This window comes from Amycolatopsis sp. NPDC004079 (genome assembly GCF_040610415.1).
In the GTDB taxonomy this organism is placed as follows: Bacteria; Actinomycetota; Actinomycetes; order Mycobacteriales; family Pseudonocardiaceae; genus Amycolatopsis; species Amycolatopsis halotolerans.
This window is the reverse complement of sequence record NZ_JBEXMH010000062.1, coordinates 1-52,815: the sequence shown is the minus strand read 5'-3', so window position 1 is coordinate 52,815 and position 52,815 is coordinate 1. Positions and strand designations below refer to the sequence as shown.

Below are 52,815 nucleotides of genomic sequence, written 5' to 3'. Positions count from 1 at the left end.
ATTGTGATGACGGGCGGCGGGTGCTTGTCAAGGCGGGAAAGATGCCTTGACAAGCACCCGCCGCCCGCATTTTTGGCTTCGTATCGGGGTGCGGGGGTGGTGTGGGTGCTTGGTTGGGTGGGTGCGTCTGCGGCGGTTTGGGGGTTGGTGCGGGGCTTGGCGGGTGGCCGTGGAGGGCTCCTTGGCTTTCGCGAGGTTCCCCTCTCGGGCCGCGCTGTCCGTGAAGGGCCCCTTGAGAGAATCAGATTCCCTCAAGGGGCCCTTCACGGACTTTCAGGCAGGGCCACATGGCGGCAAATCGGGCATTCCGGTGGCCTTTGCGTCCTCTGTGGACGGTCAGTGGGCCGAGGTCGCGCGGTTTAAGTTCCTGGCATGGGCAATCAGAGTCCCTCAGGGGTCCCCTCACGACTCCGCTGGCTGGCTGGTGGGGGAAGCCGCCCGCCGGTTTCGCCGGGGAAAGCGCGGGTGAGCAGGGGGCGGGCAAATCAATCCCCTCCCACGCACCGTGAAGCCCCCGCACGGTGCGCTGCCGAGTCCCCAACAGGTCTTCACCAAGTTGGCCTCGCGAGCGGGCACCAGTGCGCGGCACCAACCCAAGAACCCTCATCCGCACTAGCAAGCAATGAAGGGACCCCTCATCCCTAACCATCCGTAGTCATGAAGGGTCCCTTCACTCCACTCTTCGGCGACCGACGGCCACCGCCACCACTCGAATGGCGCAAGATCCTCACGCTCACCGGGAGTGACGGTAGGGTTTGGCCACTCTCGGCGTCGCTACTGGACAGAAAGTGGGAAGCAGACCTTGCACCCGGTCGGTCGAGCGCAGAGCATGGACGTCGTGTCCGACTTCCCCTATGCGCTGGTCGTCCCGTGGGTCCTGGTCTGCATCCTGGCGATCCTGGTGCTGGTCCTCGCCTTCCGGGCGCGCCGGCCCAAGGGCGTCATCCAGGACGCCGTTTTGCAGGCCGTCCACCGGATGTCCAAGGCCACGCCCAACCTCCGGGCGGGGCTCGACGAGGAGGCCGCCAACCGGATGACGGCGGAGCTCCTCGAGGTGCTCGACTGTCTCGCCGTCGGTATCACGGACAGTGAAGGCACCCTGCTGTCCTGGGCGGGCGAGGCCACCGACCACTATCTGGACGTCGTCGAGGACATTGGCACCGCGTTGCGCAAGCATCGTCGCGCCGTCGCTGATCACAACAAGATGCCCTGCAATCACCGGGGCACTTGCAAGATGAAGACCGCCGCCATCGTTCCCATTCTCGTTGAGGGCGAGGCCGAGGCGACGCTGATCGTGGTCGGGCGTACGCGCGGCAAGCTGGTGCAGATGGCTGAAGCCGTGGGGCAATTCGTCTGCACGCAGTTCGAGCTCGCGCGGCTGGAAGAGTCGCGCAATCAGTTGCAGCAGGCGGAAATCAAAGCCCTGCGCGCGCAAATCTCGCCGCACTTCGTGTACAACGCGCTCAACACGATCTCCGCGCTCATCCGCACCGATCCGGAGGAAGCGCGCGAACTGCTTCAGGACTTCGCGGACTTCACTCGCTATTCGTTCCGCACGTCCGGCATGTACACCACGCTCGCCGAGGAACTGCGCAACATCGACCGGTACCTGACTATCGAAAACGCTCGTTTCGGCGGCAGGCTCGAGGTGCGGATGAAGATCGCGCCCGAGGTGCTGAGCGTCGTGGTGCCGTTCCTGATCATCCAGCCGCTGGTGGAAAACGCCGTCAAGCACGGCCTGGCCAGCAAGCCGAGCGGCGGCTGCGTCACGGTGATCGCGCGGGACGACGGGCACGAAGCGCTGATCACGGTCGAGGACGACGGCATCGGCATGGATCCGCGGCAGCTCACCGATCTGCGGAACGCGCACCGCACTGGCGCGCACGTCGGGCTCGGCAACATCAACCAGCGGATGCGACAAGTGTTCGGCGAGGATTACGCGCTCACCGTCGAAACCGCGCCGGGTGCGGGGATGAAGGTCGCGTTGCGGGTGCCGAAGTTCAAGCTCGGCGTGCGGCCGAACATGCCGGACTACTCCGCCGACGTCCCGCAGCAGCCGCCCGCACCGGTCGAGCCCGAACCGGAACCCGACGGAGTGCACGGCTCGCGTTCGGGAATGCTGCCCGCGCACTGAACTGGTTAGCCTGGGCAGATGAGCGTGACCGACAAGCTGACTTCCCGCCTTTCCGTGCTCGGCGACCGGGGGGACCGCAAGGACGTGGTCGCCGTCGTGAAGCTGCACGGCGTGATCACGCCGACGCCGTCGCCGCTGGCCCGCGGCGCGATCAACCTCGGCGCCGTCGAATCCGCGCTCACCAGGGCGTTCGCGCACGACCGGCTCAAGGCCGTCGCGCTGCAGATCAACTCGCCCGGCGGCGCGCCGACGCAGTCCGGCCTCGTCGCGGAGCGGATCCGGCAGCTGGCCGACGAGAAGGGCGTGCCTGTCCTGGCGTTCGCCGAGGACGTCGCCGCGTCCGGTGGCTACTGGCTCGCCTGCGCGGCCGACGAGATCTACGCGCACCGGACGTCCATGGTCGGTTCGATCGGCGTCATCAGCGGCGGGTTCGGGTTTACCGGGCTGCTCGAACGCTTCGGCATCGAGCGCAGGCTGCACACCGCGGGAGCGAACAAATCGCGGCTCGACCCGTTCAGCCCGGAGAAGCCCGAGGACGTCGAGTGGCTGAAGAACATGCACAGCCAGCTGCACGAACTGTTCGTGGAATGGGTCAAGGAACGCCGCGGCGACCGGCTGACCGATTCCGCCGATCTGTTCACCGGGGACGTCTGGCTCGGGCAGAAAGCCGTCGATCTCGGCCTGGTGGACGGAGTCGGTTCGCTGCGCGAGATCGTCAACAAGCGGTACCCCGGCGCGGAGATTTCCGTGGCCGAGCCCAAGAAACCGCTGCTCGCGCGGCTCGGGATCGGGGCTCCGGCGGCGGCGAGCGCGCTGCTGGACGCGGTCACCACGAAGGCGGCCTGGTCGCGTTTCGGGCTGTGACAGCTGGTGAGCGGCGACTCCGGTACGCCACTCACAAGCGGCTCTCTCGGCTGGGGTCTGGACAATGCACCTCGCAATCGGCAGGATGCGTCTCACTGTGAGTGCTCACGACGACACCCGGAAACTCATCGTCCTTGCCGTGGACGACGAGCTGGCCGGGCTGGACGAACTCAGCCACGGACTCCAGAACAACCCGCACATCCACCGCGTTTTCCAGGCCTCGGACGCCTCCGACGCGCTGCGGCTGTTCTCGCACGACGACCCGGAACTGGCTGCCCGGCGGGCAACCGGCCTGCCGACGGTCGACGCCGTGTTCGCCGACATCGACATGCCCGGCCTGTCCGGGATGGAGATGTCGCGCGTGATCGCGGCGATGAACCCGTCGCCGGTTCTGGTGTTCGTCACCGGGCACGCCGAGGAAGCGGTGAACGCGTTCGACCTCGGCGCGGTCGACTACGTCCTGAAGCCGTTCCAGCAGGACCGGCTCGACCGGTCGGTCGCGCGCGTGCGCGAGAAGCTGGCCACGGTCGCGGGCCCGCCCGCGGGCCAGGGCGGCGCCGAGCCGGTGAAGAACGACGACGAGGTCATCCCGGTCGAACTCGCCGGCACCACGAAGCTGATCCCGCGTTCGTCGGTCCGCTGGGTCGAGGCCCAGGGCGACTACGCGCGGCTGTTCACCACCGAGGGCAGCCACCTGGTCCGGATCCCGCTCGCCCAGCTGGAGGAACGCTGGGAGAAGGCCGGATTCGTGCGGATCCACCGGTCGTTCCTGGTCGCGCTGCCGCTGATCACCGAAATGCGGATGGGCCAGGGCGGCTACCAGGTCGTGATCGGCAACGAGGAGAAAGTCCTGCCGGTCAGCAGGCGGCACACCCGGGCGCTGAAGGACCGCATCGTCGGTTCCGGCCGGGGCGGCTAGCCGTCGATGTCCTCGCCTGAAGACCCTTACCACCGGCTCGAGAACGGAGTCCGCAAACCGGACCCGACGCTGGGCGTGCGGCCGGAGGACCGCGCGGTGGTCGAACCGGTGCCGCCTGCTCCCGAACCGGCTCCGCGCACCAGCGAACCCGCGCACGTACGGCCGAAACGGGAGCGCGTGGTGCTCGCCGATTCTCGGCAGTCGTCCGGGCGGATGCGCGGGCGGATCGAGCTGGAGGAACAGACCAGCTGGGGAAAACTGCTGGTCCGCGACCTGGTGAAGGTGCAGCTGCGGACGTCGGTGTGGCTGGCCGTGCTCGTCCTGGTCGTGCTCGGGATGCTGCCCGCGTTGTTCTATTTCCTCCCGGCGGTCGCACGGTTCACCGTGATCGGCATCCCGATCCCGTGGCTCGTGCTCGGCCTGCTTCCGTTCCCGTTCCTCTTCGCCGTCGGCCTCTGGTACAACCGGCTCGCCGAGCGGCATGAACGCGACTTCGTCGACATGATCGAGAACTGACCCGCGCGGGGGATGCGCGCCCTGGTGGCGGCGCGTCGTTAAACCGTGTGGTCGTGCGAGGATTCACGCCGTGCAGCTGACCCCGTGGACGTTGACCGGCTTGGCGCTGGTCGCCTTCGCGACGTTCTACCTTGGCTACCGTTCGTCGCGCGGTGCCACCAGCACGCACGATTTCCTCGTCGCCCGACGCACGGTGCGGTCCAGCCGCAACGCCGCGGCGATCTCCGGCGAATACCTGTCGGCGGCGTCGTTCCTCGGCGTCGCGGGCATGGTGCTCAAACAGGGCGCCGACGCGACCTGGTATCCGATCGGCTTCACCGCCGGGTATCTCGCGCTGATGCTGTTCGTCGCCGCGCCGCTGCGCCGGTCCGGCGCGTACACGCTGCCGGACTTCGTGGAGGCCCGGCTCGGTTCGATCGGCCTGCGCCGGTTCGCGACCGCGGGCGCGGTGTTCATCGGGATCCTCTACATGGTCCCGCAGTTGCAGGCCGCCGGTTTGACACTGGCGCAGATCGTTCCGGTACCGGCATGGGTCGGTGCGCTCGTGGTCATCGTCCTGGTCGCGGTCAACGTGATGGCCGGCGGAATGCGCGCGATCACCGTGGTGCAGGCGTTCCAGTACTGGCTCAAGCTGTTCGCGATCGCCGTGCCGACTTTCGTGCTGTGCATGGTTTTCTTCTCCGGCGGCGGCCCGGGCGGCTTTCGTGCGCTCGGTGCGCCCGCGCCTCCGGTGTTCCCGTCGGAAACCACGGTGACGGTGCAAACCGACGTGACCGTGAGGGTCACCACCGAGACGTACTTCTACGCACACGGCCACATCGACGGCGGTCCCGCGGCCGGGATGGCGCGCTGGTCGCCGCTCGTGTCGCACAAGGTGTCCTCGGGGACGAAGCTGGAATTCGCCGCGGGCACGCCGGTGCCGATCGTGAGCGACGCGCCCACGACGAACGACGCGTGGCTGCATCCGGCGTCGAGTGGTATCAGCGACCTGCTGCAGACGTACTCGCTGATTTTCGCGCTGTTCCTCGGCACCATGGGCCTGCCGCACGTGCTGGTCCGCTTCTACACCAACCCCGACGGCAAGGCCGCGCGCCGCACGACCGTGCACGTGTTGCTGCTGCTCGGGCTGTTCTATCTGTTCCCGACGATGCTGGGCGTGCTCTCGCGGATGTACGTGCCACAGTTGCTGCTCACCGGCAACACCGACGCCGCCGTGCTGCTGTTGCCAACTGCGGTGTTGCCAGGCTGGCCAGGACAGATCCTCGCCGCAGTGACGGCTGCAGGCGCGTTCGCGGCGTTCCTGTCGAGTTGCTCGGGGCTGCTGGTCAGCGTGGCCGGGGTGGTGTCGACAGACCTGCTGCCGGGCCGGGTCAAGGACTTCCGGGTCGCGACTCTGCTGGTCGCGGTGTGCCCGATGGCGCTCACGCTGATCTTCCGCACCGAGGACGTCTCGCTGTCGATCGGGATGACGTTCGCGCTCGCCGCGTCCACGTTCAGCCCGCTGCTGCTGCTCGGCATCTGGTGGCGCAAGCTCAGCTGGCCGGGCGCGCTGGCCGGGATGGTCGTCGGCGGCGGGCTGGTGCTCGGCGCGCTGGCGTACAACATCGTGTGCGAGTACACCGGAGACAAGATGCCGTGGTACACCGTGCAGCCCGCGCTGATCTCGGTGCCCGCGGCGTTCCTGGCGACCTACGTGGTGAGCAGGCTGACCCGGTCCGGCCGCCCGGAACTGGCGAACGACATCATGCTGCGCCTGCACGCCCCCGACCCGCTCGGCCTGATGCGCGACCGCGCGGTCGCCCGCTTCGGCCAGGCCGACGAGAAGCTGCGCGCCAGCCGGGGACGACACCGCAAGGGATAGCGGTTAGCGTTCCTCACACGCGTACAACGTCATGACATGGGAGCATGGAACCTGTGGTGAGCCCTGCTGAAATTCCGACCGCTGAAGTCCGCGACCTTCCCGCGGACGTCGCACTGCTCGACGTCCGCGAGGACGACGAGTGGGCCGCCGGGCACGCCCCCGCCGCGGTGCACATCCCGCTCGGCGAACTGCCCGCGCGGGTCAACGAACTCTCCGAATTCCCCGAGGACAACCCGGTCTACGTCATCTGCCGCTCCGGCGGCCGCTCGGCGCGCGCCGCGGCCTGGCTGAACGCCAGCGGCTGGGACGCGGTCAACGTCGCGGGCGGAATGGGAGCCTGGGCTCGTGAAGGCCGCCGCATGGTGAGCGAAAACCCTGACTCTGAACCCGAGGTTCTCTGACGGATGCCTGCCCAGTCTGTTCCCGAGCCGCCGGAATCCTCGGATCCGGCGTCGTTCGTTCCTGGCTTCGGCCGAGACGAGGGGGACGCTGGGGACGGTTTCCGGCCGGGTTCCGGTTCGCCGGTTGACGCTGGCGGCTCTCCGGGGGCGGTTTACGGGCAGCCTGGTTCTGGCGTGGGTCATGCCGGACCGCCGCGGGGGAATGGGCCTGGTTCCGGGTCGGCTGGCTCGGCTTCGCAGCCTCAGCCTGGCCAGACCGGCGGCGTGGACGCGGGGCCGAGTGGGCGCGAGCAGTTCGCCGCGCAGTCGTATCCGGCTCAGCCTGGTGGCGTGAATGCTGGCCCCGCGGTGTCGTATCCCGCTCAGCCCGGCGGCGTGAGTGCCGGGCCGACTGGCTCCGCGCAGTCGTATCCCGCTCAGCCCGGCAGTGCGAATGCGCAGCCCGCTGGCTTTGCCCAGCCGGGCCCGCCGCCGCAATCCGGCGCGCAGCCGTATCCCGGCGGCGCCGCGCAGCCGGGAATGCCTCCGCACCCCGGCCACTGGGCGCAGCCGCCAGCCGGGCCCGCGCATCCCGGCCAGCAGTTCGCCAATCCGTACCAGCCGCAGTACCCCGCGCATCCGCAGTACCCGGCGCAGGCGTATCAGCAGCATCCGGCGTACGCGCGCCCGTTCACCGCCGCCCCGCAAGGCGCGGTGCACCGACCGGCTCAGCAACAGTCGCAGCCGATCCCGCCGAAGCGAGCGGCCAAACTGCGCTGGGTCGCCTCCCCGCCGCCGAGTGCCGTCCGCCGCCGCCGCGCCGTGCCCGCGACGCCCTACTCCGGGCCGCCGTCCTATCCGGTGCCGCCGCGATGGGGGTTCCCGAATCTCACCTGGCGCCGTCCGACGAACGTGCCTGGCACCGCGTCCGGCGAGGTCCGCTCGATCGACCGGATTCCGGTGCTCGCGCGGAGCCTCACGACGATCCTCTGGACGTTCGCGGTTCTCGCGGTGATCGCGGCGGTGGCGGAGATCTGGCGATACGCGCTCCTGGTCGAAAGCCGCGATTCCGCGCTGAACACCAGCGTCGTCGGGTTCTCCGACGCTTTCGTGATGCTCGCCGGGCTGCTCACCACGATCTTTTCGCTGCTGCCAGCGGGACTCTCGGTCTGGTGGCTGCTGGTCGCCCGGCAAGCCGCCGCTGACGAAGCCGGCGAAGCGCCGCCGCGGCCGGTCTGGCAGGTGCTCGTGAGCGTGTTGGTGCCGATCGTGAACCTGCCGCTCGCGTTGTCCGTGGTCAGCGAACTGGAGCACGCCGTGCTCCGCCGTCCCCGCGACGCGCGGCCGAAGCCGTCGCGGCTCGTGCTCGGCTGGTGGGGCACGTGGCTGGCGAACTGGGTGCTGCTGGTCGTCACGATCATCTGGCGCATCCGGCCGGGCGTGCAGGCGATGGCGGACAGCGTTCTGCTGGTCGCGCTCACCGACCTCGCCGCGGCCGCGCTCGCGATCGTCACCGCGCTGGTGATCCGGCGGTTCTCGCATCTGCTGATGCCGATCGCCCCGGAACGGCTGCGCGACCTTCGCGTGCTCAAGATCGAGGGCGCGCCGGAGCCGGAGCTGCGGACCGCGCGGCCGGTCGGCGCCGCGCGTTAAAGGTCGCCGAGCGCCGGTTCCAGCTGGCCGAACGCGACCGCCGCCGAGTTCCGGATCTGCTCCGCCAGGTCGTCCAGCTTGACGTCCTGCCAGGTCAGCTGCCAGACGTCGTCGAGAAGAAGGCGCAGCACTGACGTGAGGTGCGCCCCGGCCGTCCGCGACAGCATTTCGCGGTCCGGATGCCGGTCGAGCAGCGCGGCGACGAGCTGGGTTTCCCGGTCGGCGTGCATGTCCCGGAGCGCGGACGTGAGGCGTTCGCTTTGCCGCACCATCCGCACGAAGGACACGTCCGCGAACCCGAGCAGCGCGCTCGTCTTGTCCAGCTCCGCGAAGAACCCGTCCCGCACGGCGTCCAGCGCCGGCGTCCCCGGATCGGCCCGGACCAGGTCCGCGGGCCAGTCCACGAAATCCGTCCGGATGTCGAAGACCAGGTCTTCCTTCCGGCTGAAGTGATTCGTCACGGTCATCTTGGCGACGCGTGCCGCCTCCGCGACCTCGGCGATCGTCACCTGGTCGAACCCGCGCCGGATGAACAGCCGCGTCGCCACCGCCGAGATCGTCTGCCGGGTCTCCAGCTTCTTCTGCTCCCTGAGGCTCACCCCGGCCACTGTACTAGGTCCGACCTAAAATTGTGCTTGACCCATTCGCTAGGTTCGACCTAATCTCAGGTCCGACCTAATGAAGGAGGTGACCTGACTCGATGACCACGCGGCTTCCGGTCTCCGATTCCGGTCTTCGCAGGCTCGGCGGGGTGCTGATCCTGGGCGCCGTGCTGTCGATCCTCGACGCGACGATCGTGTCGGTCGGGATCGGCGTGATGGCGCGTGACCTGGACAGTTCGCTGCCGACCGTGCAGTGGGTGGCGAGCGCGTACCTGCTGGCCGCCTCGCTCACCATCCCGCTGTCCGGCTGGCTCGCCGACCGATTCGGCGGCCGCCCGGTGTGGATCGTGGCCGTCGGGCTGTTCACGGTGGGCACGGTGCTGTGCGGTTTCGCCTGGTCCGCGCCGGCGCTGATCGCGTTCCGCGTGCTGCACGGCCTCGGCGGCGGTCTCATGCAACCGGTCGGCCAGGCGATTTTCGCGCAGGCAGCCGGCCCTCGGCTGGGCCGGATGATCGGCGTCGTCACGCTGCCCGCCACCGTCGCGCCCGTGCTGGGCCCGATGCTCGGCGGCGCGCTCGTCCAGGATCTTGGCTGGCGCTGGCTGTTCTTCGGGATCGTCCCGTTCGGCGTCGCCACCTTGCTGCTCGCCGTCCGAGTGCTGCCGCGCGAGAAACCGACCGGCACGCGCGACCCACTGGACGTCCGCGGCCTGCTGTTGCTCCCGCCAGGACTCGGCGCACTCGGCTACGGCCTAGGCGAAGGCTCCACCACCTTCGCCATCGCCGGTGCCGTGCTGCTCATCGCCTACGCCTGGCACGCCCGTCGTGTTCCAGCGCCGCTGCTGGATCTGAAGTTGTTCGCGCACAAGGCTTTCACTGTCGCGAGCGCGAGCACCTTCTTGCTGGGCGCGTCGCTGTACAGCTCGATGTTGCTGCTTCCGCTTTACTACCAACAAATCCAGCACACGTCCGCCCTCGCCGCCGGACTCCTGCTAGCGCCCCAGGCCCTAGGCTCCGCCGTCGTCCTCATCGCGGGCGGAAAGCTTTTGGACCGCTTCGGCTCCCGAACGGTAATGCTCACCGGCATCGCACTGTCTCTGTTAGGCACCATCGCCTTCACCCAACTCGGCGATTCCCCAAGCCCGACCCTGTTGACAGTTTCGCTGCTGATCCGCGGATTCGGCCTAGGCGCGACGACCACCCCCGGCATGACAATGTTGTACACCTCGCTGGAACGCAGCCAAATCCCCCGAGCGGCGAGCGCGATCAACGTCGTCAACCGCATCGGCGGCTCGCTGGGCACGGCGCTTTTGGTAGCCGTCCTGCATGCGCAACCACCAGGTCCCGCCGCCTTCGGTACCACTTTCACCTGGGCACTAGGCCTCTCCCTGCTGAGCTTTATCCCCGCTCTCTTCTTCCCGAAAGGAACCCGCGCATGACGCTGCGACTCCTGGCCGTGCACGCCCACCCCGATGACGAATCAAGCAAAGGCGCCGCGACCCTAGCCCGCTATGCACGCGAAGGCGTAGACGTCCTAGTAGCCACCTGCACCGGCGGCGAACGCGGCGATGTACTCAACCCAACCTTGAACCGAGAAGACGTCCGACGGGACTTACCCGCCATCCGCCGCCGAGAAATGGCTGATGCGGCAAGGGTTCTCGGCATCCGCCAAACGTTCCTGGGGCACGAGGACTCAGGCCTGACGGAACCTTCTCCCGCCGGAAGCTTCGCCGAGATCCCCTTGGCTGAAGCGACAAAACCGCTGCTGGACGTGATGCGGGAATTCCGTCCACAGGTAGTGGTCACCTACGACGAAACCGGCGGTTATCCACACCCCGACCACATCCGCACGCACGAGGTCACGACCGCCGCGTTCGACGAGTCCGACGACGGTGCCCCGCGCAAGCTCTACTATCTGGCCACCCTCAGCCGATCCTGGTTCGAAGCCATGCACGAGGCGACCCTCGCCGCTGGCCAAGAGTCGATGATGGGCCCGGTCCTGGAAGAGCTCCCGCCGACCGACGTGCTCACCGTGACCACCCGAATCCGCTGCGAAGAACACTTCGCGACCCGGGATGCCGCGTTGCGCGCGCACGCCACGCAGATGGATCCGGCGCACCCGTTTTTCGCGCACTCGCGCGAGATCGAACGAAAGGCCTGGCCCTGGGAGGACTACCACCTGGCCCGCACGAACGGCCCCGTCGAGATCGGCACCGGACTGGAGGACGACCTGTTCGCGGGTTTGCGGTGACTGCGTTGGCAGGGAATTCGGCGGCCGGTGCCTGTTCGAGGAAAGAGGTGGCGGTGGGTGGCGCGTTGGGTTGGTGTGCCGGGCCGTTTGCGGCTCGCGTGGGTGCGCTGGTGGGGAACTTGGCGGCCGGTGCCAGCCCGACGAAACAGGTGGCGGGTGGCGTTGGGTTGGTGTGCTGGTCCGTTCGCAGCTCGCGTGGCTGCGCTGGCGGGGAACTCGGCGGCCGGTGCCAGCCCGACGAAAGAGGTGGCGCGTTGAGTTGGTGTGCCGGGCCGTTCGCGTGCCTGCGCTGCTGGGAAGCGGGTCTCGGCTGGCCGGTGCGACCTGAAGGTGTCTTCGGTGGGCGCACCGCGTTGTGGCGGCAGGCGTGCTGGTCGGGTTTGTGGTGAGCGGCGCTGCTCGGGAAGCGGATTCCGGCCCGCGGCCATCCGATTATCCAGCACTCACCACCCGAACCCGGAGCAGTTCAGGCAGTCACCGGCAAACTCCGCAGCCCCCGGATCACGAACTCCGGTCGCCGTTCCGGCACCGCTGCCAGCCGCAACTCCGGAAGTCGCTTGGTCAGTGCCGTCAACGCCGCCGCGATTTCTACCCGGGCCAGCGGTGCCCCGACGCAATAGTGGATCCCCATCCCGAACCCGAGGTGGGCGTTCGGCGATCGGCCCACATCGAGGGTGTCCGGGGCATCGAACACCTTCGGATCGCGCGCCGCGGCACCCAGCAACGCCCCGACCTTCGAGCCCTTCTCCACCCGGTGACCAGCGATTTCCACCTCCTCAGTCGCCGTGCGCTCGAACAGCTGCAACGGCGAGTCGAAGCGGATCAGTTCTTCCACAGCTGAGTCCAGCAACGTTGGGTCGGACCTAAGTCGCTCCCATTCCGTGCGGTGGGTCAACAACGCGGTCACCCCATTGCCGATCACGTTCACCGTCGCCTCGTGGCCCGCCATCAGGAGCAGGACGGCGGTGGCGACGACCTCGTCAGGGGTCAGTTCGCTCGCGGTCAGGTCACGGACGATCCCGCGCGGGGAGTCGGCGACGACGTCGCGCAGGTAGGCCACGAAATCGGCGGCGGCTTGCTCGGCAGCGTCGCGGCCATCCTCGGAAAGGCCGTATTCGTACATCTTCACGATGGCGTTGCTCCACGTCACCAGCTGCGAGCCGTCCGAGGTCGGGACGCCTAGCAGCTCCGCGATTACCGCGACCGGCAACGGTTGCGCCAAGTGCTCCAGCAGGTCCGCGCTGCCGTCGGAGGCGATTTTCGCGGCCAGAGTGTCCACCATGGACTCCGCGAGTTCCGCGACCATCGGGCGCAGCCGCTGTACGTGACCCCGGCCGAACTCGCCCGCGATAACGCGGCGCAGGCGGGTGTGCGCGGGCGGTTCGTTCTCCAGCAACGAGTTGCGGTGCAGCAGGTTGAACGAAGCGAACCGTTCCAGCGGCTGTGCGTCGGTCCAGATTCGGCCGAGTCCGCGGTGCCGGAGTACAGCGGCGGACGCGGCGTGCGAAACCGTGATCGCGATGCCGAGGCCGTCGTGCCGGTGCACCTCGCCTTCGGCGCGCAGCGCGGCGAAGGCGGGATACGGGTCGGCGAGGAAGGCGGGATCGCGAGGGTCGAACACGAGCAGACTCTAACCCGCGAGCCCGCGCACCCGGTCGCTTCGATAGCGTCTGACACCGAGTTCCAAGGAGGCTGAAATGGGTAAAGGCGCGCGTAAGAAGGGTCCCAAGCCGGACCGCAAGCCGAAGGTGCGCGACGTCTTCGTCGGGCAGCCGTTCGAGGGTCTGGCGGCGGAGCCGGAGCTGATCGCGTTGCGCGAGTTCGTCCCGTCGGCCACGGCGAAGCTCACGCTCGCCGACGGCGGCGACGTCACGCTCGGCACGGTGCTGCCCATGGCCGCCGCGGCGTTCGTGCGTTCGGACGGCGAGCGATTCCTTGGCCTCCAGGTGCAGACGCGGTCTTCCGACATCAGCCGCGACCTCGGCCGCGCGCTTCGCTGGCTGCTCGACGCCGAACCGGGCGACGTGCTGTCGGTGCCGGACACGACGTCGCCCACCGACCCGGACGAGCACAACCGGCTCCAGGACCTGCTCGTGCCGAGTGCGGAGCTGCAGGTCGACCTCCACACCGACTTCGCCTGGTGGCTGCCCGAGGACGCGGACGCGACCGGCGACGTCGCGGTGTCCCTCGAGCGCGCCAACGCCGCGATCATGCCCACCGACCGGCTCGGCTCCGGCGCGTACTGGGTGCTCGCCGGCGAGAAGGCGCACCTGCGCTGGGTCCGCCCGGAACCGGAGAACCTGCTGCTGCAAGCGCTTGCGCGGCTGTCCGCGGCCGGCACGCTCGGGCTCGGCGAGGGCACCCGCTACGCCGGTTCGTTCCGCGCGCACGGCCTGCTCGTCCCGGTGTGGGACCTCGACCCCGAGGCGCACGCCCGGGAGTGGGCCGAGCCCAAGGACCAGCTCGGCGCCCGGCTGGACGAGGCGCTCAAATCGCTCGACTCCGAGCCGCTCAACGCCACCGAGCGGCGCGCCCGAGACGGTCTGATCGGGCGACAGCTCACCATCCGCTGACATATCCACATGTGGACAACTCGACCTGAGTTGTCCACATGTGGGTAAGTCGATGGGACGATCACAGCGTGATCCTCCACATCTGCACCCGCGACGAGTGGGCCGCCGTGCCCGAAGACGGCGAATACCGGGCGCCGTCGCTCGAAGACGCCGGATTCATCCACTGCTCGGACCCGGGCACCGTCGCGCTGCCCGCCAACGCGCTTTTCCTCGGCCAGCCCGGTCTGGTGCTGCTGGAAATCGACCCCAAGCTGGTCGACGCGCCCGTCCGCTGGGAGGACGGCGCCCCGCCGGACCCGCGCGGAATCCAGTTTCCGCACATCTACGGCCCGATCCCGCGAAACGCTGTGGTCTCGGTACACGATTTCCCCACTGACTCCGGCGGTGCCTTGAAGCTGCCCGAGTCGCTTTCCGTGCGCTGACCTCAGTTGTCCACAGCTACGGAAAGTAGCGACGGAGACAGGACAACCCCGGGGGGCGCTCATGCGTGGTGGGGATGACGAGGAACCGTCGCTCGACGCGGTCATCCGGGGAGGGGGCGATACGGTGACAGCAGCCGCGTTGCCCCTCGCGAGCGGAGATCCGCCGTGGGCCGGGCCGCAGGCGGAAGCCGTCAACACCACCGCGGACTTCGGCGACTTCGTGCGCGAGGCCCTGCCCGGCCTGCTTCGCTACGGCCACGTGCTCACCGGCAACCCGCACGACGCCGCGGACCTCGTCCAGACCGTGCTCGAAAAGATGGGCGCACGCTGGTCGTACGTGCAGCAGAAGACCGGCGACCCGCTGGCCTACGTGCGGCGTTCGATGGCGAACGCGCACGTCAGCCGCTGGCGCCGGACGCGGCGGGAGAACCTCGTCGCGGACCTGCCGGAGACCAGCCCGAGCGCGCCGAAGGATCCGTTCGAGCACGAGCCGCTGTGGCAGGCGCTGCGCGACCTCCCGCCGCGGCAGCGCACGGTGATGGTGTTGCGGTACTACGAAGGACTGTCCGAGGTGGAAATCGCCAAGGCGCTGGACATCAGCCAGGGGACGGTGAAAAGCCAAGCGAGCAAGGCCATCGCGTCCTTGCGGGCGAAACTGAAGAACCAGGAAGGAGGTGACGCGGGGTGAGCGAGTCCGAGGATCTGGAACAGCGCCTCCGCGCCCTCCTCGCCGACGACCGGCTGGCCGTCGCACCAACCGAGGACGCCGCGTCGGTCATCGTGGCGGGCGCGCGCAGGCGGCGGCGCAGACAGCGCGTCCTGACGTCCGCGGCCGGGGCGGCGTGCGTGCTCGCGGTCGCGTCGGCCGGGCTGGTGGTGCTGCAGTTGCGCACGCCGCCAGCGGCAACAGACTTCGCCGCGCAGCAGGTCGCGTCGACCCGGCCCACGGTGCCTTCTTCGGTACCCGAGCCGTCTTCGAGCGCCGAATCGACGCAGGTGCAAGCGCCGGTCGAATCGTCTGAGCACGGTACGGCCGAACCGCCGGTGCCGCCCGCGCATCCGCACCACACGAAATCGGCACCGCCGCAGACGACGCCGACGAAGGCCGCTTCCGGAGCGTTGGTGACCGCCGACGGCCTCGGCGCGGTGAAGCTCGGCATGACCGAGCAGCAGCTCACGGGCCAGGGCATGACGCTCACGGCGGTCAAAGAGTCGGCTGGCTGCACGTACTACGACGTCAGCGGCGCTGGCGTTCCCGCCGCGACAGCTGTCGTGTCGCAGGACAACGGCGTGGTCGCGGTGAAGCCCGACGGTGCCGCGCACACCCCGGAAGGCGTGGGCGACGGGACGCCGAAGGACCAGGTCACGTCGACCTATCCGGGCACGTCGGAGTCGGGGAGCGCGCTCGTGTCGCCGACCGGCGACCAGGGCGCGTATCACTTCACGCTGAACTCGGACGGGGCTGTCCAGGCCATCGAGGTCCGCGCGAAGACGCAGGACTGCGCCGGCTGAAAATTCCGCCAGGCCGATGTCGATCTGGCCCCGCGCCGCTCGTGTAGCGGGTGACGGGCCGGTTCGCGGTCCGCGGAAGCGGAAGGACATTCCCGATGCGTTCGATCAGCGTCATCCTGAGCACCACTCTTGACGGCGTCGTGCAAGGCCCCGGTCGCGGCGATGAGGACACCCAGGACGGGTTCGACCTGGGCGGCTGGGGCAACGGCTACGGCGACGACGTTCTGGCGCGCGAGATGGGGAAAGGCATGGACCGGCCTGGGGACATGGTGTTCGGCCGGCGCACCTGGGAGGACTTCGCCACCGCGTGGGGCCCGCGCACGGACGGGAACGTGTTCACCGCGCACCTGAACGCGGCCACGAAGTACGTCGTCTCCACCACCCTCGACAACGCCGGTGCCTGGCAGAACTCGGTGCTGCTGCGCGGCTCGGCGGTGGAGACTGTGGCTGAGCTGAAAGCCTTGCCCGGCAAGGATCTCGCGATCATCGGCAGCGTTTCGCTTGTCCGCTCGCTGCACGCCGCCGGACTGGTCGACACCTACACGTTGCTGATCCATCCGCTGACGCTCGGCAAGGGCGCGCGGCTGTTCGAGGGACCCGCGCCGCTGACCGAGTTCACGCTCACCGGGAGCGTCGCGACCACCACTGGCGTCCTCATCGCGCACTACAAGCGGCGCTGAAGTTATCCACAGGGGGAAGCCCGGTTGTCCACAATGGGGACAACCGGGCTTCCGGACGTGCTCGAGCGTTACAGCGCGCCACCCGCGACCGGGGGCATCCCGGCGTCCGCGCCGGCGTCGCCGACGGCCTCGCGGTGCAGGAACTTCTCGATCTCGTAGACGTTGTCACCCGCGCGGCGCGCGACCGTGACCAGCGTCGACATCTGGGAGATCTCCTCGACCTGCTCCTTGAGGAACCACTGGGTGAACTGCTCGCTGATGTAGTCCTCCTCGGCCCGGGCGGCCTTCGCGAGCGCGGAGATGTCGGCGGCGACCTCCTTCTCCTGCTCCAGTGCGAGCTCGATCAGCTCGAGCGGGGCGGAGAAGTCGTTGCGGACCTGGCCGGTGCCGGGGATCTCGACGTGGTGGTCCCGGTCGAGCATGTACTGGACGAGCGCCATCGCGTGATTGCGCTCCTCGACGGACTGCTTGTAGAAGTGCTTCGCGAGCTGCGGAAGGTCCTCGTTGTCGAACCAGACCGCGAGCGCGATGTACTGCTGGGAGGCGTTGAACTCGTTGTGGATCTGCGCCTGCAGCAGTTCGTAGAACTTAGAGCGCGGTTCTTTCTTCGTAGCGGCCATGTCCATCACGGTACGTCAATGTCCGATTGTTTTCCACTTTTGGCTGGTGATCTCCACCCTATTAGGGTTACCATTCCTCAAGAAGGAAACACTTATTTTGGTTAGCCTTCCCTTAATATGTTTGCCCTTATTAAGGAAAGGCTAACTTCGCCCGTCCGGGGGTCAGTGCCGCTTCGGCGGGGGATCACGGCGCACCGGGCACGACATGCAGCGCGGGCCGCCGCGCCCGGAGCCCAGTTCGGACCCGGTGATCGGCAGCACCTCGATGCCCGCCGCGGTGAGCCGTTCGTTGGTCTCCGCGTTGCGTTCGTACCCCACGACCACGCCCGGGGCCAAGGCCAGCGTGTTGTTGCCGTCGTCCCACTGCTCGCGCTCCGCGGTGACCGGGTCGAGGCCGGTGTCGATCACCCGCAGCCGGTCGATCTCCATCGCCTCCGCGGCGGCTTCGAGGAATGGCGTCGGGCCGGCGACTTTCACGCCGCCGTCGCCGGTCGGCTTGATGGTGAACGCGGTGAGGGAATCGCGCGCGAGCGGATACATCACGACGGCGTCGACATCGACCATCGTGCACACGGTGTCGAGATGCATCGTCGCGCGCGATTGTTCGATCGGCACCGCGACGACGGTATGCGCGAGTCCGTCGGCGAATACGGAACGGGCGAGCGATTCGGCGCCAGCAGGCGTCGTGCGTTCGCCGACGCCGATCGCGACGACGCCGGGGGCCAGCAGCATCACGTCGCCGCCTTCGATCGGCGCGGAATGCGCGCCGTAAGCGCGGGCGGCGTGGCGGAATCGCGGATGGTAGGCGTAAATCAGGTCGAGCAGCGCCGTTTCCCGCCGCCGCGCGGGCATGGTCAGCGACGAGATCGCGACGCGGTCGCCGACCCACGCCGACGAATCGCGGGTGAAGAGCAGGTTGGGCAACGGGTCGACGGCGAAGTCGCGCGGGTTGTGCATCATCCGCACCAGCGACGCGCCCTCGGCGGAGGGCAGCTCCTCGAACGTCATGCCCGCCATCAGGACCTCGGCGAGCGTGGGCGCGTCGACGCTCGTCAGGTGCGACCTGAGCGAATCCGCGAGGTCGTTGCCGAGACGCCGGTCGTCCACCGCGGCGTGGACGCCGGCGGCGTGCGCGCGCTGATCTTCCAGTGCGGTGCGGAGAACGTCGGCCAGCAGCAGCACTTCGACGCCGCGGCCGCGCAGGACGTCGGCGAACGCGTCGTGTTCCTGCTGCGCGCGGCTCACCCACGGGATGGAGTCGAAAAGGAGCTTGTCGTTGTTGCGGGGAGTGAGCCGTTTCAGCTCGTTTCCCGGCCGGTGCAACAGGACTGCCCGCAGCGGCCCGACTTCGCTGTCCACCCTGGGAGGTGCGGTCATCTCGCTCGTCTCGCTCACGAAGTGCGAGCCTAATGAGCGGGCATCACGGGAGCCAGGAAAGACGGCCTTTCAGCAACGAATAGCCGACGAAGGACACCACATCGAACAAAGTATGCGCGGCGATGAGCGGCCACAGCCGGTTGGTCCGCTGCCACACCCGGCCGAACACCAGCCCCATCACGAGGTTGCCGACGAACCCGCCGAACCCTTGGTACAGGTGGTAGGAACCGCGAAGTACCGCCGCGCCGAACAGCGACGCGTTCTCGCGCACGCCGAGCTGGCGCAGCCGCGTGAGCAGGTAGCCGATCACGAGCACTTCCTCGGCGAAAGCGTTGCCGAACGCCGAAAGCGTCAGCGCGATCGGCCGCCACCAGGTGTCGCCCAAAGTGGACGGTTGCACCGCGAGGCTGAAGCCGAGGTGATAGGAGATGAAGTACAGCGCGAGCCCGGGAATGCCGATCACCGCGGCGATTCCGACGGTGACGAGCGCGTCGGAGCGGATGCGGCGGCTCAGGCCGATTTCCCGCAGTTTCAGCCCGGCCCGCCACAGCAGGTACAGCCCGAGCCCGCCCCAGCCGATCAGCTGCGCGGCGCTCAGCAGCTGCTGGAGCAGGTCCAGCAGGCTCGCGGCGGCGCGCGGGACGTTGAGCTGGACTTGCTGCTGCGCCAACGGGGTCGGGCGCAGCAGAGAGTCCACAAGGGACAGCAGACTGCGCGCACCGGACAGCCCGAGGGTGATGCCGAAGACGAGGACCAGCTCGATCTTGATGCCGCGCCGCTCGCGGGCGTCGGTGATCGGAGCCGGGAACGCCGGAAGTGCCGGATTGAGCCACGATCGCAGGCCCGATGGCCCTCCGGAACGCTCTGTGGTGCGCATGAACGCACGCTACCGTCGGGGTATGCCGAGGACTATCGCCACCAACACGAAGGTCGAGCGCGCCGAGCTGGTCGCGTTCCTCAAGCAGCGGCACCACGCGATCCTGGTGACCACCCGCGCCGACGGACGGCCGCAGCTGTCCCCGAACACGTGCGGCGTCGACGACGAGGGCCGGATCGTCATCGCGACGTATCCGAAGCGCGCGAAGGCGGCGAACCTCCGGCGCAACTCCCAGGTGTCGGTGTGCGTGCTGTCGGATGAGTGGAACGGCCCGTGGGTGCAGGTCGACGGGACCGCGGAGGTGATCGACCTGCCGGATTCGGTCGAGCCGCTGGTCGACTACTTCCGCAGCATCTCCGGCGAGCACCCGAACTGGGACGAGTACCGCGAGGCGATGCGCAAACAGGGCAAGAGCCTGATCCGGATCACGATCGAACGCTGGGGCCCGATCGCGACCGGCGGCTTCCCTCCGGAGCTGGCGGACGACTGAGGTCCGTGAAGGACTCCTTGAGGGAATCAGATTCCCTCAAGGAGTCCTTCACGACCAGTCAAGCTTCGCCGTGCTGGTGGCGGAGGAACGGGCAGCCGAGCAGCCGCCGCAGTTCCGCCGCCAGCTGCGGCGGGCTGTCGACAGTCCGGGAGAACGCCAGGCGGACGTCGTGGTCGCCCGCCGCCGATTCGACGCGCAGGCGCAGGCCGTACCGGTCGAGGCCGAGCGGGCGGATCCGCCCGCCGCGCAGGTTCGCGGGCAGGTGCCGGGCCAGCTGTTCCACCACGTCCGGATGGTCGCTTTCCAGGTGCCGCAGCCAGTCGGCCTCGTAGTCGTGGAACGGGTCCGGCGGGGCCGCGCTGAACATGTGCGGCCGCAGGGAATGCGTGCCCTCCGCGTCGGCCAGGACCAGCGACGCCGGGGTCAGCCGGAGCAGCGTGAGGCCGTGGCCGACGTCGAGGAGCCGGTGGTCCGGCCGCTGTTCGGCGATCGACACCGCACGCGCGCGGGCCGACACCGCCGTCAGCGGCCGGAGCCATCCGGTGATCCACAGCAGGCCGCGGACCGGTTCCCGCAGCGCCACCGGGGCGTGGTCGGCGAGCTCGACCATGACGGCGAGCTCGCCGCGTTGAGCCTGCCGGGACGCGCACACCATCGGGTGGTCGTCCGGCAGAAGAATGCTGACGCTTCCGCTGTGGTGCACGTGATGCAGGACTGGCTCGACGCGTTCGGCTTCGCAGCCGGCGCTTTCGACGGTCGGCATGATCGTCGCCGGGCCGCCTCGGGTCGCGATCGTCTTGGCGCGTTCGGCGGGGTTCGGCGCGGGCGGGCGGCGCACGGATACGGGTGCCTCGGTCACGGCTCACCTCCTACTTAGGTGAGCCTAACCTGAATTGCCGCGCCAAGGGAAGAGCGCGAGCGAAGATCACCCACGGGGCGGGAAAGTGCTGGTCAGGGGATCGACAGAACGGCGGGGCCGGGCGGATTCGGTCGAGGGGGGCCGGTTGATCCGTCATCGAGAGGGCCTCGGAACGCGTCCGCTGAGCGAACGATTTTGTCCTCTTGCCGTACGCTACTAGCGTGTCAGTCGTGTCAAGCGCTGTGGAACTCACGCCCCCCGGCCCCCGTGGAATTCCTCCCCTGTTCGCGCGGCTCGTCGACGACTCGGCGCTCTTCCCGCCCGCGGACGTCGCGATGCCGGAGGCGCTTCGCGCGCACTTCGCATCGCGCGGCGGGAAACACGCCGGGGTACTCGGGGTTTTCCTGTGCCAGGCCTCGCGGCTGCCCGAGCTGATCACCGAGCTGATCAAGATCAAACCCAAGGAGCCGCTGCCGCTGTCGCTGATCATCGACACCGGGCTCGGCGGCGTTCCGAAGGCGATCTCGATCGTCGAATCGCGCAGCGAGCTGCTGTCGCTGCGGATGGTGGAGATGCCCGCCCCGTCCGACGTCGACGAGGTGTGGCTCGAACGCGTCTCGGAGTTCGTGCCCGAGGACGTCATCCGCGTCGTCGAACCGCGCCGCGGCGTCGGCTGGCTGGACGGCGTCCGCAACGTGATCGAGCACGGCAGCTGGCCGAAGATCCGCTGCGGCGGCAAGGCGGGGGAGAACTTCCCCAGCGTCGACGAGGTCGCCGACTTCCTGTCCGTGGTCAGCGGCTCGCCGGGGGCGTCGTTCAAGGCGACGAACAGCCTGCACCGCGCGGTCCGGCACGTCGACGCGGAGACCGGCTTCACGCATCACGGCTTCCTGAACCTGCTCGTCGCGTCGGCGCGCTGCCTTTCCGGCGGCGACGTCCGCGAAGCGCTGGAGTCGACCGACGGCAAGGCCCTCGCCGACGAGGCGCGCGCGTTGCCGGAGCCGGCCGCCAAGGCGGTGCGGGAGCTCTTCGGGTCGTACGCGGCGGCGTCCTTCGACGAGCCGGTGGCTGACCTGGGTGAGCTCGAGCTGTTGTGAGCACGGAGGGGTCGCTGACCCTCGACCGCGGTCTGGCGCTGCTGCAGGCAGTGGCCGATTCGGGCGAGCAGGCGGCGACCATCTCCGAGCTCGCGGTGACCATCGGTGCGAGCCGCGCGGCGGTGTACCGGCTGCTGGTCCCGCTGGCCGAACGCGGCCTGATCTGGCGAGACGGCACGAAGGTGCGGCTCGGGGTCGGAGTGCTGCGGCTGGCCGGTCAGGTGCTGCCACAGCTGCGCGAGGCCGCGCGGCCGGTGTTGCGCGAGCTGGCCGAGAAGGTCGGCGCTACGGCGCATCTGACGGTCGCGCAGGGCGATCACGCGCAGGCGGTCGCGGTGGTCGAGCCGTCGTGGACGAGTTATCACGTGGCTTACCGGGTCGGCAGCAGCCACGCGCTCGCTGCCGGTGCGGCCGGGCGGGCGATGGCATTGCGGCCCGGCGGCACTGACAAGTGGGTCGTTTCGACGGGCGAGATCGAGGCGGGCGCTTCGGGGGTCGCCGCGCCGGTGCGCGGGGTGCCTGGACTGCGGGCGAGCGTCGGGGTGATTTCGCTGGAGCCGTTGGCTTCGGACGAGGTCGGGCCGCTGGCGGTAGCGGCGGCTTTGAAGCTGGCCGAGGTGCTGCGGACCTAGCGGCGGGACGCGGCGACGAGCGGGCGGACCATCGTCAGCAGCAGCGCCAGATCGACCGTGAACAGCAGCCGCTCGAACAGCCCGAGCGTCACTTCCTGCTGCGCGGGTCCGGTGATCAGGGTGAAGACGAAGCCGCCCAGCACCACCGCCACGCTGGCGAAACTCGCGGCGGCCAGCCAGCGGATGGTCGTGCGGCGCGGCTCCCACGGGCACGCGCGACCGCCGCGTCGGGTCAGCAGCCAGGCGGCAGTGGGGAGCGCGAGGAACGCGGTGAGCGCGGCGGCGTTGTGCAGCTGACCGTCGAAGGAACGGGCTTCGCCGTTGGGGTCGACGGGGACCGTCGCGCAGATCGTGAGGCCGGCGCACCAGACGCCGAGCAGGAGGACGACCGCGGGCGAACGGCGAGCCTTGACGAGCCCGGCCAGCAACGCCAGCGAACCCAGCGCGAGGGCCAGGCACATGACGGTGAACAGCCGCGCGGCGGAGTGGTCGCCGAGCCTGCCGTAGACGTACTCCGAGAGCGTCTGCCAGATCGGGCTGATTTGCGCGGAGAGCCGCAGGTGCAGGTCCGTCGCGATGAGCACGGCCGCCCCGATGCCGACCAGCGCGAGCCTGCCGTGGACCGGCGAAACCGGAGACGCGGCGGCGCGTGAGGTGGTCGGCACGGGCGCTCCTCGGCGGTCATGGCGGAGGCCATGGCGTCACCGGGGGTTCACCTGGTCCTCGTTCGGGGGTTCCGAAGAGGTTACCTGGCGTTCCTGTGAAACCGCGGTTACCAGAGCAGCTGGGCCAGCGCGAACGCGGCGAACCCGGCGAACACGAACCCGGCGACCCGCTGGATCAGCTTGGGCCGGATCCGGTCGCGGATCTTGGAGCCGATGAACACCGCCAGCCCGGCGACCGACACCAGCGCGACGAACGCGCCGACCCCGACCGCGAACGGGTTGCCGAGGCGGGCGACGAGACCGGCGGTCGCCAGCTGCGAGGCGTCGCCCCACTCCGCGGCGAAGAGCACGCCGAACGACGTGAGCGCGGAGCGCAGGAACGAAACCGGCCCGGGTCCGGAACGGGAGGCGTCCTCGCCCGCTTCGCTGCCCTCGCTGAAGCCCTCGCGCAGCAGCAGGAACGCGCCGACGCCGAACATCGCGGCGACCAGCACCGAAACAAGGGTTTCCGGCAAGAGCGTGAGCAGACTGCCGAAAGCCACCGCGATCACGCATTGCACGGCGAACGCCACGCACACTCCGGCGAATACCGGCCAGGCGCGGAAACGGGTGGTGAGCACCAGGGTCGCGACGAGCGTCTTGTCCGGCAGCTCGACGGCCAGTACCAGGCCGAACGCGCTGAACAGAGCGATCAATGCGGGAGACATGGGTTCGTGCTCACCCCTTTCACTGCAACGATAAAGGGGAGATTCAGAAAACCGCAAGCTGATGGGTTTCGCGAATTGCCTGATAAGGTCGGCAGAATGCTGGCCGCCGGTGCTCCGGATTATTTTTTTCGGTGCGCCGAATTCTGTTTTCCGGCTGCGGTACGGTGCGGGTCATGTCTGCTGACCACGTCGTCGTCATCACCACCGTCGACTCCGAGGCCGCCGCGCGCACCATCGCCGCGAGCGCCATCGAGGCCCGGCTCGCCGCGTGCGCCCAGATCGTGGGGCCGATCACCAGCGTTTTCCGGTGGGAGGGCGAGGTGCAGACGGCGGCCGAATGGCGGGTCGAGTGCAAGACGGCCGCGGACCGGTCCGGCGCGCTGGAGGAGTTCCTGAACGTGCGGCATCCCTACGACCTGCCCGAGGTCGTCGTCACGCCGATCGTCGGCGGCAGCCCGCGGTACCTGTCGTGGCTCGTGGAGGAGACGCGCTAGCCGCCACCTGATCGGGGGTAGCTCCGCTCTTTCTCCGCGCGGGGTTTCGGCAGGTCGGCGGGACGTTGGTCCCGGCTGGTTCAGGACGTGTTGAACTGGCTGGCGCGGGTGTCCGCGCGGAGGATCGAACCCGTGGATGTCCTAGAGCTCGCGCGGTGGCAGTTCGGCATCACCACCGTCTACCACTTCCTGATGGTCCCGCTGACCATCGGACTTTCGGTGCTGGTCGCGGCCATGCAGACGGCATGGGTGCGCACCGGCAAGCCGCGGCACCTCAAGATGACGAAGTTCTGGGGCAAGCTGCTGCTCGTCAACTTCGCCATGGGCGTCGTCACCGGGATCGTGCAGGAGTTCCAGTTCGGGATGAGCTGGAGCGCCTACTCCCGGTTCGTCGGCGACGTGTTCGGCGCGCCGCTCGCGATGGAAGGCCTCCTCGCGTTCTTCGTCGAGTCGGTCTTCCTCGGCCTGTGGATCTTCGGCTGGGACCGGCTGCCCAAGAAGATCCACCTGGCCTGCGCCTGGGCGTTTTCGCTGGCCACGATGGCTTCGGCGTACTTCATTCTCGCCGCGAACTCGTGGATGCAGCACCCGGTGGGCGTCGAGTTCGTGAACGGCAAGCCGACGATGAACTCGATCGGCGCGGTGCTGACGAACAACACCGCACTCGCCGCGATCCCGCACACGCTGGCCGGCGCGTTCTCGGTGGCGGCGGCGTTCCTGGTCGGCGTGGCCGGATGGCACCTGTGGCGAAAGCGCGCCGCGGAATCGGACGAACACCGCGACGTCTGGCGCTCGTCGCTGCGCCTCGGCGGCTGGGTCGGCGTGGTGGCGTTCGCGGTGCTGGCGATCACCGGCGACGCGCAGGGCAAGCTGATGTTCGAACAGCAGCCGATGAAGATGGCGTCGGCGGAAGCGTTGTGCCACACGGAAAAGCCGGCGAGCTTCTCGATCATCGCGATCGGCGACGTGGCGAACGCCAACTGCGAGGACGTCAAGACGTTCAACGTGCCCGCGTTGCTGTCCTTCCTGGCGCACAACGACTTCTCGACCGAGGTCAAGGGCGTGGAGAACCTGGTTTCGGAATACCAGGCGAAATACGGCACGAACTACCCGAACGACCCGGCGCTCGGCTCGCTCGCGGGCAAGCCGATCGACTACGTGCCCAGCCTGCCCGTGACGTACTGGGGCTTCCGGATCATGATCGGTTTCGGCGCGATCTCGGCGGGCATCGGCCTGCTGGCCCTGTGGCTCACCCGGCGGGGCCGGATCCCCGGCGGACGCTGGTTCCCGCTGATGGTGCTGGGCGGCATCGCGACGCCGTTCATCGGCAACAGCGCTGGCTGGATCTTCACTGAGATGGGTCGGCAGCCGTTCGTGGTCGCGCCCAATCCGACCGGCGTCGAGGGCATGTGGATGTTCACCGCGCAGGCGGTTTCGAAGCTGACCGTCGGCGAGGTGCTGACGTCGCTGATCTCTCTGACGGTGCTGTACGCGGTGCTGGGTGTGGTGGAGCTGTACCTGATGCGCAAGTACGTACGGGGCGGGGTGGACGCGGTGATGCCGCCCGCTGCCTCTTCTGATTCCGGCGGTTCTGATGATTCCGAGGACTCCGATGGTTCCGATGACCAGGCGCTTTCGTTCGCCTACTGACCCGGTGGAGCGGGCCGGGGTGCCGCCAGAAGACCCGGAGGGCCGGGTCTGGGCGCGGCCCGCTCCACTGGCCTGGACCGAGAACCTGGGCGCTCCGGGGGAGACCGCTGCTGCGATGGAAACGACGGAGGTGGAGATGAACGTGACGCTGGGCAAACTCGACTCGGCCCCGGCCGGACAAGCCGCTCCCACGGCGAACCTGCCCGCCGCAACGACGCACCACCTCACGTCCCCACCCGCGGTACCGGGCGCCCCCACCCCAGCTCACACCGCCCGGCCGCACCAACCGCCGCGAACTCTTGCCCCAACCCCTCCCCGCGCGTACGCAGCCCCCACCCTCACCGGGGGGACGCCCCGTACCCAGCGTAATCGGGTCGTGGCTCTCGCGGGTTACCCACAGCGAATCTGTGGACAACTCGCTGGGTTGTGGATAACTCAGGGCCATCGTGGGGACAACCCGGTGGCCGACCGGATGACGCCGGCAGTCGCCGGACGAGGTGAGCGGGGATGACACTCGAAACGCTGTGGTTCGCGATCGTCGCGCTGTTCTGGCTGGGGTATCTCTTCCTCGAAGGATTCGACTTCGGCGTCGGGATGCTGCTGCCGGTCCTCGGGAAAACGAACACCGAGCGGCGCGTCCTCGTCAACACGATCGGGCCGGTCTGGGACGGCAACGAGGTCTGGCTGATCGTCGCGGCCGGGGCGACCTTCGCGGCGTTTCCCGGCTGGTACGCGTCGCTTTTCTCCGGCGCGTACCTCCCGCTGCTGATCGTCCTCATCGCGCTCATCGGGCGCGGCGTCGCGTTCGAGTACCGCGGCAAGGTCGACTCCGAACGCTGGCGGCGAGTCTGGGACCGCGTGATCATCATCGGTTCCTGGGTCCCGCCGCTGGGCGTCGGGCTGCTGCTCGCAACCACCGTGCTCGGCCTTCCGCTCGACGCGCAGGGCAACCGCGTCGGGTCGCCGTTCGAGTCGGTCCGGTGGGACACGCTCCTCGGCGCGGTGGCGATCGTCGGGTTCTCGCTCGTGCACGGCGCGGCGTTCCTTGCCCTGAAAACCACCGGTGACCTGCGGGAACGTGCGCGCACCCTGGCGCTGCGCATCCTCCCGGTCGGACTGCTGCCGCTGGTCGCGTTCCTGGTGGTCGTCCAGGTCCGCGAAGGCAAACTGTGGACGCTCATCTCGCTCGTGATCGTCGTCCTCGCCGCGGCGGTGGCGTGGCTGCGGCTCCACGCCGACCGCGACGGGCAGGCGTTCGCCGCGCTCGCGGTCGTCATCACGGGTGCCGCGGTGACCTTCTTCGGCGCGCTCTACCCGAACGTCCTTCCGTCCACATTGGACCCTGCGCACTCGCTGACCGTCATGAATACCGCGGTCAGTCACTACACACTGACGGTGATGACCTGGGTCGGCGCGTTCGGCGCGCCGGCGGTGCTGATCTACCAGGGCTGGACCTACTGGGTGTTCCGCAAGCGCATCGGCGTCCAGCACATCCCGGCGACGCACTGACCATGACTGAACTTCCCGGCCGCGCACCCCTTTCCGCCACCGGGTCCCCCATGGACCCAGTGCGGCTGGGCAAGGGTCCGCTCGGCGCGCTCTCGGCCTTGGGGCCGGCCGCGCGCCGAGCGATGGCCCTGGTCGCGGTGCTGTCGTTCGGGAACGCGGTTTTCCTTGTCGGACAAGCTTTTCTGCTAGCGGACATCCTTGCGGACGTGGTCTCCCGGGGGCTGGGGGAAGGGGGCCGCACCGTCCAGTTGGCTGTTCTGTTCGCGCTCGTCGTGGGCCGGGCAGGCACCAGCTGGGCGGTGCGGGTTGTCTCCGCACGCGCCGCCGCGACCGCGCAACGCGACTTGCGCGCCCGCGTCGTCGACCACGCGTTGCGCCTGGGCCCGGAATGGCTGGCCCGGCGCGGCCACGGCGAACTCACGACGCTCGTCACGCGCGGCCTCGACGCACTCGACTCCTACTTCCGCGAGTACCTCCCCGCGCTAGTCACCGCCGCGGTCGTCCCGCTCGCGGCAGGCGCGGCCATCCTGTGGACAGACTGGCCCTCGGCGGTGATCATCGTCGCGACGGTCCCGTTGCTGCCGATGTTCGCTGTCCTGGTCGGAAAATTCACCGCTGACCGCGTTTCCTGCGCGACGGACGCGGTGCACCGGATGTCCGGTCTGCTGCTCGAACTTGTGCGGGCGTTACCGGTGCTCACCGCGTTCCGGCGGGCTGACGCGCAGGCCGAAACCGTGCGCAAACTGTCGGAACGGCATCGTCGCGCGACGCTCAAGACGTTGAAAGTCGCGTTCTCCTCGGCCTTCGTGCTGGAACTCGCCGCGACGTTGTCGGTCGCGCTGGTGGCTGTCGTGATCGGTGTCCGGCTCGTCTCGGGATCGCTCCCGCTGGCGATCGGACTCGGCGTGCTCATCCTCGCTCCCGAGTGCTACCAGCCGATTCGCGCGGTCGGCGCGGCATTCCACGCGAGCGAGGACGGGGTGGAAGCGGTCCGCCGGGTGACCGCGGTGCTCGCGGAGCCGGTCCCGGCCGAAGGAACACACGCCGCGCCCTGTGGATCGTTGGTTGTGTCCGACCTAAAAGTCGCCCGGCGCGGCGGATTCGCCCCGGACGGCGAGAGTTTCTCGGTCCAGCGCGGCCAGATCGTCTGGTTGCGCGCACCGAGCGGTGGCGGCAAATCGACAACTTTGGCGACGCTGCTGGGCTTCGTGCCGTCGTATGACGGGTCGGTCATGGCGGGTGACGTCCCGCTCGCCGAAGCCGACCTCGAACGGTGGCGCGCCGGGATCGCGTGGGTCCCGCAGTCGCCGGTTTTCAGCGGCGGCACTGTGCGGGAAGAACTTGCCGGTCCCGACGTCGACGCGATGCTCGGCGAACTGGGCTTGCACGGTCTCGCCGACCGTCCGGTCGACCGGCTTTCCTTGGGACAACGCCAGCGCGTCGCCGTGGCTCGGGCGTTGCTGCGCGTTCAGTCCGGCGCGTGGTTGCTGCTGCTGGACGAGCCGACCGCGCACCTGGACGACGTCAACGCGCGGCGGGTGCTGGACGCTGTCGAGCGAGCCGTCGAAAACGGTGCGGCGGCGGTAATCGCTGCTCACGAACGTTCTGCCGCAGTAGCCATTGCGGACTCAGCTCCTGCCGCGGTCATTGAGTCCACTTCGGACAGTCCCGATACGCGGCCGATTCCTTGGCGCATGCTGCTTGACCGACGGCTCTTCTCCGGCGCTTTTTTGGGTGCCTTGGCGCTCTTGGCGGGGATCGCCTTGACCGCGACTTCCGGTTGGCTGATCGCCAAAGCGTCCTTGCAGCCACCAATTCTGACCTTGACCGTCGCGGTTGTCGGGGTTCGCGCGTTCGGCCTGGGGCGGGCCGGACTCCGGTACGTAGAACGGCTCGTGACGCACGACGCCGCCTTCCGGATCGCCGGACGGTTGCGCGTTCGGCTGTGGAATGCGTTGGTGCGCTTGGGTCCGGCGCGCAGCCTCGAAGCCGGGGAGAGTCAGCGTCGGCTGGTGACTGATGTCGACACGGTGCGGGATTTGCTGCCGCGAGTCGTATCGCCGCCGATCGTGGTCGGGCTGGTCGCGGCCGGGGCTATCGCGGTGCAGACGATGGTCCTCCCGTCGGCCGGTTTGGTGCTGGCCCTGACTGTGCTGGTGGGTTTGGCGGCACCGGCAGTCGCGCTGCGCTTGGAACGCCGAGCGACCTCGGCCCTCGCAGCCGGACGGCGTGACGTCGCGGCGCGGGTTTTGGTGCTGTTTTCGTCGGCTGCGGAGTTGCTCGCTTACGGCCGAGCGGCCTCGCGGCGCCGCGACCTGGCCTCGACGGACACCCAACTGGCGATCGACACCCGGCGGCAGGCATTCGGCGCAGGCGCGGCGGATGCGCTGATCACGCTGGCGACCGGGGTGGCTGCGGTGGCCAGCACGATGCTGGCCGCGGGGGCGGTCGGTCGCGGGGAGTTGGCGGGCGTGATGGCGCCGCTGCTGGCGCTGGTGCCGTTGGCGTTGGCGGAGGTGCTGGCGTTGCTCCCGCAGGCGGCGGTGCATTGGGACACGCTGCGGGCGGCTCGGATTCGGCTTGGTGCGGTGGTTGGCGAGTCGGAGGTCGGGCGTTCGCACGATTCGGCCGGTGCTGCTGGGCTCGAGCGCGGAGCGGTTGCTGGATCGGTCGGCGTGCAGGACAGGGCAGCGTCCGAGCCAGGCCTCGACGGCCCAGCCGCAGTCCGGTTGCGGGGTGCTGAGCTGGGCTGGCCTGGCGGCGAAACGGTGCTGAAGGGCGTCGATCTGAGCGTGCCGACCGGGGCTTATGTAGCGGTCGTCGGGCCGAGCGGGGCCGGGAAGTCGACGCTGGTGGCGGCCTTGCTGGGGTTCCTTCGGCCTCGGGCGGGCGAGGTTGTCGCGCCGGGCAAGGTGGCTTGGGCACCGCAGGAGCCAATGTTGGTGTCGACGACTGTGGCGGAGAATTTGCGGCTCGCGGACCCGTTGGCGGAGACGTCCGATTTGCGTCGGGTGCTGGATCAGGCGGAGTTGCCGGACCTGGATTTGGGGACCGTGCTCGACAGCGCCGGGGCCGGGTTGTCCGGCGGGCAGGCGCAGCGGGTGGCGTTGGCGCGGGCGTTGCTGGCGGCTCCGTCGGCGGAGTTGGTGTTGCTTGACGAGCCGACGTCGCACCTCGACGAGCCGACCGCGCGGGCGTTGCGGGCGACGTTGCGTGCGGAGCTCGCTGGCCGGACTGTTGTGCACGTAACGCACAATGCGGACGAAGAGCTGCAAGCGGACATTGTTTTCGAGGTTCGGGACGGGCGCGTCGTGCGGCGGGCGTTGCCGCGGGTGTCGGCGTGACGGAGGGTTGTTGGTGACGGTCACGATTTCGGGTCTGGGGCTGGGCTCCGCGCTAAGGTCGGAGTTGCTCATGGACCCGACACTCGCCGCGCGCGCCCTCTCCGCGGCCACGGAGATCACCAGCACTGCGCTGTCCGGGGACGACCCCGAAGCGGTGCTGGAAACAGTCGTGGCCAGGGCTGTTGAGCTCGCGGATGCCGACCTCGGCCTGGCGATGGTCAGCGCCGACGACGGGCGCGTCGTGGTCGAGGCGGCGTATGGCGTCGACGGCTTGCTCGCGGAGGTGCCGACGGGCGACGTCGAAGGCGGACCGGTCGGGGAGTTGCGCGGGCTGACGCTCGAGACGGACTCCGCGGCGGGCCAGGTCGCGCGCGGCAGCGAGCCGATCGCGGCGGATGACTTCATCGTCGATCCGCGCACGGCGCCGTATGTGCCGGACGAACTGCGCGGATACGGCCCGTTCGCGGCCGCACCATTCGGATCCGGCGGACGGGTGCTTGGCGCGCTCACGGTGTATCGCCGGAAGGGGCGCGAGCCATTTTCCGCGGGCACGGTCGAGATGCTCGCGGCGTTCGCGGCGCAAGCTGGGGTCGTACTCGCGCTGGCGGAAGGCGCGAACGCGCGACACCGCGTGACTCTGTACCAGGAGCGCGAACGCATCGCCCGCGAGCTGCACGACGTGATCGTGCAACGGCTTTACGGCACCGGGATGCAGCTGGACCGGGTGCGCCGCAACATGCGCAAACGCTTCGCGCAGGCCGACGGGGCCCGGCTGTCCGACGCGATCGACCAGCTGGACCAGACCATCGAGGAAATCCGCGGCACCGTGCGCGCCCTGCGCTCGCCTGAGCCCCGCCACGACCCCGGCACCCCGACCGACCTCGCCGAATCCGCGCGCGGCGAGGTCCGCATCGCCGGCGAATTGCTCGGTTATCCGCCGACCCTGGAGCTGTCGGGCGAGTTTGCCGACATCCCGGCCGAGCGGGCCGACCACATCCGCGCGGCGCTGCGCGAGGCACTGTCCAATGTGGTCCGACACTCCGGTGCTAGCGAGACTCGAGTGACGTTGACTCGGGATGCTGAGGGCGTGAAGCTTCGCGTGCGGGATAACGGATCCGGAGTGCCGCAAGGGGTCGCGACCCGGGGGCTGCGGCATCTGGCCGAGCGGGCTGATGCTGCTGGTGGGCGGTTTTTCCTCAATTCTTCGCCTAGTTTGGGGACGCTTGTCGCGTTTGATCTGCCGCTTGGGTGATCACGTTGTGGTGCAGGCGGTTTTGGCGCTCGTGTCGCGAGGGCGCTCGCCGAAGTTCCAGTGCGACGGTTCCACCGCGTCGTCCACAACGAAGCTGCCGCGCCACGTTGTCCGAGACGAGGCCGCCATGGAGGCCGCCACGTCGCGACGGGTCGCTGCGCCGCGGCGGAGCCACCGCGCCGCAAGACAAGGCCGCTACGTCGCGACGAGGTCGCCACACCACGACGAGGCCACTGCGCCGCGACGGTTCGCTGTACCGACCGCAGTAGCCGCATCGCCATGGCGTGCAACGCAGAAGCCCGCCCGCGCCGAGCGCGAGTGGCGGTTACCGCGCCGCGATGAGCGCGTCGCGGTAACCGCATCGCACCGAGCTGTCTTGCGTCGGGCTCACCTCGGCCACGTTGCGCAGGCCTGGCCGCCGCATCGTGTTGTGCAGCCCGGCACTGTGTCGTCGACCCCGCGTTGCGGCGACCTCAGTGCCGCGCCGAAATGCCATGCCGAGAACGCCATGGCGGCCCGGTGTTGCGACAACCAAGCGTCGCGCCGAGACGCCATGTCGAGACGTCGCGTCGAGACGCCATGGCGGCGGCCCGATGTTGCGGCGACCTCAGTGCCGCACTGAAATGCTGCGGCGACCAAGCGTCGCGCCGAGACGCCATGCCGAAACGCCATGGCAGCCAGGTGTTGCGCACCGTCACGCGTCATGCCGAGACGTCGCGTCGAAACGCATGGCAGCGGCCCGATGTTGCGGCGACCTCAGTGCCGCACCGAAACGCCGCAGCGACCAGGCGTCGCGCCGAAACGCCACGCCGAAACGCCACGCCGAAGCGTCGCGGCAGTCCGGCATTGCGGCACCTAGTCTCGCACCGAGACGCCACGTCGAAACACCACCGAAACCCGGCGTCGCGGCGAACAAGCGTCGCGCCGAAACGTCACGGCAGCCCGATGTCGCGGCGACCAAGTGCCGCGCCGCAATGCTATGTCGACCCAGCATTGCAGCGACCTGGCGCTGTTTCGGGTAGCCACCTCAAAACCACTGCCGAAACCGCCTCGCAACCGGCGTAATCGGACCTGCCACTCGGATCGCAGCGAACGCACTGCATCCCGCAGTTGTCCTGAATCGCTCGCAGCAAACACGCTGTCTCAACCTCGCGCCGCTGTGAACCCACCGCTGTGAACACACCGCGCACCAAGAGATTCAGCCTTCACGAGTCATCGAGCACGCTCCTTCCCCACTTTCCCGTCTGCCACCGAGCCGTTCCCCATAGTAGCGAGAAATCGAACATCTATTCGGCACTCAATTGGGTGAATCAATCAACGGAAGTCGGCTACCCTCAGCTTCGTCAGGGACGCCGAGAACCCCGTACGCAGCAATGCGTACGGGATTTGGGCGCGGAATCAGCAGAGGTCAGTCGCGGGCAGCGAAGAAAGCGCGAATGTCGCCGGCGAGGAGGTCGGGGCGTTCCAGGGCCGCGAAGTGACCGCCTTCCTCGAAGCGGCTCCAGTGCACGATGTTCGTGTTGTCGCGTTCGGCGAAGGTCTTGATGGTCTGGAAGTCGTCCTTGAACACCGCCACGCCGGTCCGCGCGTCGCTCACCCGCGGTTCGGCCTCCGCGCGGGCGTTCTCCAGGTAGCTGCGGCTCATCCCGGAAGCGGCGTTGGCGAACCAGTTCACGCTCACCTCCAGCAGGATCTTTTCCAGTGGCACCAGCGAAGTCCCGTTGCCGAAGGAGTTGAACAGCTCGCTGTAGGCGAGTAATCCGATCGGGGAGTCACTGAGGCCAACGGAAACCGTTTGGGGACGCGAGGCGTTCATCGTGTTGTAGCCACCAACTGATTGAAACCATTGCATGTGCGCGAGACCGGCGTGGTCGGCCGGGTCGAGGCGCTCGAACTCCGCCGGGTCGCCGGACGGGAACGAGAACAGCTGCAGGACGTGCAGGCCGAGGAAGCCCTCCGGGTTCAGCAAGCCGAGCTCCCGGGCGGTCATCGCGCCGTTGTCCGAGCCGTGGATTCCGTAGCTCTCGTACCCGAGGCCGCGCATCAGCCGGTCGTACGCGGCGGCGACGCGGGCGACTGTCCAGCCGGATGCGGCGACGGGCTGCGAGAAACCGTAGCCGGGCGCGTCGGGGACAACGACGTCGAAGGCGTCTTCGGCGCGGCCGCCGTAAGCGACCGGGTCGACGAGGCGGTCGATCAGGTCGAGGTAGTCGACCGACGAACCGGGATAGGTGTGCGCGAGCAGCAGCGGCGTCGCGCCGGGGTGGGCGGAGCGGACATGGATGAAGTGGAACGTCTGGCCGTCGATCTCGGTGGTGAAGTGCGGGAAGGAGTTGATCCGGGCTTCGGCGGCGCGCCAGTCGAAGCTTCGCCACGCCTCGATCGCCGTCCGCAGGTAGGCGTTCGGGGTGCCGGCGTCCCAGTCGTCGGTCGGCGACGGCTGCGGCAGGCGGGTGCGGGCGAGGCGGTCGTGCAGGTCCGCGAGTTCGGCGTCGGTGATCTCGACGGTGAAGGGGCGGAGGGCGAGGGAGGCGGTCGCGTTCGTCATGAGAAGAACACTAGGAGGGTATTAGGTAGGATCAGTTCCTAATAGAATAAGGAGTTTCGATGGCCGATCCGACGGCGCGGTTGCTGGCGCTTCTCGCACTGCTTCAGAGCGCGGCCGGGCGGAGCGGCAGGGACCTGTCGGAACGCCTGGGCGTCTCGGCCCGGACGATCCGGAACGACGTCGAACGGCTGCGCGACCTGGGCTATCCCGTCGAGGCGACGCGCGGGAACGTCGGCGGCTACCGGCTCGGCTCTGGCGGAAAGCTGCCTCCGCTCCTGCTGGACGACGAGGAGGCGGTGGCGGTCACGGTCGGCCTGAGGGCCGCGGCGGGCATCTCCGGAATCGACGAGGCCGGCACGCGGGCGCTCGCGAAGCTCGAGCAGGTTTTGCCAGCGCGGCTGCGTCCGACAGTCGACGCTCTGCGGTCGACGATCGACCGCGGTCCGGAGAACACCGGCACCGACGCGCCCGATCCGGAGATCGACGGCACCGTGCTGCAAGAGGTCGCGCGGGCGATCCGGCACGTCGAATGGCTCCGATTCGACTACGCGGACGAGCTGCGGCTGGTCGAGCCGTACCGATTGCTGAGCTGGCAGCGGCGTTGGTATCTGGTCGCCCGCGATCCGCAGAACGACAGCTGGGCGACCTACCGCATCGACCTGATGGAACCGAGGATGCCGACTCGCCGCCGGTTCGAGCCGAATCCCTTGCCTGGCGGGGATTACACCGCCTTCGCGATGCGCACGATCGCGGCGAGCGGCTGGCTCGTGCACGCGCGCCTGCGCATCGACGCTCCGGCGGAGAAGGTGCTGGCGCGGATCAATCCGACGGTCGGCGTCGTCGAGCCCATCGACGAGAACCGTTGCGTGCTCGTCACCGGCGCGGACAGTTTGGACACCGTGGCTGTCTACATCGGAATGCTGATGATGGACTTCACCGTCGAGTCGCCGCCGGAGCTGGTCCCGTTGCTGCAATTGCTGTCCGAACGCTACGGTCGCGCCGTCGCGGGAAGCTGATTCACTTGCCGCGCCGGGCAATCCACGCCGCGGCCTGGGTGCGGCGCTGCATGCCGAGCTTCGCGAGCACGGACGTCACGTAGTTCTTCACCGTCTTTTCGGCGAGGAAGAGACGTTCGGCGATCTCGCGGTTCGACAGCCCCTGCCCGATCAGCTCCAGCACGTCCCGCTCGCGATCGGTGAGAGCGGCCAGCTCGTCGGTCGGCGGATGGCGCAGCTTGTCGAGCACGCGGGCGGTGCTGACCGGGTCGAGCAGCGACCGCCCGGCGGCGACCTCGCGGACCGCGTTCACCACGTCCTGGCCGCGAACCTGCTTGAGCAGATAACCCGAAGCGCCCGCCATGATCGCGCCGACCATGGCTTCCTCGTCGTCGAACGCGGTGAGCATGAGACAGGCCGGCGGAGTGGGCTTGGATCGCAGCTCGCGGCAGAGCGTGATGCCGTCGCCGTCACCAAGACGAACATCCACGACCGCGACATCCGGCTCGACGTGCATGGCCACCGCGAGCGCCTCCTCGACGCTCCCGGCCTCGGCGACCACCTCCAGGTCGGCCTCGTCGCTGAGCAGGTCGCGCAGGCCCCGCCGGACGAGCTCGTGGTCGTCTACCAGCAGCACCTGAATCGGCATATGTCCAGGTTACGGGCTGTGGGGCGGTTCGTCTGCCGGTGGTGCCGCACGACACCAGGAGTTACCGCTCGCAGGCGATTCCGTCGCCGTCGCGGTCCAGCGCGGGGCGATAGCCCGGGTCGCCGCGGTGAAGCGGAGCGACCCCAGCGGCTTTCGCGGCCGCGCAGTTCTTGTAGTACGCAGCGCTCGGCTGTTCGGGTTCCGGCTGGTCCTCGACCGGGGGAGGCGGCGGGGCGGCTTGCTCGGACACGCGCGGGGCTGGTGGCGGCGCGGGCGTGTCCTTCTTCGGAGTCGGCGTCTGAGTCGGCGCAGGAGGCACCGGCGTCGGCGCGGTGATCATGCCCTTGCAGGGTTCCGCCCACAATCCAGCCGCCGCTTGCTGGGCCGTGTTTGCCGCGTTGCGCAAAGAGTCGGAGACGACGTTCCCCGACAGCCGGGCGTACCCGGCCGAAAGGGTCGCGGTCGCGTAGTCGGTGCCGTCGGTCAATGCGAGTGAGACGCCGTCAGTAGTGTCCGTGGTGATCTTTACTGCCGCACCGGCGAGCTTGTTATTGGCCCAAGTAACGGTTTCCGCGGCGTAGCAGTTGTTGCCGGTCGCCACTTCGAGGCCGAGGATGCGCACGGTGCGATGGCTTCCGTCCGAACCGGCCAGGTCGAGGTTGGCGGCGTCGGTGATTTTGTCCACGGTGTACGTCACCGGTGCCGGAGAGGATGAGGTGGTCACCGCGGTCGTCGGGGGCGGAGCGACCGGCGCGGCAACCGGTTCAGGCGTCGGCGCGGGCTTTCCGAACACCGCGCCCAGAATGAAGAGAACCGCGAAGACGCTGAGGACGACCGTCAGCCAGGTCGGGAATTTCAGCTTGGGGCGCGACGGCGGCGCGGGCGTGGGATGCATTCGAAAATCCTCTTCCTGAGGCGGGTGCCGAATGGACTTCGCAAAAGCGGCGGTCAGCGTTACGCGCCAGGTCTTCCGGGAAAGGAAGAAGTCACGGATCAGTCACAAAACAAGGTTTTTCCGCAGCGACTGTGACGGTTTGCGACTTCCCCGCGATGGCTATGGGAACCGTCCAGGAGAAAGCGCATCCACGATGGCCGAGCTGATCGAACGACTGTCCCTGTCCCCGACCGGGCAGGTGCCCGCGAGCGGCACGGAATTCACCGCGATCGAGGTGAAGACGACCGGGCTGCACGCCGGTCGCGTCCTGGAGATCGCGGCGATCCGGTTCCGTGGGGACGGAATCTTCCTCGGCGAGTTCGCGACGGTCGTCGCCGCCGACCCGGACCGGGGCAATCCGCATCGCATCACCGCGGCGGAACTGGCTGGTGCACCAGCTTTCGGCGACATCCTCAGCCGGTTGTTCGATCTGTGCCGAGGCGCCGTTGTCGTGGCCCACGACCTGTCCTCGGTGTATGGCCTCCTCGCGGAGATCAGCCAGTTAGGCGTCCGGCTGCCGCCGCTGCCGGGGATCTCGCTCAAGGACACCGCGCGGGCGACGTTGCCGTTGCCCAACTACCGGCTCGCCACCGTCGCCCGCGCCTTCGGCATCGAGGACTTCCCTGGTTACCTCGCCGAGCCGGCCGCCCGGGCGTGCGCGCAGGCGATGATCGCTCTCGTCGGGACGCATGGGTTGCGGCTGGCGCGACCACTGCGTTTTCCGGAACTGCCGCGATACGCGGCTGGGGCGGCGGCCCTGCGCCGGTCGGTCGACGGTGCGGAGAAGGGCTGGATGGCCGAGGCGGTGGACCGGGTTTCCGCGGGAGACGGCGGACCGGTCGCGCAGGCTTACCTCGATCTGCTCGCCGAAGCGGTCGGCGACCAATTCCTGACCGACGAGGAGGTCTCCGCGCTCGCTGGCCTCGCGGCTGAGGCTGGGATGCCCGCAGCGGAGGTCCGGCGGGTGCATGCTGGTTTCGTCGCTGAGCTGCGCCAGGTCGCGGAATCCGATGGCGTGGTCACCTCCGCCGAGTACCGCGAACTGCGCCAGGTCGCGGAGGCGCTCGGGGCGCTGGAAGTGGTGGTGGACCTCAAGGTCACCGCCGCCGGGCACAAACCGACGAGGGTCCTCGTGCTCGGCGCGACGGCGGACGCGGACCAATTGCGGGCACGGGTGCTGTCGGAGGGGCTCCAGCTGGCGAAGAACCTGACGGGCTCGGTCACGCACCTGGTGTACGACTCGGGAGTGCGCGAGTCCGAACCGCGGCTTTCCCGCGCGCTCGAACTCGGCGCGCACGTCGCGCGGCTGGACGAGGCTCCGGTGCTGTTGGGCTTCGAGAGCGCCCCGGTCCCGCAGCCGAAGCACCAGAAGGCACCGTCAGGCAGTGGCCGGCTGGTCGGGCGGGTGCTGATCGGAATCGGGTTCGTCCTGATGGTCCTCACGGTCGCCGCGATGTTCGGCGGCGCCGGGCTGGGGCCGGGGATCTTTCTGGCCGTCTTCGCGGTCGGTGCGCTGGTCGGCGGCTGGTACCTCGACGAGACGAAGCGGACCGCGGCCGGGTCACCGGGCTAGCGGAGGGAACCTCTTCTCGTTTCGGTCCACCTTCGCGTTCGCTGCCTCCAGCAGGTCGATTCCCAGCACATCCGCGAGCCGGACCAGGTACAGCATTACGTCGGCGATTTCGTCTTGGACGTTGAACTCCTGGGTCGGGTCCGCGCGCCAGTTCGCGGCTTCCTCCGGCGTCAGCCACTGGAACAGGGCGATCAGCTCGCCCGCTTCGCCGGACAGGGCCATCGTCAGGTTTTTCGGGGTGTGGAACGGTTCCCAGTCGCGGGCGGCGGCGAAGTCGCGGAGGCGCTGGGTCAGGTCGTCTAGGGTCACTGGACCTGACTATCACGCGCAGTGCTCACCTGGGGTGTACGGGTTGGGCCGAAAAGAGTACGCCGTTGGCCCACACGCCGGTTACGGGCCATACGGCAGACTGTTCGCGTGAGCGTCCCCGACCCGGTCGAGTACACCGCCAAAATCGGTGCGGTTCTCGATACTGTGCGGCGGCTGCTCGACTCCGGCAGCCGCGCTGATCTCGCGCCGCTCGCGCGGCGGGCGGTGGACGACATCGTGGGCATGCTCGAGCAGCACGGCGACCTCGCGGCGGACCTCGAGGAGCGGCTTGACCAGGCTGTCGCGTTGTACGCGCGGGCTTGTGCGGCTCGGCCGCCGGAGGCGGGGCAGCTCGCGGACTGGGTGCTCGAGGCGGCGTTCAGCGGGCGGGCGGTCGCGGTGGCTGATTTCGCGGCGGCGCTCGGGGAGGCCGGGCTCGCGCGGATGAAGTCCATTGTGGACGAAGTCTTGCGCGTCAAGCAGCCCGAAAAGGTCGAGATCGCGCAGCGACTGCAGGAGGAGATCGCGGAGGCCAGCGGGGACGTGGACGGGCTCGTCGCCATTCTCGCTGCCAAGCCGCCTCGGGTGGACGTCAGTCTCAAGATTGTCCGGGTGTTGCGGGCGGCCGGGCGGCACAGCGAGGCGATCGCTTACGCGGCGCGGGTGCTGACTCCGCAGCGGGCAGGGACGCGGCGACTGGCGGAGGGGCGGCTACCGGCCGAGAAGCCGCGGGCGGAGGTGCGGCTGCGCGCAGAGAAGCTACCGGCGGAGAAGCCACAGCAGGCAGAGAAGCCACAGCGGAAAGAAGCACCACAGCAGGCAGCGGCCCCGCAAAAAGAAGACTCCATCCCCGAGTACCGCGAGCGAATCGAGCAGCTGATCGCGCAAAAAGAAGCAGCCGCGTACCGGGAAGCAGCACAGTGCCTCAAAAAACTGCGCACCTTGCACAAACAAGCGGGCACGGCGGAGGAGTTCACCGGCTACGTCGCCGAGCTGGTGAACGTCCACCGCCGTAAAACCCGATTGCTCGCGGAGATCCGGGCGGCCCGGATCGCGCTTCCGAAGGGCTAGATTTCGGCCAAGGCGGCGCGGTAGGCGTCGAGGTCGTAGTCCAGCTGGTCTTCTTCCTCGGTTTCGGTCAACTGTCCTTCTAGGACAGTCACCAAGCGGTCGAGGACCTCGGTACGGGAAAGGTCCCGCTGCAGCAGGTTCTGCGCGGCGGTCCACACTTCGGCGGGTTCGTCGTCCCACAGCTGGTCCACAATGGACGTCTCAAGCGCGAGACGCAGACCGTCGGCACCGTCGAATTCTTCCGCGGCCAGCGACTCGTGGTACTCCGGGTGCGCGCCGATCACCAGCAGGCGGCGCTGTTCCGGGTCCCCCGGGTCCAAGTCGGTCAGTTCCTCGTCACCGATCACTGTGGACAGTTCGGGCACTGCGAAACGGCGGCGTGCCACCACTTCCAGGGCTTCCTCGGCGGACTCAGTGCCGTCGAGGTAGTCGCTGAAGTCTTCTTCCTCGTCGTCGTCCGAGAGGTACTCGCCGAGGTATTCGGTGACTTCTTCCAGCAGGGCCGCGGTGGCGATTTCGGACAGTCCGGCGCGAGCGGCGGCCCAGCCGGCCCAGGACAGCACGACCGGCGCGACGGCGTCCTCGTCTTCCAGCTCGTATTCGCCGTCCAGCAGGGATTCAAGGAACCGGGCCAGCTTCTCCGGACCGACGCGCAGCGGGTTCGCCTGTTCCACCCGGCAGCCGTGGTCCACCAGCAGGTTGGCGATTTCGCGGGCGGCGTCGGCGTCCGGCAGGTTCGTGTCGGCGAGGAACTGGGTGACGGCTCCCTCGCGCTGCTCAGCACTCCACTCGGCGACCGGCGGAACCTCAGTGGGTTCCGGCAGCGAACGCGCCCAGGTCAGCGCGATGGCGTGGAATCGCGTGTAGTCCTCGCCGACGTCCGGCTCGTCCAGGGCGTCCGTGGCGGCGATCCCGGAAACCAGCAGCCGGTGCGCGTCGGCGGGTTCGATCTTTTCCAGTACGACCAGTTCGCCGTCTTCCTCGACCTGCGAGTGCATTTCGGCGAGCACCTCGTGCGGCTCCTCGATGACCACCAGGTCGCGCACCCGGCCGCCCTCGGTGAAGTCCAGCAGCGCGAGCAGGCCGAGCGAGTGGTCGCCTCGGGAGAAGACGCACAGCAGCGAAGACTCGTCGCCGTAAACGTCCCCGGTGCGCCAGCATTCGCCGACGCTGACCTGCCCGACCTCGGCGGCCCACTCCGGCTCCGGGATGCCGCGGCCGAGCACGACGCCGAGCGCCTCGGCCGCCGCCGCACGCTCCTCTTCGGACTCGGCCAGCACCTTCAGCGCGGCCAGCAGCGCCGCCGCGCCGGGCGTGATCTTGCGCTGTGCGAACGCGATCAGCTCGAGTCCGAGCTGGCTTTCCGGTTCGTCCTCCACGACGACGTCCCGCCACTGCCCGACGACCTCGGAACCGAGCAGGTCGATGTCGAACGGACCGGGCTCGGCCGCGACCGCGGAGAAGTCCCGCAGCACGTCCTTGAACAGACCGTTGACGCTGGGGGCGGTGGGTAGGGAACTCTTCTTGCGCGCGCGGCTCACCGGACTCATGCCGCACATCTTGCCTGGACCCGAAGCTCAGGCCTCAGCTGGTCGGCTCCGCCGTGCCGCGTGCCTTGAGACGCCGTTCGCGCAGCGCGTCGTCGAAGTCGACGACGAACGCCCCCGCGGCCATCGCGACCAGCAGCGTCAATCCCAATACCGCGCCGACCCAGGTCAGGACGATAGTCAACATCGTGGCCTCCTTCGCAGGTCAAGTGCGACATCCTGCTGCTTTCAGGGTCGCTTGCGGACCGGTGCGCTGGTATCGGCCAAGTGGTTACGAAGACGCTGGCCGATCGGTCAATTGCCCGGCGCTTGTGCAGAAGGAGACCGGTGGGACGCGTGTGGGTGACAGTCAGAGTTTCCGCAGTCGAACACGGTTGATGGCGTGGTCGGCGTCCTTGCGGAGCACGAGAGTCGCACGTGGACGGGTCGGCTTGATGTTTTCCATCAGGTTCGGTTCGTTGATGGTGCGCCAGAGGTGCCGCGCTTCTTCGCGGGCCTCGTCGTCGTCCAAACCGGCGAAGTGGTGGAAGTGCGACGCCGGGTCGGCGAACGCGGTGTGCCGCAGCTTCAGGAATCGCTCGACGTACCAATGCTCGATGTCGTCGATGTGCGCGTCGACGTAAATCGAGAAGTCGAACAAGTCCGAAACGGTCAGGCTCGGTCCGGGCTGCAGGACGTTCAATCCCTCGATGATGAGGATGTCCGGCCGCTCCACGACCTGTTCCTGGTCCGGGAGGATGTCGTAGGCGAGGTGCGAGTACACCGGCGCGGACACCCGCTCGGCCCCGGACTTCACCTCGGTGACGAACCGCAGCAGCGCGCGCCGGTCGTAGCTTTCCGGGAAACCCTTGCGGTGCATGATCCCGCGCCGGGTCAGCTCGTCGCGCGGGTAGAGGAACCCGTCGGTCGTCACGAGGTCGACGCGGGGGTGGTCGGGCCAGCGGGCGAGCAGGGTGCGCAGGATCCGGGCGGTGGTCGACTTTCCGACCGCGACACTGCCCGCGACGCCGATCACGAACGGCGCTTTGGTGTTGCGGCAGTCCTCGCCGAGGAACGTCGTGGTGGCCTCGTACAGCTGCTGCCGGGCCTTCACCTGGAGGTTGATCAGCCGCGAAAGCGGCAGGTACACGTCGGCGACCTCGGCGAGATCGATCTGTTCCCCGAGCCCGCGGAGCCGGACCAGCTCGTCCGCGGTCAGCGGCAGCGGAGTGGAGCTGCGCAGCTCCCGCCACTGTTCCCGGTGCAGCTCTACATAAGGGCTGAGTTCACGGACCCGTGTGGGCATCGCACACTCCTCGGCCGTCGCCTGCGCTGGCTCCGTCTGCGCTACTTCCGTAACGCCGTATCAACGGTAGGGCTTACCGCGCGTGAACGCGCTGTGATGTGATGCACGCACCCCTGAGCCGAGAGGTATTCGATCACCGAAGGTGACCGTTGGCCCCGAATACTTCCTGCCACGCCGCGGCGACCTGACGGGCGCACGTGGCCGGGGCCACGCCGCCGACGCCGGTGCCGAGACCGGGCATCGCGATCGTCCGCACGGCCGAGGCGACCGAGCCGGAATCCAGCTGCCCGCGCTGCCATTGCAGGAACACCGCGCGCGCCGCGAGGTACGGGTGGACGGTGTCGGCGGGCAGCCGTTCGCCGGGCTCGCGCATGGTCGGCGCGCTGATCAGCCACGCCGGTTCGGACTCGCCGGTCGGGACGATCACCGACTCGCCGATCGGCAGCTCACCGCCGTAAGAAGCCAAAACCGCGCTGCGCACGCTCTGCTCGATGCCGGGGAACGCCCGCGCGTAGACCGCGTCGATCCCGCCGCGCATCCAGCCGTAGGAGTTGGCCGGGCTGACCACCGCCTGCGCGGGGATGTCGAGCACCGAACCGCGGTGCACCCGGACGGAGCCGACGACGTCCGCCACGGCGGAGCTCCACGCCGCGGCCAGCGGTTCATCGACGGCGCACAGCACCAATTCCGGCGTTCGGGGAGGATCCGGCGAAACGGCTTCCCCGTGCCCGGCGTGTGTGCCTGAGTCGGCGGTCACCGTTCCAGCATGGCAAAAAACGCCACCCGGCGTAACCGGTTTAGCCACCGGCTGTCCGAGTGAAAAGCGCCACGCGCGCGGTCGCTAGCCTGACTCCCGTGTTGCGGATCGCGTATTTCGGCCCTCAGGGCACGTTCACCGAGCAGGCCGCCCGCGCGCTCGCGCCGGGCGAGGACCTGACCCCCTACGAGACTGTCCGGCTGGCGCTCCAGGCCGTCCGCGACGGCGCCGCGGACGCCGCGTGCGTGCCGATCGAGAACTCCGTCGAGGGCGTGGTCCCTGCGACGCTCGACGGGCTCAGCGACGGGGACCCGCTCGTCGCCACGGCCGAGACGATCCTGCCCATCCACTTCAGCGTGCTGAAACGGCCGGGCGGCGGCGGAATCCGCACTGTGGCGAGCCACCCGCACGCGCTTGCCCAGGTGCGCGAATGGCTGGAGGCGAACCTGCCGGACGCCACCCCGGTCGCCTCGTCGTCCACCGCGGCGGCGGCGGTCGGCGTGGTCGAGGGCGATTTCGACGCGGCGGTGTCCGCGCCGGTCGCGATCGAGCACTACCCGCTGGAGGAGCTGGCGACCGGCGTCGCCGACGTCCGCGACGCGCAGACCCGGTTCCTGATGGTGCGCCGCCCCGGCGAACTGCCCGCGCCCACCGGAGCCGACCGCACGTCGATCGTCGCGGCCGCGGTCAACCGCACCGGGACGCTGTCCGATCTGCTGGTCGAACTGGCCGGCCGCGGGATCAACCTGACCCGGATCGACGCCCGGCCGACCCGCAACAACTTCGGCGAGTACCGGTTCTTCATCGACTTCGAGGGCCACGTCGCCGAACCGCGGATCATCGACGCGATGACCGCCCTGCGCCGACGCTCTCACCTGCGCTTCCTCGGTTCGTACCCGAGGGCGGACGAGGTCGCGGCCACGATCGAGGACGGCGCGGGGAACCAGGATTTCCTCGACGCGCAGGCGTGGGTCGACGCGGTTTTGAAGGGAGAGGGCGCATGAGGTTGCTGCTGGTCCGGCATGGACAGACCGAAGGCAATGTCCGCCGCGCGCTGGACACCGCGCTGCCCGGTCCGCCGCTCACCGAACTCGGCCGGGAGCAGGCCGCGGCGCTCGCCGCGGAGCTGAAATCCGAGCCGATCGTCGCGGTGTACGCGTCGGAAGCGGTGCGGGCGCAGCAGACCGCGGCGCCGCTGGCCGAGGCGTTCGGGTTCGACGTGCAGGTGATCGAGGGCGTCAAGGAGGTCGACGCCGGCGATCTCGAGGGCAACACCGACATGGACTCGATCGGCGTCTACCTGCGCGTGGTGAAGGCGTGGACAGTGGGCGAATTGGACGTCTCGATCCCCGGCGGCGAGACCGGCACGCAGGTGCGCGACCGGATGCTCGGCGCGGCCAGCGAGCTGCGGGCCAAGCACGAGGAAACTTCGCCGGACGGAGTGGTCGTGCTCGTCAGCCACGGCGGTGCGATCCGGCTCGCCGGGGAATGGCTGGCCGCCAACGTGCCCGCCGAGCTGGCGAACGAGGCGTTGATCCCGAATACGAAGTTCGTCGAGCTGGAAGCCCGCGACCACGGATGGGAGTGCGTGCGGTGGGTGGACACCCGCCTTTCGTGAGTGGTTGATCACTCGCTCGGGGAAACGCTGAGTGAAGCCGCATCCGGTGGGGAACTCACCGGATGCGGAGCAACCCCGTCCGGACATGGCACGTCCTCCGGAAGAGGTTCCACCCAGTTCGGCGTTCACCAGTACAGCGAGGCGAGTGAGATGGCAAACACGAAGAAACCGTGGTTTTCCCTGGTCTTCCTGTCCGCAGTGGGCGCGTCGGGGGCGCTGCTGCTTTCCGCGTGCGGCCAGGGCGCTCCCGCCGCGAGCGGCCCGGCGAGTTCGGACACCCCGTCGAGCAGTCCGATGTCGTCGGCTTCGTCCGCCGCGTCGTCCGCTCCTTCTTCCGCGTCGTCCGCGCCGAGCGGCGGCACGGCACCGGCCGAGAAGCCGCCCGCCGACAACGGCCTGTGCAAGGCGGGCGACGTTTCCCTGTCGCTGGGCGGCGGCGACGCGGGCGCGGGTTCGGAGTACCGGCCGCTGCTGATCAAGAACACCAGCGGCCAGCCGTGCACGATCCAGGGCTTCCCCGGCGTGTCCTATGTCGGCGGGGAAAACGGGGCCCAGATCGGGCAGCCCGCCGAGCGCGACGGCGCCAAGGGCGCGCCGGTGAAGCTGGCTCCGGGCCAGTCCGCCGCGGCGGACCTGCAGTTCGCGCAGGCGCTCAACTTCGACCCCAGCGTCTGCAAGCCGACTCCGGTCAAGGGCCTGCGCGTGTACCTCCCGCAGGAGACGGCGTCGAAGTTCGTGCCGCTCGAGGGCACCGGCTGCGCGGGCACGAAGATCCCGGGCAAGCAGCTCGGCGTGAAGACCGTGCACAAGGCCTGACCAGCGCACCTAGCTCTGCGCGCGGGGGTCAGCCCCGCGCGCAGAGTTGTTCCACCTGGACGACGGCGGCCTGCTGGTCGCGGTTGTCGAAGCGGCTGCTGAGCACCATCTTGTTCACCGCGTCGAGGCTTTTGGCCAGCGGCTGGTAGTTGCCGTCGAAGGTCGCCGCCGCCTTGGCCAGCTCCATCGCGCCGGTGACGCGGTGCACCGAATCGTCGGACATCCGGGTGAACTGCGCCGCGTCGGCGCCCCCGGTGGTGTCCGGGATGTGCCCAGCGCGAGCGAACGCGGCACACGCGGCCGCGGCGTCGACATTCGCTCCGGCGCGCTGGCCGGACAGGCCCCACAGCAGTCCGACCACGCAGGTGCCGAGCACGAACCCGGCGACGGCGGCCAGGACGAGCGGACGGCGTGTGGCAGGAGGCGGCGACTCAAGGTCGGTGTCGCGGTCGTCGTCCGGCAGCGGCGGAGTGTCGAGCGCAGTCATCACGTACCTCCGGGCGGCCGGGGTGAGGTGCTATTTCAGCACCAAAACCGCGCCGGATCACTGCTGCGAACGGGCTCCGTCCCCGGTCGAGGCCGTTTTGTCATCGAGCGGGCGGCCGCGCAGCGCGAACAGTGCATAGGCGGTCACGAACAGCAGCAGGACGCCGGAAGCGGTGAAGGTGTCGCCCGCCGAACCGAGCAGCTTCGTGAGCAGCCCGCCGAGCAGCGCGCCGAGCGGAATCGCGCCCCAGACGACCGTCCGCCAGACCCCGAGCACGCGGCCGAGGAGTTCGCCCGGCACGAGCGTGTGGCGTGCGGTCGCGAGCACGACGTTCACCGCCACCACGGCCGCCGCGAAGACGCCGAACAGCACCGCGGACACCACCGGCTGGCGCACCAGTCCCATGCCGCCGAAGCCGAGCGCGCAGAACAACACCCCGCCGACCAGGACCGTCCGCCGTCCGACGCGCCGGACCAGTCGCGGCGTCAGCCCGGCTCCGAGCAGGCCACCGGCACCGCCGACGAAGGCGAAAGCACCGAAGGTGGCGTCGGACAAATGCAGGTCTTCCAGCGCGTACAGCACCAGCTGCGCCTGGGCCAGTTCGCTGATCAAGCTGAGCAGACCGGCGATCGCGAGCAGCCGCAGCAGCAGCGAATGCCGCCGCAGCCAGCGGAAGCCGTCCGCGAAGTCCGCCCGGATGTGCGACTTGGTCTCCTGCCTCGGCTGGTAGCTGCCCGCCATGCCCAGCAGCACCGCGGCACCGACCGCGAACCCGACCGAGGAGAGCAGGAACGGGAAGACCGCGAACATCGCGAAGGTGGCGCTGCCGACCGGGCCGCCGAGGAACGTCTGGCCGACGATTTCGCAGGCCTGCAGCTTGCTGTTGGCACTCTCCAGCCGGTCCGCCTCGACCAGCGCGGGCGGCAGCACGTTCGCCGCGCTCTCCGCGACCGTCTCCGCGATGCCCACGAGCAGCGACGCCACGTAAATCGTCCAGATCTCCACCGACCCGAACGCGAGCAGCGCGGTGACCCCGGCGACCACCAGCGCGCGCACCGCGTTCGCGGCGAGCATCGCCTTCTTGCGGTCGATCCGGTCGACGAGCGTGCCCGCCGGGATCGCGAACAGCAGCCACGGCAGGAACTGCACCGCCGACAGCGCGGCGATCTCCACCGGATCGCGGGTCAGCGTGGTGGCCAGGAGCGGGAAGGCGACCTTGGCGATGCCGTCGGCGAGGTTCGACGTGCCGCTCGAAGCGAGCAGCCAGCGCAGCCGGCCGTCCGTCGTCCGATGCGACACAAACCACCTCACGAAAACCGGAAACTGCCTGATCAGGACAGTCTAAAGAGATCAGCCGCGTTCTGTGACGCTTTGGTGACCTTCGGTGTTTTCCGTGGTGGCGCCGCGTTGTTGAGCAGAGAAGAGCAACGGGCTGGCGGGGTTCCGCCGGAATCAGCCCCAGCCGAGTTCGTGCAGCCGCTCGTCGTCGATGCCGAAGTGGTGGCCGAGTTCGTGCATGACGGTGATCAGGACTTCCTCGACGACGTCGTCCTCGGTGTCGCAGATGTCGAGGATCGGCTCCCGGTAGATCGAGATCCGGTCCGGCAGTGCGCCGCTGTAGTGGCTGGTGCGCTCGGTGAGCGCGATGCCGTGGTAGAGCCCGAGGATGTCCGGGGCTTCCTCGTTGAACTCCTCGACCAGCACCACGACGTTGTCCATGGCCGCGGCGAACTGCGCGGGCACCTGGTCGAGCGCGTCGGCCACGAGTTCCTCGAACCGGGCCTGGCTCATCTCGACGGGCACTGCTCAGTTCCCGCCGGAACCGGAACTCGGCGGCGGGCTCTGCTGCTGGCCAGACGACCCGGAGGACCCGCTCTTCACGCTGCCGGTGACCGCTTGGAACCCGCTGCCGTCCTGCAGCGTGGCCGCGACCTTGCAGTTGACCTTGGTGGACCCGGCGTCCCAGCTCTCCTGCTCGCGCGAGTCCCAGCCCAGCGTGAGCTTCTTCGAGGAGAGATCGGAGCTGCCGGTGTAGTCCTTCGCGGCCTTGTTGCACTCGGTGTCGAGCCAGGACTTCTGGTCGTCCAGCTTCGGGTAGCCGTCCTTGAAGTGCGAGGCCAGGTCGAGGGTCGCGATCATCTCGTAGGAGTGCGGCTTGCCGCAATCGACCGGGTCGCCGACGCCCTTGCCGGCCAGCGCGAGGCAGGTGCCCGGGGCCCACACCATCGACTGGTCCTGGGTCTTCGCCGCGCCGGTGGTGGGCTGCAGGCCGCCGCCCGGACCGGCGAACTGCAGGCCGCAGCGCAGCTGGCGGTCGCCGCCGGACCACTGCGCCGACGTGGGCCGCAGCAGGTTGGTGGTGAGCTTGCCGTACGGGTCGAGCGGGTGCCCGAGGTACGGCCGCACGTCGCTGTTGCACTGCTGCTGCGCGATGTCCTGCCACTGGTCGAGGCTCGGGAACGGAGCCTGCTGCGGGAACTTCGCGCCGATGTCGACCACGGTGGTGACCTCGAACAGGTGCGGCTGGGCGCACGGGACCGCGTGCGCGTCCGAGGCGTCCTTGGCGTTCCAGGTCAGGCAGGTGCCCGGCGGCGAGTGGAACGCCTGCTGGGCGGCCTCGCTGAGCTTGCCCTCTCCGCCGCCGGCGCCGCCGGCGAGCGTGTCGGTCCAGGAGAAGGCGACGCTCAAGGCCAGCGCGATGACCGCGCCGAAGAACACCCCGGCCATCACCACGCGGGTGGTCAGGGTCTGCATACGCGAAGGGAACCGCTCCGAGCGTTGAGACATCGATACCCATGATGCCCGCGCCGCATGAACCGCGCGTGTGCCGGGTCGATTAGGGTGGAACGCGGGGTTTGCAGTGCTGGGGGATTACGGAGCGCACATGACGCAAGACGACAACAGCGGCGCGCAGCCGACCGAGGAGCAGAAGAAGCCGGGCTCGATGCGTTTCCAGGACGCGAGCACGCAGCCGCGGCAGCCCTCGGTGGCCGAACAACGGGCCCGCAAACAGGCCATCGCCGACCAGGAACGCGAACGGCAGGAAGCCCTCGCGGCGCGGGAGACGGCGGACGCGAAGGCGGCCACGAAACGCAAGATCCTGATCGGCAGCGGGGTCACTGTCGGTCTCGTCGGGCTGGTCGCGACGTTCTACACGATCGCGAAGCCCGCCGAGGTCACCGCGTCCTGCGTCACGACCGACGGGGTCATCCAGAACGACGACTACTGCACTGACAACTACGCCCAGACCCACGGCGGTCACTACAGCGGCGGGTTCTGGTTCATCCCGATTCCTGGCGGCGGGTTCACCCAGTACCGCTACAACTACGGCGGCACCGGGAGCATCGGCCAGCACGTGGCCGGCGGCAGCTACACCGCGCCGTCGGGCAACACCAACGTTTCGACCAAGTCGGGCACCAGCGTCCAGCGCGGCGGGTTCGGCATCAGCGGCAAGAGCGGCACCTCCGGAGGCACCGGCGGGACCGGCAAGAGCGGAGGCTCGTAGGTGTATCGGGACCGGCGGGAACCGCGCCGCGACTGGCAGCGGATCGTCGAAGAGCAGGGCCTGGTCTACGGCACCCCGGCACGCGACGGCACCGGCAAGCCGCGGCCGTACTGGGACGAGTCGGTGCACTACGTCTTCGACATGGACGAGGTGCTCTCGCTCGAGGCGGACGTCGAACTGCTGCACTCGATGTGCCTGGAGGCCGTCGACAACGTCGTGACCACCGAGCAGTACCAGCGCTTCGGCATCCCGGAGTGGGTGTGGCCGCACATCGCGGAGTCGTGGAAGCGCCAGGACCCGCACGTCTACGGCCGCTTCGACCTGCGCTACGACGGCAAATCGCCCGCCAAGCTGCTGGAGTACAACGCGGACACGCCGACCACGCTGCTGGAGGCGTCGCTGCTGCAGTGGCACTGGAAGACCGACGTCTTCCCGGAAGACGACCAGTGGAACTCCATCCACGAGAAGCTGGTGGAGCGCTGGGCGGAGATCGGCGGCAAGCTGCCGTCGAACGAACTGCACTTCACCTGGTCCGCGGCCGACCCGAGCGGCGAGGACCACGTGACCACGGCGTACCTGCAGGAGACCGCCGCCGAGGCCGGGCTCGACACGGTCGGGCTCGCGATCGAGGAGATCGGCTGGGACCCGGTGCTCAAGCGGTTCGTCGACCTCGCCGAGGCGCAGATGTCCACGGTGGTGAAGCTGTACCCGTGGGAATGGGTCGTCGACGAGGAGTTCGGCAAGTTCGCGATCGAGACCATGCCGCGCACGCTGTGGGTCGAACCGCTGTGGAAGATGCTGCTGTCGAACAAGACGCTGCTCGCGGTGCTGTGGGAGAACTATCCTGGGCACCCGAACCTGCTGCCCGCGTTCGCTGACGACCCCGGCCTGCTCACCGAGTACGTGCGCAAGCCGAAGCTCGGCCGCGAGGGCGCGAACGTGCAGATCGTGGCCACCGGGTACGAGACGCAGACCGACGGCGTCTACGGCGCGGAAGGCTACGTCTACCAGGCGTTCGACCCGCTGCCGGAGTTCGACGGATACCGGCCCGCGCTCGGCGCGTGGATCGTCGGCGACCAGTCGGCGGGGCTCGGGATCCGCGAGACCAGCGGGCTTGTCACCGACGACGGTGCGGCGTTTGTCCCGCACCGGATTCCGGAGTCGTGATAAAACCCTGGATGTCCGATTTGCTGAGCTGACTCGGCCATCCAGGGAGACTCCGTGTCCACGACGCTCGCGCTGCCCGCAACGTTCGGTTCCGACCTCGTGCGCGGCATCGGCGCGATCCTGCTGTACGGCATCGTCGGCCTGCTGCTGATGTTCGCCGGCTTCTACGCGATCGACTTCACCACGCCGGGCAAGCTGTCGAAGCTCGTCACCCGCGGGCTGCCGAACGCGGTGATCGTGACCGCGTCCGGGCTGCTGTCGATGGCATTCATCGTGGTCGTGGCGATCTACAGCTCCGCGAGCGACCTGACCGCCGGGCTGATCACCTCGCTGGTCTACGGCCTGATCGGGGTCATCGTGCAGGTGCTGGCGGTGCGACTGCTGGAGTGGGCGACCCGGATCGATGTCGGGTCCACGATCCAGAGCGAGAAGTTCGCGCCGGCGAGCGTCGTCGTCGCGGCGGCGCACCTGGGGCTCGGACTGGTCGTCGCGGTAGCGATTTCGTAGCGTTCGCGCACTGCCGCGCGGTCCCGTTCCCACTAACGTGGGAACCGTGCGATTGCTCAGGACGCCGGAAGACCGGTTTGCGGATCTGCCCGACTTCGCGTTCGAACCTCAGTACACCGACCTGTCCGACCCGGACGGCGGCCTGATCAGAGTCGGCTACGTCGAGGCGGGACCCGCCGACGGGCCGCCGGTTCTGCTGCTCCACGGCGAGCCGAGTTGGTCGTTCCTCTACCGGAAGATGCTCCCGGTGCTCGCCGACGCCGGGCTGCGGGCGATCGCGCCGGACCTGGTCGGGTTCGGGCGGTCGGACAAGCCCGCGGAGATCGTCGACCACACCTATGCGCGGCACGTGGAGTGGATGCGCCGGTTCTCGTTCGACGTGCTGGGGCTGAACGGCGTCACGGTCGTGGGACAGGACTGGGGCGGGTTGATCGGGTTGCGGCTGGTAGCCGAGAATCCGGGGCGGTTCGCCGGGGTGGTCGCGGCCAATACCGGATTGCCTACCGGGGACGTGGATATGCCGCCGGTGTGGCATAAGTTCCGGGAGGCGGTGGAGGGCGCGCAGATTCTCGACGTCGGGCGGTGTGTGCAGGCTGGGTGCCAGACGCCGCTGTCGGAAGAGGTCCGGACGGCTTATGACGCGCCGTTCCCGAACGAGATGTACAAGGCTGGGCCTCGGGCCATGCCTGGGTTGGTTCCCACTCGGCCGGATGATCCGGCGTCGGAGGCTAACCGGGCGGCTTGGGCGACGTTGACTGAGCTGGACGTGCCGTTCTTGTGCGCGTTCTCTGACGGGGATCCGATCACCGGGGCGATGGGGCCGATTTTGCAGCGGTCGATGCGCGGGGCGGCCGGTCTGGACCACCCGACGATTGGCGGGGCCGGGCACTTTGTGCAGGAGGACGCGGGGGAGACGCTCGCCGAGCACGTGGCCCGCTTCGTCCGCCGCTGACCTCGCCTCGCTCGCCAATGAGGTTTTCGCAGTAGCGCGCCGGGGGTTCTCGGCGCGCGATGCCGAGGTCCGTGAGGGGAACCCTGAGGGACTCTGATTCCCTCAGGGGTAGCCGCACGCGCCATTAGGCGCCACAAATCCCCCCACCCCCCCCG

At 68.9% G+C, this 52,815-nt stretch carries 53 protein-coding genes; 32 read left to right on the top strand and 21 right to left on the bottom strand.

Going from position 1 to position 52,815, the window contains the following annotated elements; genetic code table 11:
- Positions 1-829 precede the first annotated feature (829 nt).
- From ABZX37_RS39970 to ABZX37_RS39940, 7 genes are all read left to right on the top strand, one after another.
- Entirely contained in the window at positions 830-2,134 is a 1,305-nt protein-coding gene (locus tag ABZX37_RS39970) for a histidine kinase (protein ID WP_354748684.1), read from the top strand.
- 18 nt (positions 2,135-2,152) lie between these two features.
- Positions 2,153-2,998 carry a S49 family peptidase gene (locus ABZX37_RS39965; RefSeq protein WP_354748682.1) on the top strand — a complete coding sequence of 282 codons (846 nt, stop codon included), beginning with the start codon at positions 2,153-2,155 and terminating at the stop codon, positions 2,996-2,998.
- An 85-nt stretch (positions 2,999-3,083) separates the two neighbouring features.
- On the top strand, positions 3,084-3,917 hold the full coding sequence (locus ABZX37_RS39960; RefSeq protein WP_344281992.1) for a LytTR family DNA-binding domain-containing protein: 834 nt from the start codon (positions 3,084-3,086) through the stop codon (positions 3,915-3,917).
- A gap of 6 nt (positions 3,918-3,923) precedes the next feature.
- Positions 3,924-4,433 carry a hypothetical protein gene (locus ABZX37_RS39955; RefSeq protein ID WP_354748680.1) on the top strand — a complete coding sequence of 170 codons (510 nt, stop codon included), beginning with the start codon at positions 3,924-3,926 and terminating at the stop codon, positions 4,431-4,433.
- Between the two features lie 70 nt (positions 4,434-4,503).
- Positions 4,504-6,294 carry a cation acetate symporter gene (locus ABZX37_RS39950; RefSeq protein WP_354748678.1) on the top strand — a complete coding sequence of 597 codons (1,791 nt, stop codon included), beginning with the start codon at positions 4,504-4,506 and terminating at the stop codon, positions 6,292-6,294.
- Positions 6,295-6,338: 44 nt separating this feature from the next.
- A complete protein-coding gene (locus tag ABZX37_RS39945) occupies positions 6,339-6,695 on the top strand; it encodes a rhodanese-like domain-containing protein (protein ID WP_354748676.1) in 357 nt (118 codons plus the stop codon).
- A gap of 693 nt (positions 6,696-7,388) precedes the next feature.
- Entirely contained in the window at positions 7,389-8,327 is a 939-nt protein-coding gene (locus ABZX37_RS39940) for a DUF4328 domain-containing protein (RefSeq protein ID WP_354748692.1), read from the top strand.
- Here the strand turns inward: ABZX37_RS39940 and ABZX37_RS39935 are convergent.
- The gene (locus ABZX37_RS39935; RefSeq protein WP_354748674.1) at positions 8,324-8,926 is read right to left on the bottom strand and encodes a TetR/AcrR family transcriptional regulator; all 603 of its coding nucleotides are present in this window, start codon (positions 8,924-8,926) and stop codon (positions 8,324-8,326) included. The two genes, ABZX37_RS39940 and ABZX37_RS39935, sit on opposite strands and share 4 nt — an antisense overlap.
- Before the next feature lie 101 nt (positions 8,927-9,027).
- On the opposite strand from ABZX37_RS39935, the gene ABZX37_RS39930 reads away from it, so the two are divergent.
- Positions 9,028-10,368 (top strand): DHA2 family efflux MFS transporter permease subunit, encoded by a 1,341-nt coding sequence (locus ABZX37_RS39930; protein WP_354748672.1) that lies wholly within the window; start codon positions 9,028-9,030, stop codon positions 10,366-10,368.
- Positions 10,365-11,180 carry a mycothiol conjugate amidase Mca gene (gene mca / locus ABZX37_RS39925; RefSeq protein ID WP_354748670.1) on the top strand — a complete coding sequence of 272 codons (816 nt, stop codon included), beginning with the start codon at positions 10,365-10,367 and terminating at the stop codon, positions 11,178-11,180. Before ABZX37_RS39930 ends, mca begins: the two co-directional genes overlap by 4 nt.
- 466 nt (positions 11,181-11,646) lie before the next feature.
- Here the strand turns inward: mca and ABZX37_RS39920 are convergent, their stop codons facing one another.
- Complete coding sequence (locus ABZX37_RS39920; RefSeq protein WP_354748668.1) at positions 11,647-12,801, bottom strand: cytochrome P450; 1,155 nt, start codon at positions 12,799-12,801, stop codon at positions 11,647-11,649.
- A gap of 76 nt (positions 12,802-12,877) precedes the next feature.
- On the opposite strand from ABZX37_RS39920, the gene ABZX37_RS39915 reads away from it, so the two are divergent.
- From ABZX37_RS39915 to ABZX37_RS39895, 5 genes are all read left to right on the top strand, one after another.
- Positions 12,878-13,753 (top strand): DUF5926 family protein, encoded by an 876-nt coding sequence (locus ABZX37_RS39915; protein ID WP_354748666.1) that lies wholly within the window; start codon positions 12,878-12,880, stop codon positions 13,751-13,753.
- Positions 13,754-13,821: 68 nt separating this feature from the next.
- The gene (locus tag ABZX37_RS39910; RefSeq protein WP_354748664.1) at positions 13,822-14,175 is read left to right on the top strand and encodes a DUF952 domain-containing protein; all 354 of its coding nucleotides are present in this window, start codon (positions 13,822-13,824) and stop codon (positions 14,173-14,175) included.
- A 61-nt stretch (positions 14,176-14,236) separates the two neighbouring features.
- Entirely contained in the window at positions 14,237-14,863 is a 627-nt protein-coding gene (locus ABZX37_RS39905) for a SigE family RNA polymerase sigma factor (RefSeq protein WP_354748662.1), read from the top strand.
- Positions 14,860-15,687: a hypothetical protein gene (locus ABZX37_RS39900; protein WP_354748660.1), complete on the top strand. Its 828-nt coding sequence runs from the start codon at positions 14,860-14,862 to the stop codon at positions 15,685-15,687. The genes ABZX37_RS39905 and ABZX37_RS39900 overlap by 4 nt, the downstream gene beginning before the upstream one ends.
- A gap of 95 nt (positions 15,688-15,782) precedes the next feature.
- The gene (locus ABZX37_RS39895) at positions 15,783-16,367 is read left to right on the top strand and encodes a dihydrofolate reductase family protein (protein WP_354748658.1); all 585 of its coding nucleotides are present in this window, start codon (positions 15,783-15,785) and stop codon (positions 16,365-16,367) included.
- A gap of 68 nt (positions 16,368-16,435) precedes the next feature.
- On the opposite strand, the gene ABZX37_RS39890 is transcribed toward ABZX37_RS39895, so the two are convergent.
- The 3 genes from ABZX37_RS39890 to ABZX37_RS39880 form a co-directional block, all read right to left on the bottom strand.
- Entirely contained in the window at positions 16,436-16,987 is a 552-nt protein-coding gene (locus tag ABZX37_RS39890; RefSeq protein WP_344281950.1) for a ferritin, read from the bottom strand.
- Between the two features lie 162 nt (positions 16,988-17,149).
- Positions 17,150-18,346, bottom strand: a complete 1,197-nt coding sequence (locus ABZX37_RS39885; RefSeq protein ID WP_354748690.1) for an arginine deiminase — start codon at positions 18,344-18,346, stop codon at positions 17,150-17,152.
- A 61-nt stretch (positions 18,347-18,407) separates the two neighbouring features.
- Positions 18,408-19,241 carry a CPBP family intramembrane glutamic endopeptidase gene (locus ABZX37_RS39880; RefSeq protein ID WP_354748656.1) on the bottom strand — a complete coding sequence of 278 codons (834 nt, stop codon included), beginning with the start codon at positions 19,239-19,241 and terminating at the stop codon, positions 18,408-18,410.
- A gap of 22 nt (positions 19,242-19,263) precedes the next feature.
- Between ABZX37_RS39880 and ABZX37_RS39875 the strand changes: the two genes are divergently transcribed.
- The gene (locus tag ABZX37_RS39875) at positions 19,264-19,731 is read left to right on the top strand and encodes a PPOX class F420-dependent oxidoreductase (RefSeq protein ID WP_354748654.1); all 468 of its coding nucleotides are present in this window, start codon (positions 19,264-19,266) and stop codon (positions 19,729-19,731) included.
- 58 nt (positions 19,732-19,789) lie between these two features.
- Here the strand turns inward: ABZX37_RS39875 and ABZX37_RS39870 are convergent, their stop codons facing one another.
- Positions 19,790-20,590, bottom strand: coding sequence for a DUF2470 domain-containing protein (locus ABZX37_RS39870; protein ID WP_354748652.1), 801 nt, complete (start codon positions 20,588-20,590; stop codon positions 19,790-19,792).
- A gap of 242 nt (positions 20,591-20,832) precedes the next feature.
- Between ABZX37_RS39870 and ABZX37_RS39865 the strand changes: the two genes are divergently transcribed.
- Together ABZX37_RS39865 and ABZX37_RS39860 are read left to right on the top strand one after the other, a co-directional pair.
- Entirely contained in the window at positions 20,833-21,687 is an 855-nt protein-coding gene (locus ABZX37_RS39865; RefSeq protein ID WP_354748688.1) for a hypothetical protein, read from the top strand.
- Positions 21,684-22,319 (top strand): helix-turn-helix domain-containing protein, encoded by a 636-nt coding sequence (locus ABZX37_RS39860; protein WP_354748650.1) that lies wholly within the window; start codon positions 21,684-21,686, stop codon positions 22,317-22,319. Before ABZX37_RS39865 ends, ABZX37_RS39860 begins: the two co-directional genes overlap by 4 nt.
- Here the strand turns inward: ABZX37_RS39860 and ABZX37_RS39855 are convergent.
- Positions 22,316-22,984, bottom strand: a complete 669-nt coding sequence (locus ABZX37_RS39855; protein ID WP_354748648.1) for a DUF998 domain-containing protein — start codon at positions 22,982-22,984, stop codon at positions 22,316-22,318. The two genes, ABZX37_RS39860 and ABZX37_RS39855, sit on opposite strands and share 4 nt — an antisense overlap.
- A 107-nt stretch (positions 22,985-23,091) precedes the next feature.
- Positions 23,092-23,691 (bottom strand): TMEM165/GDT1 family protein, encoded by a 600-nt coding sequence (locus ABZX37_RS39850; protein WP_354748646.1) that lies wholly within the window; start codon positions 23,689-23,691, stop codon positions 23,092-23,094.
- A gap of 173 nt (positions 23,692-23,864) precedes the next feature.
- Here ABZX37_RS39850 and cutA point away from each other — a divergent pair, with 173 nt between their 5' ends.
- The 5 genes from cutA to ABZX37_RS39825 all read left to right on the top strand — a co-directional run bounded on the left by cutA (position 23,865) and on the right by ABZX37_RS39825 (position 31,940).
- Positions 23,865-24,185: a divalent-cation tolerance protein CutA gene (gene cutA, locus ABZX37_RS39845; RefSeq protein WP_354748644.1), complete on the top strand. Its 321-nt coding sequence runs from the start codon at positions 23,865-23,867 to the stop codon at positions 24,183-24,185.
- A 132-nt stretch (positions 24,186-24,317) separates the two neighbouring features.
- On the top strand, positions 24,318-25,835 hold the full coding sequence (locus tag ABZX37_RS39840; RefSeq protein ID WP_354748642.1) for a cytochrome ubiquinol oxidase subunit I: 1,518 nt from the start codon (positions 24,318-24,320) through the stop codon (positions 25,833-25,835).
- 507 nt (positions 25,836-26,342) lie between these two features.
- Entirely contained in the window at positions 26,343-27,344 is a 1,002-nt protein-coding gene (gene cydB / locus ABZX37_RS39835; RefSeq protein ID WP_354748640.1) for a cytochrome d ubiquinol oxidase subunit II, read from the top strand.
- Between the two features lie 50 nt (positions 27,345-27,394).
- Positions 27,395-30,688 carry a thiol reductant ABC exporter subunit CydD gene (gene cydD / locus ABZX37_RS39830; protein ID WP_354748686.1) on the top strand — a complete coding sequence of 1,098 codons (3,294 nt, stop codon included), beginning with the start codon at positions 27,395-27,397 and terminating at the stop codon, positions 30,686-30,688.
- Between the two features lie 70 nt (positions 30,689-30,758).
- Positions 30,759-31,940 carry a GAF domain-containing protein gene (locus tag ABZX37_RS39825; RefSeq protein WP_354748639.1) on the top strand — a complete coding sequence of 394 codons (1,182 nt, stop codon included), beginning with the start codon at positions 30,759-30,761 and terminating at the stop codon, positions 31,938-31,940.
- 325 nt (positions 31,941-32,265) lie between these two features.
- On the opposite strand, the gene ABZX37_RS39820 is transcribed toward ABZX37_RS39825, so the two are convergent.
- Positions 32,266-32,436, bottom strand: coding sequence for a hypothetical protein (locus ABZX37_RS39820; RefSeq protein WP_354748637.1), 171 nt, complete (start codon positions 32,434-32,436; stop codon positions 32,266-32,268).
- 912 nt (positions 32,437-33,348) lie between these two features.
- A complete protein-coding gene (locus ABZX37_RS39815; RefSeq protein WP_354748635.1) occupies positions 33,349-34,488 on the bottom strand; it encodes an epoxide hydrolase family protein in 1,140 nt (379 codons plus the stop codon).
- 59 nt (positions 34,489-34,547) lie between these two features.
- Here ABZX37_RS39815 and ABZX37_RS39810 point away from each other — a divergent pair, with 59 nt between their 5' ends.
- On the top strand, positions 34,548-35,504 hold the full coding sequence (locus ABZX37_RS39810) for a WYL domain-containing protein (RefSeq protein WP_354748633.1): 957 nt from the start codon (positions 34,548-34,550) through the stop codon (positions 35,502-35,504).
- 1 nt (position 35,505) lies between these two features.
- Here the strand turns inward: ABZX37_RS39810 and ABZX37_RS39805 are convergent, their stop codons facing one another.
- Both ABZX37_RS39805 and ABZX37_RS39800 read right to left on the bottom strand, forming a co-directional pair.
- Complete coding sequence (locus tag ABZX37_RS39805; protein ID WP_354748631.1) at positions 35,506-36,132, bottom strand: response regulator transcription factor; 627 nt, start codon at positions 36,130-36,132, stop codon at positions 35,506-35,508.
- Positions 36,133-36,193: 61 nt separating this feature from the next.
- Positions 36,194-37,027 carry an excalibur calcium-binding domain-containing protein gene (locus ABZX37_RS39800; protein WP_354748629.1) on the bottom strand — a complete coding sequence of 278 codons (834 nt, stop codon included), beginning with the start codon at positions 37,025-37,027 and terminating at the stop codon, positions 36,194-36,196.
- 193 nt (positions 37,028-37,220) lie between these two features.
- Here ABZX37_RS39800 and ABZX37_RS39795 point away from each other — a divergent pair, with 193 nt between their 5' ends.
- Positions 37,221-38,639, top strand: a complete 1,419-nt coding sequence (locus ABZX37_RS39795) for a 3'-5' exonuclease (RefSeq protein WP_354748627.1) — start codon at positions 37,221-37,223, stop codon at positions 38,637-38,639.
- Here the strand turns inward: ABZX37_RS39795 and ABZX37_RS39790 are convergent.
- Entirely contained in the window at positions 38,628-38,948 is a 321-nt protein-coding gene (locus tag ABZX37_RS39790; protein ID WP_354748625.1) for a nucleotide pyrophosphohydrolase, read from the bottom strand. The genes ABZX37_RS39795 and ABZX37_RS39790 overlap by 12 nt on opposite strands.
- Before the next feature lie 108 nt (positions 38,949-39,056).
- Here ABZX37_RS39790 and ABZX37_RS39785 point away from each other — a divergent pair, with 108 nt between their 5' ends.
- A complete protein-coding gene (locus ABZX37_RS39785; protein ID WP_354748623.1) occupies positions 39,057-40,019 on the top strand; it encodes a hypothetical protein in 963 nt (320 codons plus the stop codon).
- On the opposite strand, the gene ABZX37_RS39780 is transcribed toward ABZX37_RS39785, so the two are convergent.
- The 4 genes from ABZX37_RS39780 to ABZX37_RS39765 form a co-directional block, all read right to left on the bottom strand.
- Positions 40,016-41,569 (bottom strand): hypothetical protein, encoded by a 1,554-nt coding sequence (locus tag ABZX37_RS39780; protein ID WP_354748622.1) that lies wholly within the window; start codon positions 41,567-41,569, stop codon positions 40,016-40,018. The genes ABZX37_RS39785 and ABZX37_RS39780 overlap by 4 nt on opposite strands.
- Positions 41,570-41,603: 34 nt before the next feature.
- A complete protein-coding gene (locus ABZX37_RS39775) occupies positions 41,604-41,753 on the bottom strand; it encodes a hypothetical protein (protein WP_344281886.1) in 150 nt (49 codons plus the stop codon).
- Positions 41,754-41,915: 162 nt separating this feature from the next.
- Positions 41,916-42,851, bottom strand: coding sequence for a type I pantothenate kinase (gene coaA, locus ABZX37_RS39770; RefSeq protein ID WP_354748620.1), 936 nt, complete (start codon positions 42,849-42,851; stop codon positions 41,916-41,918).
- A 133-nt stretch (positions 42,852-42,984) separates the two neighbouring features.
- Entirely contained in the window at positions 42,985-43,608 is a 624-nt protein-coding gene (locus tag ABZX37_RS39765) for a macro domain-containing protein (RefSeq protein ID WP_354748618.1), read from the bottom strand.
- Between the two features lie 98 nt (positions 43,609-43,706).
- On the opposite strand from ABZX37_RS39765, the gene pheA reads away from it, so the two are divergent.
- The 3 genes from pheA to ABZX37_RS39750 all read left to right on the top strand — a co-directional run bounded on the left by pheA (position 43,707) and on the right by ABZX37_RS39750 (position 46,042).
- Positions 43,707-44,612: a prephenate dehydratase gene (pheA, locus tag ABZX37_RS39760; protein ID WP_354748616.1), complete on the top strand. Its 906-nt coding sequence runs from the start codon at positions 43,707-43,709 to the stop codon at positions 44,610-44,612.
- Positions 44,609-45,226, top strand: coding sequence for a histidine phosphatase family protein (locus tag ABZX37_RS39755; RefSeq protein WP_354748614.1), 618 nt, complete (start codon positions 44,609-44,611; stop codon positions 45,224-45,226). Before pheA ends, ABZX37_RS39755 begins: the two co-directional genes overlap by 4 nt.
- A gap of 150 nt (positions 45,227-45,376) precedes the next feature.
- Positions 45,377-46,042 (top strand): DUF4232 domain-containing protein, encoded by a 666-nt coding sequence (locus tag ABZX37_RS39750; protein ID WP_354748612.1) that lies wholly within the window; start codon positions 45,377-45,379, stop codon positions 46,040-46,042.
- 28 nt (positions 46,043-46,070) lie between these two features.
- Here the strand turns inward: ABZX37_RS39750 and ABZX37_RS39745 are convergent, their stop codons facing one another.
- From ABZX37_RS39745 to ABZX37_RS39730, 4 genes are all read right to left on the bottom strand, one after another.
- Positions 46,071-46,529, bottom strand: a complete 459-nt coding sequence (locus ABZX37_RS39745) for a hypothetical protein (protein WP_354748610.1) — start codon at positions 46,527-46,529, stop codon at positions 46,071-46,073.
- Positions 46,530-46,586: 57 nt separating this feature from the next.
- On the bottom strand, positions 46,587-47,828 hold the full coding sequence (locus tag ABZX37_RS39740) for an MFS transporter (protein ID WP_354748608.1): 1,242 nt from the start codon (positions 47,826-47,828) through the stop codon (positions 46,587-46,589).
- Positions 47,829-47,981: 153 nt separating this feature from the next.
- Positions 47,982-48,332, bottom strand: coding sequence for a metallopeptidase family protein (locus ABZX37_RS39735; protein WP_354748606.1), 351 nt, complete (start codon positions 48,330-48,332; stop codon positions 47,982-47,984).
- Positions 48,333-48,335: 3 nt separating this feature from the next.
- Entirely contained in the window at positions 48,336-49,316 is a 981-nt protein-coding gene (locus ABZX37_RS39730) for a septum formation family protein (RefSeq protein WP_354748604.1), read from the bottom strand.
- A gap of 97 nt (positions 49,317-49,413) precedes the next feature.
- On the opposite strand from ABZX37_RS39730, the gene ABZX37_RS39725 reads away from it, so the two are divergent.
- From ABZX37_RS39725 to ABZX37_RS39710, 4 genes are read left to right on the top strand one after another with little or no spacing between them, the layout of a single operon-like run.
- Entirely contained in the window at positions 49,414-50,034 is a 621-nt protein-coding gene (locus tag ABZX37_RS39725) for a hypothetical protein (protein WP_354748602.1), read from the top strand.
- Positions 50,035-51,201 (top strand): glutathionylspermidine synthase family protein, encoded by a 1,167-nt coding sequence (locus ABZX37_RS39720; RefSeq protein ID WP_354748600.1) that lies wholly within the window; start codon positions 50,035-50,037, stop codon positions 51,199-51,201.
- A gap of 54 nt (positions 51,202-51,255) precedes the next feature.
- Positions 51,256-51,708: a DUF350 domain-containing protein gene (locus ABZX37_RS39715; protein ID WP_344281850.1), complete on the top strand. Its 453-nt coding sequence runs from the start codon at positions 51,256-51,258 to the stop codon at positions 51,706-51,708.
- A 37-nt stretch (positions 51,709-51,745) separates the two neighbouring features.
- Positions 51,746-52,660 carry a haloalkane dehalogenase gene (locus ABZX37_RS39710; protein WP_354748598.1) on the top strand — a complete coding sequence of 305 codons (915 nt, stop codon included), beginning with the start codon at positions 51,746-51,748 and terminating at the stop codon, positions 52,658-52,660.
- Positions 52,661-52,815 lie beyond the last annotated feature (155 nt).

Excerpts from the sequence above, each read along its gene's own strand:
- ABZX37_RS39875 (WP_354748654.1), top strand. The coding sequence starts at position 19,264 with ATGCCGAGGACTATCGCCACCAACACGAAGGTCGAGCGCGCCGAGCTG.
- ABZX37_RS39820 (WP_354748637.1), bottom strand. The coding sequence starts at position 32,436 with ATGGCATTTCGGCGCGGCACTGAGGTCGCCGCAACGCGGGGTCGACGA.
- ABZX37_RS39815 (WP_354748635.1), bottom strand. The coding sequence starts at position 34,488 with ATGACGAACGCGACCGCCTCCCTCGCCCTCCGCCCCTTCACCGTCGAG.
- ABZX37_RS39750 (WP_354748612.1), top strand. The coding sequence starts at position 45,377 with ATGGCAAACACGAAGAAACCGTGGTTTTCCCTGGTCTTCCTGTCCGCA.
- ABZX37_RS39880 (WP_354748656.1), bottom strand. The coding sequence starts at position 19,241 with ATGCGCACCACAGAGCGTTCCGGAGGGCCATCGGGCCTGCGATCGTGG.
- ABZX37_RS39805 (WP_354748631.1), bottom strand. The coding sequence starts at position 36,132 with ATGCCGATTCAGGTGCTGCTGGTAGACGACCACGAGCTCGTCCGGCGG.
- ABZX37_RS39930 (WP_354748672.1), top strand. The coding sequence starts at position 9,028 with ATGACCACGCGGCTTCCGGTCTCCGATTCCGGTCTTCGCAGGCTCGGC.
- ABZX37_RS39965 (WP_354748682.1), top strand. The coding sequence starts at position 2,153 with ATGAGCGTGACCGACAAGCTGACTTCCCGCCTTTCCGTGCTCGGCGAC.
- ABZX37_RS39970 (WP_354748684.1), top strand. The coding sequence starts at position 830 with ATGGACGTCGTGTCCGACTTCCCCTATGCGCTGGTCGTCCCGTGGGTC.
- cydB (WP_354748640.1), top strand. The coding sequence starts at position 26,343 with ATGACACTCGAAACGCTGTGGTTCGCGATCGTCGCGCTGTTCTGGCTG.
- ABZX37_RS39780 (WP_354748622.1), bottom strand. The coding sequence starts at position 41,569 with ATGAGTCCGGTGAGCCGCGCGCGCAAGAAGAGTTCCCTACCCACCGCC.
- ABZX37_RS39890 (WP_344281950.1), bottom strand. The coding sequence starts at position 16,987 with ATGGCCGCTACGAAGAAAGAACCGCGCTCTAAGTTCTACGAACTGCTG.
- ABZX37_RS39895 (WP_354748658.1), top strand. The coding sequence starts at position 15,783 with ATGCGTTCGATCAGCGTCATCCTGAGCACCACTCTTGACGGCGTCGTG.
- coaA (WP_354748620.1), bottom strand. The coding sequence starts at position 42,851 with ATGCCCACACGGGTCCGTGAACTCAGCCCTTATGTAGAGCTGCACCGG.
- ABZX37_RS39745 (WP_354748610.1), bottom strand. The coding sequence starts at position 46,529 with ATGACTGCGCTCGACACTCCGCCGCTGCCGGACGACGACCGCGACACC.
- ABZX37_RS39800 (WP_354748629.1), bottom strand. The coding sequence starts at position 37,027 with ATGCATCCCACGCCCGCGCCGCCGTCGCGCCCCAAGCTGAAATTCCCG.
- ABZX37_RS39730 (WP_354748604.1), bottom strand. The coding sequence starts at position 49,316 with ATGTCTCAACGCTCGGAGCGGTTCCCTTCGCGTATGCAGACCCTGACC.
- ABZX37_RS39960 (WP_344281992.1), top strand. The coding sequence starts at position 3,084 with ATGCGTCTCACTGTGAGTGCTCACGACGACACCCGGAAACTCATCGTC.
- ABZX37_RS39725 (WP_354748602.1), top strand. The coding sequence starts at position 49,414 with ATGACGCAAGACGACAACAGCGGCGCGCAGCCGACCGAGGAGCAGAAG.
- ABZX37_RS39915 (WP_354748666.1), top strand. The coding sequence starts at position 12,878 with ATGGGTAAAGGCGCGCGTAAGAAGGGTCCCAAGCCGGACCGCAAGCCG.
- cydD (WP_354748686.1), top strand. The coding sequence starts at position 27,395 with ATGGACCCAGTGCGGCTGGGCAAGGGTCCGCTCGGCGCGCTCTCGGCC.
- ABZX37_RS39755 (WP_354748614.1), top strand. The coding sequence starts at position 44,609 with ATGAGGTTGCTGCTGGTCCGGCATGGACAGACCGAAGGCAATGTCCGC.
- ABZX37_RS39955 (WP_354748680.1), top strand. The coding sequence starts at position 3,924 with ATGTCCTCGCCTGAAGACCCTTACCACCGGCTCGAGAACGGAGTCCGC.
- ABZX37_RS39825 (WP_354748639.1), top strand. The coding sequence starts at position 30,759 with ATGGACCCGACACTCGCCGCGCGCGCCCTCTCCGCGGCCACGGAGATC.
- ABZX37_RS39945 (WP_354748676.1), top strand. The coding sequence starts at position 6,339 with ATGGAACCTGTGGTGAGCCCTGCTGAAATTCCGACCGCTGAAGTCCGC.
- ABZX37_RS39775 (WP_344281886.1), bottom strand. The coding sequence starts at position 41,753 with ATGTTGACTATCGTCCTGACCTGGGTCGGCGCGGTATTGGGATTGACG.
- ABZX37_RS39850 (WP_354748646.1), bottom strand. The coding sequence starts at position 23,691 with ATGTCTCCCGCATTGATCGCTCTGTTCAGCGCGTTCGGCCTGGTACTG.
- mca (WP_354748670.1), top strand. The coding sequence starts at position 10,365 with ATGACGCTGCGACTCCTGGCCGTGCACGCCCACCCCGATGACGAATCA.
- ABZX37_RS39795 (WP_354748627.1), top strand. The coding sequence starts at position 37,221 with ATGGCCGAGCTGATCGAACGACTGTCCCTGTCCCCGACCGGGCAGGTG.
- cutA (WP_354748644.1), top strand. The coding sequence starts at position 23,865 with ATGTCTGCTGACCACGTCGTCGTCATCACCACCGTCGACTCCGAGGCC.
- ABZX37_RS39905 (WP_354748662.1), top strand. The coding sequence starts at position 14,237 with ATGCGTGGTGGGGATGACGAGGAACCGTCGCTCGACGCGGTCATCCGG.
- ABZX37_RS39810 (WP_354748633.1), top strand. The coding sequence starts at position 34,548 with ATGGCCGATCCGACGGCGCGGTTGCTGGCGCTTCTCGCACTGCTTCAG.